Source organism: Lentzea sp. NPDC005914, assembly GCF_040629405.1.
Taxonomy (GTDB): Bacteria; Actinomycetota; Actinomycetes; order Mycobacteriales; family Pseudonocardiaceae; genus Lentzea.
The window spans coordinates 57,672-100,723 of the sequence record NZ_JBEXVQ010000035.1; the positions used below are offsets into that span (position 1 = coordinate 57,672).

At 68.0% G+C, this 43,052-nt stretch carries 36 protein-coding genes (1 of these 36 only partly in view); 14 read left to right on the plus strand and 22 right to left on the minus strand.

All coding sequences use genetic code 11. From position 1 onward, the window contains the following. The 11 genes from pulA to ABZ345_RS36940 all read right to left on the minus strand — a co-directional run. Nucleotides 1-523, minus strand: partial view of a pullulanase-type alpha-1,6-glucosidase gene (gene pulA, locus ABZ345_RS36890; RefSeq protein WP_359859237.1) — the 5' end (the start) only. It extends 4,877 nt beyond the left edge of the window; the window shows 523 of its 5,400 coding nt (coding positions 1-523); its start codon is at nucleotides 521-523; its stop codon lies beyond the left edge, outside the window. A gap of 94 nt (nucleotides 524-617) precedes the next feature. Continuing rightward, on the minus strand, nucleotides 618-1,862 hold the full coding sequence (locus ABZ345_RS36895; RefSeq protein ID WP_359859239.1) for a hypothetical protein: 1,245 nt from the start codon (nucleotides 1,860-1,862) through the stop codon (nucleotides 618-620). Between the two features lie 21 nt (nucleotides 1,863-1,883). Beyond that, entirely contained in the window at nucleotides 1,884-3,392 is a 1,509-nt protein-coding gene (locus ABZ345_RS36900; RefSeq protein ID WP_359859241.1) for an alkaline phosphatase D family protein, read from the minus strand. Nucleotides 3,393-3,443: 51 nt separating this feature from the next. After that, on the minus strand, nucleotides 3,444-3,875 hold the full coding sequence (locus ABZ345_RS36905; protein WP_359859243.1) for a hypothetical protein: 432 nt from the start codon (nucleotides 3,873-3,875) through the stop codon (nucleotides 3,444-3,446). 39 nt (nucleotides 3,876-3,914) lie between these two features. Next, nucleotides 3,915-4,619 (minus strand): ESX secretion-associated protein EspG, encoded by a 705-nt coding sequence (locus ABZ345_RS36910; RefSeq protein WP_359859245.1) that lies wholly within the window; start codon nucleotides 4,617-4,619, stop codon nucleotides 3,915-3,917. Then, nucleotides 4,616-5,902 carry a WXG100 family type VII secretion target gene (locus ABZ345_RS36915; protein ID WP_359859249.1) on the minus strand — a complete coding sequence of 429 codons (1,287 nt, stop codon included), beginning with the start codon at nucleotides 5,900-5,902 and terminating at the stop codon, nucleotides 4,616-4,618. The genes ABZ345_RS36910 and ABZ345_RS36915 overlap by 4 nt, the downstream gene beginning before the upstream one ends. Next, nucleotides 5,899-6,504, minus strand: a complete 606-nt coding sequence (locus ABZ345_RS36920; protein ID WP_359859251.1) for a DUF3558 domain-containing protein — start codon at nucleotides 6,502-6,504, stop codon at nucleotides 5,899-5,901. Before ABZ345_RS36920 ends, ABZ345_RS36915 begins: the two co-directional genes overlap by 4 nt. Before the next feature lie 4 nt (nucleotides 6,505-6,508). Then, nucleotides 6,509-6,814: a PE domain-containing protein gene (locus ABZ345_RS36925; protein WP_359859253.1), complete on the minus strand. Its 306-nt coding sequence runs from the start codon at nucleotides 6,812-6,814 to the stop codon at nucleotides 6,509-6,511. Nucleotides 6,815-7,023: 209 nt separating this feature from the next. Further along, entirely contained in the window at nucleotides 7,024-7,431 is a 408-nt protein-coding gene (locus ABZ345_RS36930) for a DUF4233 domain-containing protein (RefSeq protein WP_359859255.1), read from the minus strand. Beyond that, nucleotides 7,428-8,765: a folylpolyglutamate synthase/dihydrofolate synthase family protein gene (locus ABZ345_RS36935; RefSeq protein WP_359859256.1), complete on the minus strand. Its 1,338-nt coding sequence runs from the start codon at nucleotides 8,763-8,765 to the stop codon at nucleotides 7,428-7,430. Before ABZ345_RS36935 ends, ABZ345_RS36930 begins: the two co-directional genes overlap by 4 nt. A 5-nt stretch (nucleotides 8,766-8,770) precedes the next feature. Beyond that, the gene (locus ABZ345_RS36940; RefSeq protein WP_359859258.1) at nucleotides 8,771-11,398 is read right to left on the minus strand and encodes a valine--tRNA ligase; all 2,628 of its coding nucleotides are present in this window, start codon (nucleotides 11,396-11,398) and stop codon (nucleotides 8,771-8,773) included. Between the two features lie 91 nt (nucleotides 11,399-11,489). Here ABZ345_RS36940 and ABZ345_RS36945 point away from each other — a divergent pair, with 91 nt between their 5' ends. Continuing rightward, on the plus strand, nucleotides 11,490-12,377 hold the full coding sequence (locus tag ABZ345_RS36945) for a hypothetical protein (RefSeq protein ID WP_359859260.1): 888 nt from the start codon (nucleotides 11,490-11,492) through the stop codon (nucleotides 12,375-12,377). 148 nt (nucleotides 12,378-12,525) lie between these two features. After that, nucleotides 12,526-14,811: an FdhF/YdeP family oxidoreductase gene (locus tag ABZ345_RS36950; protein ID WP_359859262.1), complete on the plus strand. Its 2,286-nt coding sequence runs from the start codon at nucleotides 12,526-12,528 to the stop codon at nucleotides 14,809-14,811. On the opposite strand, the gene ABZ345_RS36955 is transcribed toward ABZ345_RS36950, so the two are convergent. Both ABZ345_RS36955 and ABZ345_RS36960 read right to left on the minus strand, forming a co-directional pair. Further along, the gene (locus ABZ345_RS36955) at nucleotides 14,804-16,999 is read right to left on the minus strand and encodes a glycosyl hydrolase family 28 protein (protein ID WP_359859264.1); all 2,196 of its coding nucleotides are present in this window, start codon (nucleotides 16,997-16,999) and stop codon (nucleotides 14,804-14,806) included. The two genes, ABZ345_RS36950 and ABZ345_RS36955, sit on opposite strands and share 8 nt — an antisense overlap. A gap of 271 nt (nucleotides 17,000-17,270) precedes the next feature. Beyond that, complete coding sequence (locus ABZ345_RS36960; RefSeq protein ID WP_359859266.1) at nucleotides 17,271-17,828, minus strand: helix-turn-helix domain-containing protein; 558 nt, start codon at nucleotides 17,826-17,828, stop codon at nucleotides 17,271-17,273. 94 nt (nucleotides 17,829-17,922) lie between these two features. Between ABZ345_RS36960 and ABZ345_RS36965 the strand changes: the two genes are divergently transcribed. Further along, nucleotides 17,923-18,507 carry a DUF2238 domain-containing protein gene (locus ABZ345_RS36965; protein ID WP_359859268.1) on the plus strand — a complete coding sequence of 195 codons (585 nt, stop codon included), beginning with the start codon at nucleotides 17,923-17,925 and terminating at the stop codon, nucleotides 18,505-18,507. Here the strand turns inward: ABZ345_RS36965 and ABZ345_RS36970 are convergent. Further along, complete coding sequence (locus ABZ345_RS36970; RefSeq protein WP_112275615.1) at nucleotides 18,452-18,943, minus strand: hypothetical protein; 492 nt, start codon at nucleotides 18,941-18,943, stop codon at nucleotides 18,452-18,454. The genes ABZ345_RS36965 and ABZ345_RS36970 overlap by 56 nt on opposite strands. A gap of 47 nt (nucleotides 18,944-18,990) precedes the next feature. After that, a complete protein-coding gene (locus ABZ345_RS36975) occupies nucleotides 18,991-20,505 on the minus strand; it encodes an NAD(P)/FAD-dependent oxidoreductase (protein WP_359859270.1) in 1,515 nt (504 codons plus the stop codon). A 65-nt stretch (nucleotides 20,506-20,570) separates the two neighbouring features. Between ABZ345_RS36975 and fdhD the strand changes: the two genes are divergently transcribed. From fdhD to ABZ345_RS36990, 3 genes are read left to right on the plus strand one after another with little or no spacing between them, the layout of a single operon-like run. Next, nucleotides 20,571-21,398 (plus strand): formate dehydrogenase accessory sulfurtransferase FdhD, encoded by an 828-nt coding sequence (gene fdhD / locus ABZ345_RS36980; RefSeq protein WP_359859272.1) that lies wholly within the window; start codon nucleotides 20,571-20,573, stop codon nucleotides 21,396-21,398. Further along, entirely contained in the window at nucleotides 21,385-22,515 is a 1,131-nt protein-coding gene (locus ABZ345_RS36985) for a CaiB/BaiF CoA-transferase family protein (RefSeq protein ID WP_359859274.1), read from the plus strand. The genes fdhD and ABZ345_RS36985 overlap by 14 nt, the downstream gene beginning before the upstream one ends. Before the next feature lie 39 nt (nucleotides 22,516-22,554). Beyond that, nucleotides 22,555-23,433: an alpha/beta hydrolase-fold protein gene (locus ABZ345_RS36990; RefSeq protein WP_359859276.1), complete on the plus strand. Its 879-nt coding sequence runs from the start codon at nucleotides 22,555-22,557 to the stop codon at nucleotides 23,431-23,433. Here ABZ345_RS36990 and ABZ345_RS36995 read toward each other — a convergent pair. The 6 genes from ABZ345_RS36995 to tig all read right to left on the minus strand — a co-directional run bounded on the left by ABZ345_RS36995 (nucleotide 23,430) and on the right by tig (nucleotide 29,746). Then, nucleotides 23,430-24,743, minus strand: coding sequence for a serine hydrolase domain-containing protein (locus ABZ345_RS36995; protein ID WP_359859278.1), 1,314 nt, complete (start codon nucleotides 24,741-24,743; stop codon nucleotides 23,430-23,432). The genes ABZ345_RS36990 and ABZ345_RS36995 overlap by 4 nt on opposite strands. A gap of 19 nt (nucleotides 24,744-24,762) precedes the next feature. Then, the gene (locus ABZ345_RS37000) at nucleotides 24,763-25,341 is read right to left on the minus strand and encodes an alpha/beta fold hydrolase (RefSeq protein ID WP_359859280.1); all 579 of its coding nucleotides are present in this window, start codon (nucleotides 25,339-25,341) and stop codon (nucleotides 24,763-24,765) included. A 67-nt stretch (nucleotides 25,342-25,408) separates the two neighbouring features. After that, on the minus strand, nucleotides 25,409-26,689 hold the full coding sequence (gene clpX / locus ABZ345_RS37005) for an ATP-dependent Clp protease ATP-binding subunit ClpX (protein ID WP_045316808.1): 1,281 nt from the start codon (nucleotides 26,687-26,689) through the stop codon (nucleotides 25,409-25,411). Nucleotides 26,690-27,015: 326 nt separating this feature from the next. Further along, nucleotides 27,016-27,645: an ATP-dependent Clp protease proteolytic subunit gene (locus ABZ345_RS37010; RefSeq protein WP_359859282.1), complete on the minus strand. Its 630-nt coding sequence runs from the start codon at nucleotides 27,643-27,645 to the stop codon at nucleotides 27,016-27,018. Between the two features lie 20 nt (nucleotides 27,646-27,665). Further along, nucleotides 27,666-28,250: an ATP-dependent Clp protease proteolytic subunit gene (locus tag ABZ345_RS37015; RefSeq protein ID WP_359859308.1), complete on the minus strand. Its 585-nt coding sequence runs from the start codon at nucleotides 28,248-28,250 to the stop codon at nucleotides 27,666-27,668. 146 nt (nucleotides 28,251-28,396) lie between these two features. Continuing rightward, nucleotides 28,397-29,746 (minus strand): trigger factor, encoded by a 1,350-nt coding sequence (tig, locus tag ABZ345_RS37020; RefSeq protein WP_359859284.1) that lies wholly within the window; start codon nucleotides 29,744-29,746, stop codon nucleotides 28,397-28,399. A 525-nt stretch (nucleotides 29,747-30,271) separates the two neighbouring features. On the opposite strand from tig, the gene ABZ345_RS37025 reads away from it, so the two are divergent. Beyond that, complete coding sequence (locus ABZ345_RS37025) at nucleotides 30,272-31,240, plus strand: LysR family transcriptional regulator (protein WP_359859286.1); 969 nt, start codon at nucleotides 30,272-30,274, stop codon at nucleotides 31,238-31,240. A gap of 444 nt (nucleotides 31,241-31,684) precedes the next feature. Here ABZ345_RS37025 and ABZ345_RS37030 read toward each other — a convergent pair whose 3' ends face one another. Then, complete coding sequence (locus ABZ345_RS37030; RefSeq protein WP_359859288.1) at nucleotides 31,685-32,689, minus strand: LacI family DNA-binding transcriptional regulator; 1,005 nt, start codon at nucleotides 32,687-32,689, stop codon at nucleotides 31,685-31,687. A 219-nt stretch (nucleotides 32,690-32,908) separates the two neighbouring features. Between ABZ345_RS37030 and ABZ345_RS37035 the strand changes: the two genes are divergently transcribed. The 7 genes from ABZ345_RS37035 (at nucleotide 32,909) to ABZ345_RS37065 (ending at nucleotide 42,956) form a co-directional block, all read left to right on the plus strand. Continuing rightward, complete coding sequence (locus tag ABZ345_RS37035) at nucleotides 32,909-34,162, plus strand: sugar ABC transporter substrate-binding protein (protein ID WP_359859290.1); 1,254 nt, start codon at nucleotides 32,909-32,911, stop codon at nucleotides 34,160-34,162. After that, nucleotides 34,159-35,028 (plus strand): sugar ABC transporter permease, encoded by an 870-nt coding sequence (locus ABZ345_RS37040; RefSeq protein ID WP_359859292.1) that lies wholly within the window; start codon nucleotides 34,159-34,161, stop codon nucleotides 35,026-35,028. The genes ABZ345_RS37035 and ABZ345_RS37040 overlap by 4 nt, the downstream gene beginning before the upstream one ends. Then, on the plus strand, nucleotides 35,025-35,831 hold the full coding sequence (locus tag ABZ345_RS37045; RefSeq protein WP_359859294.1) for a carbohydrate ABC transporter permease: 807 nt from the start codon (nucleotides 35,025-35,027) through the stop codon (nucleotides 35,829-35,831). The genes ABZ345_RS37040 and ABZ345_RS37045 overlap by 4 nt, the downstream gene beginning before the upstream one ends. 19 nt (nucleotides 35,832-35,850) lie before the next feature. Continuing rightward, entirely contained in the window at nucleotides 35,851-36,969 is a 1,119-nt protein-coding gene (locus tag ABZ345_RS37050; RefSeq protein ID WP_359859296.1) for a cellulase family glycosylhydrolase, read from the plus strand. Nucleotides 36,970-36,973: 4 nt separating this feature from the next. After that, complete coding sequence (locus ABZ345_RS37055) at nucleotides 36,974-39,880, plus strand: glycoside hydrolase family 38 C-terminal domain-containing protein (RefSeq protein ID WP_359859298.1); 2,907 nt, start codon at nucleotides 36,974-36,976, stop codon at nucleotides 39,878-39,880. Between the two features lie 107 nt (nucleotides 39,881-39,987). Further along, nucleotides 39,988-41,484, plus strand: a complete 1,497-nt coding sequence (locus ABZ345_RS37060) for a PKD domain-containing protein (protein WP_359859300.1) — start codon at nucleotides 39,988-39,990, stop codon at nucleotides 41,482-41,484. Nucleotides 41,485-41,498: 14 nt separating this feature from the next. After that, nucleotides 41,499-42,956 carry a hypothetical protein gene (locus tag ABZ345_RS37065; RefSeq protein WP_359859302.1) on the plus strand — a complete coding sequence of 486 codons (1,458 nt, stop codon included), beginning with the start codon at nucleotides 41,499-41,501 and terminating at the stop codon, nucleotides 42,954-42,956. Nucleotides 42,957-43,052 lie beyond the last annotated feature (96 nt).

A 43,052-nucleotide genomic window follows, 5' to 3' on the forward strand; every position in this document is an offset into this window, starting at 1 on the left:
AGAACACCTTGATCCCGCGGCGATGCGCGTCGCGGATCAGGTCGCGCATCTCCTGGACAGTGCCGAAGTGCGGGTCCAGCTTGGTGAAGTCGACAGTCCAGTAGCCGTGGTAACCGGCGGAGTCACCTTGGACCCACTGGTTGAGGAACATCGGCGTCATCCAGATCGCCGTGATGCCCATGCCGTCGAGGTAGTCGAGCTTCGACCGCAGGCCCTTCAGGTCACCGCCGTGGTAGAAGCCCTTGTCCGCGGGGTTGAAGCCGTTCTCGGCGCCGGCCGAGCGGCCGCGGTCGTTGCCAGGGTCGCCGTTCGCGAACCGGTCCGGCATCACGAAGTAGAAGCGCTCACCCCGCAGGTCGTCTCGCTTGGGTGGCAACGCGAGCTTCGCGTCTCCTTCGCGCACACCGGGCGCTATGTCCACCACCTCCCCCACGGCCAGACGTTGCTGTGGTGCGGCAACGGCCTGAACGGGTGTGAGTGGCAGCAGAACCAGTGCAGCGAGCGCGGCGACGACCCGACGCATCGCGACCTCCTTGTCGCAACTTCTTGCAGGGTTGCTGCACGAAACCACGACAAACACCGGGAAACAATACGTCGAGCCCTGCAAATTTTTGCGATCAGCCTGCCGGACGCTTGTAGGTGATCGCGATGCGGAGCGGGTGCGACCGCCACTCGTTGACCGCCATCCCGGCGATCACGCCGATGCCCTCGACGGACTCCGGGGTCGCGGGCGCGCTGCGGCTCGGTGACCCGGCCAGCGGCCCCTCCGCAGGCGGAGGCGAGAACTGGGCGATGACGACCTGCTGTCCCTCGTGCTGCTGCACCGCCAGCAGGACGTGCGGATCCATCTGCTCGCCCTGGTTCTGGATCGGCTCGAGAGAGAGGTACTCACCACGTTCCGCCGCGACACCGGACATCCGGCCGGCCCACCTGAACGCGTCCATGACGTCGTCGTCGGACAGCTCGGCGTCCGCCTCCGGCAGCGTGACCTGCACGAGGTGCGTGCCGTGCGCCGTCATGTTGCCGTCGGTGGTGAAGCGGTCGGGGATCATCGCCTCGCCGGTCTCGACGTCGATCATGAGCATGTCGCGGAACCGGATGTCCGCGAGGGGCGACCGGCCCATGACACCGCAGCCGAGCATCTCCTTCAGCTTCGGGTCGGTCATCCGCCAGTAGGTCGTTTGGTCACCGATCTGCAGGCCGACGAAGTCCTTGACCGGCAGGCTGGGCAGCGCCGTCACGAGGGTCTGACCCGGCGCGACGGGCGGTGGTGGCGCCTGGACCTGGAACGGCGGCAGCGAGGCGAACTGCGGGTCGACCCGTGCCGTGCGGACGACGTGGTGAGCCCACGCGCGCACGCGGGACAACGGATGGTCGGGGAACCTCGCGTCGTAGCGGGGATCGTCGCCGGCGTGGAACGGCAGCACGCCCTGCAGCTCCGGCGCGTACGGGTGCGGCCTGATCCAGTTCTGGAACCCGATCTCCGCCGCCAGCACGCCCTCGCGCATGCCCGTCGTGCCGCGCTCGATCGCGCCGAACTGCAGCACGGCACTGCAGTTCGCCTTCGGGATCGTGAAGGAGCAGACGAAGATCTGCCCGTTCGGCTGGTTCCGCAACGGCATCTTGATGATCCGCAGCAACGCGGGCACACCGGCGAGCTGGACCAGCTGCGCCTCGATCAGGCAGCCGCTCTCCCCGTGGAGCAGGGCGAGGTCGTGCCTGAGCCTGGGCAGGTCGTCCAGCCCGGCCGGCAGGTCCGGGACCAGGTTGTAGTAGGCCAGTTCTGCCTGATCACCGCTGGGGTGCTGCCAGGAGTTCTGGCTGAGCTGGTGGAAGCCGGTGGTGTCGAACGAGATGGGCACACACCGACCCTATTGCGACCTCTAGGCGGCCTTCAGCGTTTTGGACCAGAGCGATGCGCCGGTTGCGTCACGCAGCCACACCGTGAGCTCGTGGCGGTTCGCCTCGACCTCGCCGAAGTGCTGGAACCCGTCCAGAGGCGAGGTGTTCGGAGCGGGCGGGGCGTGCACGAACACGGCTTCCGGGCCGAACGTCGGGTCGAGCGCGTTCGGACCGAACGCACCCGCGTGCGCCGGGCCGGACACGAACTCCCAGAACGGGTCGAAGTCGCCCACGGCCGCGCGCTCCGGCGAGTAGTGGTGCGCGGCCGTGTAGTGGACGTCCGCGGTGAGCCACACGGTGTTGCGGACGCGACGCTTCTTCAGTTCGCGCAGCACCCAGGCGATCTCGTGCTCACGGCCGTCGGGAGCACCCGGCAGGCCGTTCGCGACGCCCTCGATGTCGACGCCGTCCGGGACCGTGAGGCCGATGGGCAGGTCCGCCGCGATGATCTTCCATGTGGCGGTGCTGCGGCTGAGCGCGTCCACGAGCCACTTCGCCTGCTTCTCGCCGAGGATCACGCCCGGCTGGTCCTTGGGCGAGGTGTTCTTGTCCTTGTAGGTGCGCATGTCGAGCACGAAGATCTCGATGTTGCGGCCGTAGGAGAACTTCCGGTAGACGCGGCCGTCGACGGCGCGGTGCTGGTCGATCGGCATCCACTCGTGGAACGCCTGGAAAGCGCGCTGTGCCAGCACGTCCACGCGCTTCTCGGTGTACTGAGGGAGCTCGAGGATCTCGCCGGGGTACCAGTTGTTGGTGACCTCGTGATCGTCCCACTGCGCATAGGTCGGGACCTGGGCGGCGAAGCGCTTGAGGTTGTCGTCGAGCAGGTTGTAGGCGAACTGGCCGCGGTACTCGTCGAGCGTCTCGGCCACCTTGGACTTCTCGGGCGTGACGACGTTGCGCCAGATCCGGCCGTCCGGGAGCGTCACCGACTCCTTCATCGGGCCGTCGGAGTAGACGCTGTCGCCGCTGTGGATGAAGAAGTCCGGCTTGCGATCCGCCATCGCCTTGAAGATCGGCATACCGCCGATGTCCGGGTTGATGCCCCAGCCCTGGCCCGCGACGTCACCGGACCACACGAAGCGGACCTGGTCGCGGCCGAGCGGGGCGGTGGAGAAGCTGCCGGTGACCGGCTCGCTGCAGCTGCGGCCGTGCAGGTCCTCGGCCGTGACGCGGTAGTAGGCGGTGCGGCCGGGCAGCAGGTGGCCGACCCTGACCTGGCCGGTGCCGCCCGTCTCCGGCGTGAGCAGCGGACCGCGCACGTGGCGGGAGAGGCGGAACTTCGGGTCGTTGGACACCTCGACGAGCATCCGGGACGGACGGTCCGCGCGCGTCCAGACGATGCCGCCGTCCCAGGTGACGTCGCCGGACTGGACGCCGTGCGTGAGAACCGGGCGGTCGGTCTTGGCGAGGCTGATGCCCGAGGGCACCAGCGCCGCGGCCGTTCCGATTGCGCCTGCCTTGAACAACGTGCGACGGTCGAAGGTCATGCGCGGTTTCTAGTCCCCGCTTCTGACCGGCCGCCGAACCCGAGATGAACTTCAGCAGCGCTTGTCCGTGGCGCCCCACACGTAGTCGGTGACGCCGGAGCCGGTCCGGATGGTGGCGACGGCCTTGGTGCACTTGTCCAGCGTGGCCGCGCCCTTGCCCCACAGCTCCTGCTTGCCGGTGGCCTCGCCGCCGCCGTGCGGGATCTCCTCGCCGCCGCTGAACTCCGCGATCCAGTTGCTGACGTGGACGTCGCGGTGGGAGTTGTAGTACGAGTCCCAGACCCACAGGTACGGGTAGTTCTTGCCGCAGCCGGCGAACTGCTTCACGGAGCCGATCTGCTTGCCCTGGAAGGTGATGGCGCCGGTGGAGCCGATCTGCTTGGCAGAGGCACATCCGGGGACGGTCTCGGCGTGGGCGGTGCCGACACCGACGGACAGCAGCGTCGCGGCCAGTGCGGCGACGAGAGCAAGTGGCTTTCTCACAGCCGCGACGCTGGTGCAGTCCGGTTAGTCAGCGGTAAATCAGGTCAGGCGCTTGAGCCAGTCCGTGATGATCTGCCGTGACGCGGGCGTGGCGTGCACCCACGTCTGCTGGTTCTCGTCGGTGTACTTGACCACGAGCCAGCGGCCGTCCTCGAAGTCGATCGTGGTGAGGAAGGTCTTGGCCCGCTGCCGGCCCTCGCCGTTGCGCTTGGCCGCGTACAGCTTCGCCGTGCCCTTGCGGGGCTGGGCGAGCAGCTGGCGCAGCGCGATCGACGGCGACGGCTTGCCGGCCTGGTGCACGTTGATCTCCGACTCGTGCACGTTGATCGACGCGCCGCGGCCCGCGGGCACGTCCGGGAGCTGCATCGCGAGCACCTCCGGCGCGTTCTCCGGCCGGATCGGGTGCAGCTGCACGAACCCGTTGTCGTGCACGGCGAGAACACCGTGCTGCGAGTTCGCCGCGACCACCACGGGCCTGGTCTCGCTCGGCGTCACCGCGATCCACGCCGAGTAGTCCTGCTCCGCCTTGGCGATCAGGTGCAGCGTGCCGCGCACGTCCGGGTGGTCCAGCCCGACCCTGCGCAGCTCGCCGATGACCTCGCGCTCGATGACCGCGCGCTCGTCCTCGGTCTCGCCGGGCGAGTCGACGGACAGCGCCGGGTGGTACTCCCCGAGCCGCTCCTGCTTCCACAGCACGTCGAACGCGAGGTCGGACAGCTGAATGGACGACCGCAGCACGCTCACCCCCCGATCGTCGGCGGCGCGACCATCGGCATGTCACCGATGATCTCGTTGGTGTTCTCCTCGTTGATCAGGTAGTCGGCCGACTTGTGCTCCAGGTCGTCCTCCCCCTGCCCCTTCTGGCCGTGGCCGCCCATGCCGCCCGCACCGGCCCTGCCCGCCGCGCCCGCGCCACCGCGCCCGGCGGCGTTCGGGCCGCCCTCCGCGCCCATGCCGCCGAACACACCGGACTTGCCGCCGGGCTGCTGCTGCCCCGAGGTGCCGCTACTGGTGCCGCTGAGGCCGCCACCGCCGAGCCGGCCGGAGCCGCTGCCGCCACCGAGCTTGCCCGCCGCGCTGCCACCGGGACCACCTGGGCCTCGGCTCGCGCCGCCACCGGGACCGCGGCCGGAGCCCGAGCCGCCGGGTCCGTTCAGGCCGCCGGGGCCGACCGGCACACCGATCGGCGGGATGCCCGTGTTCGGCGGGCGCTCGATCACGCTGCCGACGGGCGGCTTGCCGGGGAACTCGGTCCTCAGAGGACTGTTGACGTCTCCTCCGACGGCCTGGGACGTCGTGGTGTCGTTGCCACCGGTGATGGTGCCGGGTGGGGTCCACGTGGTGCCACCGGTCGTGCCTTGCGGGGTGCCGGTCGAGGTCGAGTGGTTCGGCGTGCCGCGCGGGACACTCGAGTTGTCGACGTTGTTGCCGGTCTTGTCCCGGCCGTCGTCGCCACCGGTGTTGACGACCTCGACCTGCAGGTTGTCCGCCGTGACGCCGGGGAACTCCTGGGGCAGCTCACCGCGGTTGGTGTTGCTCGCGCTCTGGAACTCCTTGTAGACCTTCCGGTTGTGCGACTCGTCGCCGTTGTAGGCGTTCACCGCGTCCTCGGTGTCCGTGTCCCACGGCGACAGGTCGTCCCAGATGTCCGTGTCCGGCTTGCTCGCCGGCATGTTCTTGAGCTGAGCCTTGTTGTAGTTGAACTGGTAGACCTGATTGGACAGCGAGCGGTCGGCCTGCCGCAGCGCGTCCTGCATCTGGATCATGGCCTGGTTGATGGGGTTGGCGGCGGCCTGAGCGGCGTCGGAACTGGCCCCGGTCCACGCCTCGCCGAGCGTCTCGCCGACCCTCTTGAGGCGCGACTCGACTCCTGCGTAGCTGCGTTCCAGGTTGCCGGCGACGGTCGCGGCCTGCTGCGCGGACGCGGTACCGGGTCCGCCGGTCATCTGGGCGTAGATCTCGTGCCCGGAGAACCCCTCGGCGCGGGAGTTGTCCTGGGTGAAGCAGCTGGGCGCGGGTCCTGTCATTTCGCACCTGCCTTGATCGTGGTGATGGCGAGAGTGGCGAACTCGGTGGCGGCACCGCACGGGTCCGCGAACTTGGCGCTGCCGGTGGAGCTCTGGAACGTGGAGCCGATCGTCCTGCTGTCGGAGACGCCGACGAGAAGCTCGCAGCTACCGCTCGCGCGCCCGTCGCTGACGAGGGCGATGTACGCGGGATAGCCCTGGATGTCCGGCAGCTGCTCGAACACCTGGTAGGTCGAGTCCTTCTTGGCGAGGATCGAGGAGATGCTGGTGCCGTCCGGAAGGATCGCGATGCCGGGCGACATCTTCGCGGGCGTGCTGGTGCCGAGCCAGATGCACGCCGTTCCGACAGCACCGGGGTTCGTCCTGCCGCTGACTCCGGGCAGTCCGAACGCCTGCACCTGGGCCGGGGTGACCGCGCTGCACGGATCGGCCTCGAAGGCCTTCACGTCGAGCGGGTTCCCGATCTTGGGCGCTGCGCCGCCGTTGCCGGTGCTGGTCGTCGGCGTGCCGGTCGTCGGCGTGCCGGTGGTGCCACCGCTGTCGCCGCATCCGGCCAGCAGGGCGAGTGCGGCGGTACCGGCGACGATGGTTCGGATGCGCAACTGCTCAGTCCTTCGGCTTGAGATTGGCCTGGTTGCCCTGCTCGGTCTGCTCGTACTGCTGCAGCGTGGCCTTCAGGTTGTCGATCCGGGTGGTCAGCACGTCCTGGAGCTGCTGGTTGGACTGCTGGTGCATCTTGCCCGCGTTGCCGGCCCAGTTCGCGTAGACCTTGCTCGGCATGTCCAGACCGGCGGCTTGAACGGTCGCCAGCGTGAAGCCGGCCTGATGCGACATCTGCAGCTCGTCGCGGATCGACTCGTACTCCTTGATGGCGGCGCGCAGTGTCTCGAGATCGACCTTGGTCCCACTCATCCCCAGTGCCCTCCTTGCAGATTCGTGCGCCAAGGAGCATAGCGCCGGGTCAGGAGGCTTGTCCGGGCTTCAAAGCACGATCGGGTGAACAAGACGAAGGTTCACCACGGCATTGCGACAAGTACGGGTACGAAGTTCCGCACGGCCCGTTCATCGCGCTATTTCGTCAGCGTTTCATTGCTGAATTGCGGTCAGCGAGACATGTCCGCTCACTCGGCCGGTTGCTGTTGCTGCGCGGGCAGGCGCCCTTCGGCCATGCGCTTGAGCAGGTCCTTGCGCAGCCACAGCATGTAGATCCACACGAGGCCGAAGATCACGCCGATCACGCCCAGCGCGGGCAGCAGGATCCAGGTGGCGATCAGGAGCACGTGCAGGCCCACGACGGCGGCGATGGCCCACGGGCGTCGGACGAAGGCGCACATCGCGATGAACACCGCGATGAAGCCGAACGCCACCCAGCCGGCCAGGGTGCCCACGCCGCCGTGCAGTTTGGCGATCACCGGGAGGGCCAGGGCCACAACGATGACCTCGAGGATCAGCGTGCCGGCCATGATGCCGCGGAACGCCTTGAGCGGATCCTTCTTCAGGGGCGCCGGAGTGGACGCGGCCTCGGTCATGCCGGCTCCTTGCCGAACAGGGCGCGGGCCTCGCCCGCGGTGACGACGGAGCCGGTGACGATGACGCCGCCGCCGGAGAGCTCGTCCTCGGTCAGGTGGATGGCTTCTTCGATGGCGTCGTCGAGGCGCGGGCAGACCTCGAAGCGGTCCTCGCCGAAGATCGGGATGGCGAGGCCGGCCAGCACGTCCGGGTCCATGGCTCGCGGGGAGGAGTTGGTGGTGATCACCAGCTCCTGCACCACCGGTTCCAGGGCGGCGAGGATGCCCTCGGCGTCCTTGTCGGCCATGACCGCCACGACCGCGACGAGCTTGCGGAAGCCGAACTCGGACTCCAGCGCGCGAGCCAGAGCGGCGGCGCCGTGCGGGTTGTGGGCCGCGTCGACGAACACGTTGGGGGCCGAGCGGACCCGCTCCAGGCGGCCGGGGGTCTCGACGGTGGCGAAGGCTTCGCGGACGGCCTTCACGTCGAGCTGGCGCTCGGGGCCCGCGCCGAAGAAGGCTTCGACGGCAGCCAGGGCCAGAGCCGCGTTGGCTGCCTGGTGTTCGCCGTGCAGCGGAAGGAAGATGTCCTCGTAGATGCCGCCGAGGCCCTGCAGGGTCACCAGCTGACCGCCGACGGCCACGGCGCGCGACACGACGCCGAACTCGCTGCCGAAACGGGCGACCATGGCGTCGACTGCGGCCACGCGTTCGAGGATGACCTTCATGGCCTCCGGCGTCTGCTCGCCGACGATCGCCACCGAGTCCGGCTTGATGATGCCGGCCTTCTCCGCGGCGATGTCCTCGATGCGGGTGCCGAGGTACTCGGTGTGATCGAGGCCGATCGGGGTCAGGACGGCGACCTTCGCGTCCGCGATCGAGGTCGCGTCCCAGGTGCCGCCCATGCCCACCTCGACGACGGCGACGTCCACCGGGGCGTCCGCGAAGGCCGCGTAGGCCATGCCGGTGAGCAGTTCGAACTTGCTCAGGCGGATCTCGGACTGGGCGTCGACCATCGCGACGAACGGCTCGATGTCGCGGTAGACCTCGACGTAGCGCTCGGGGCTGATCGGCTGGTTGTCGAGGCTGATGCGTTCGGTCGCGAGCTGCAGGTGCGGGCTCGTGTACCGGCCGGTGCGCAGGCCGATGCGCGCGAACAGCGCGTCGGCCATGCGCGACGTCGACGTCTTGCCGTTGGTGCCCGTCAGCTGAACCACGGGGTAGTTCGTCTGCGGGTCGCCCAGCACGTGCGCCAGCGCCTTGATCCGGTCCAGCGACGGCTCGAGCTTGGTCTCGGGCCACCGCTGGTTGAGCTCGTTCTCGACGTCGAGAAACTCGTCGAGGTTGTGTTCCACGGTTGTTACGCCTCCGGCAGCGCGGCCAGGCGCTCGTTGATGCGGGTGATGTCGGACTCGGCGGCGGCCTTGCGGGCCTCGATCTTGGCCTTGACGTCGGCGGGCGCCTTGGCCAGGAATGCCTCGTTGCCGAGCTTGCCCGAGGTCTGGGCGAGCTCCTTGGTGGCCACCGCCAGGTCCTTCTCGAGGCGCTTGCGCTCGGCCACGACGTCGATCGCGCCGGACAGGTCCAGCTCGACCTTCACCGCGCCCTTGGGCAGGCCGACCTCGAGCGTCGCGGAGACGGTGAACTCGTCGCCCGGCTCGGTCAGGCGCGTAATCGAGCGAACGGACGGCACCTGGTCGATCAGGCCGACGCAGCACGCGCCGCGGACCTTGCCCGCGACCTTCTGGCCCGGCTTGAGGCCCTGCTCGGAGCGGAACCGGCGGATCTCGGTGGCCAGCTTCTTCAGGCCCTCGATCTGCGCGAGCGCGTCGTCGTCGCGCTCCGCACCCGACGCCTGCGGCCACGACGCGATGACGAGCGACTCCTCACCGATCAGCGACGTCCACAGCGTCTCGGTGATGAACGGGACGGCCGGGTGCAGCAGGCGCAGCAGGACGTCGAGGACGTGCCCCAGCACCGACTGCGTGGCCTCGACGCGGCCGTCCGCGATCTGGACCTTCGCGATCTCCAGGTACCAGTCGCAGAACTCGTCCCACGTGAAGCTGTACAACGCCTCGCAGGCACGGGAGAACTGGAACGACTCGAAGTTGGAGTCCACAGTGGACACGAGTTCGTCCAGGGTGTCCAGGATCCAGCGGTCCGCGGCCGTCAGCTCGGAACGATCAGGCAGCGGACGAGACACCGTCGCACCGTTGGCCAGAGCGAAACGGGTGGCGTTCCACAGCTTCGTGGTGAAGTTGCGCGAACCGGCCGCCCACTCCTCCGCGACCGCGAGGTCCGAACCGGGGTTCGCCCCGCGCAGCAACGTGAAGCGCGTCGCGTCGGCGCCGTAGCGGTCCATCCACTCCAGCGGGTCGATGCCGTTGCCCTTGGACTTCGACATCTTCTTGCCGTACTGGTCGCGGACGAGACCGTGCAGGAAGACGTGGTCGAACGGCTGGGTCTCGCCCATCGCGTACAGGCCGAACATCATCATCCGGACGACCCAGAAGAACAGGATGTCGTAGCCGGTCGAGAGAACCGTGGTCGGGTAGAACTTCTTCAGGTCCTCGGTCTCGTCCGGCCAGCCCAGCGTCGAGAACGGCCACAGACCGCTGGAGAACCAGGTGTCGAGGACGTCCTCGTCCTGACGCCAGCCCTCACCGGTGGGCGCCTCGTCGTCCGGTCCGACGCAGACGACCTCGCCGTTCGGGCCGTACCAGACCGGAATCCGGTGGCCCCACCACAGCTGGCGCGAGATGCACCAGTCGTGCAGGTTGTCGGTCCAGTCGAAGTAGCGCTTGTTCAGCTCGGCCGGGTGGATCGTCGTACGGCCGTCGCGAACGGCGGCCGACGCCGCGGCCGCGATGCCCTCGACCTTGACCCACCACTGCAGCGACAGCCGCGGCTCGACCACCGTGTCGCACCGGGAGCAGTGGCCGACCGCGTGGACGTACGGCCGCTTCTCCGCGACGATCCGGCCCTGCTCGCGCAACGCGGCGACGATCGCCGGACGCGCCTCGAACCGGTCGAGCCCCTCGAACGGGCCGTGCGCGGTGATCGTGGCGCGCTCGTCCATGATCGTGAGGTTCGGCAGGTTGTGGCGCTGGCCGATCTCGAAGTCGTTCGGGTCGTGCGCGGGCGTGACCTTGACCGCACCCGTGCCGAACTTCGGGTCGACGTGCTCGTCGGCCACGATCGGGATGCGGCGCCCGGTCAGCGGCAGCTCGACCTCGGTGCCGATCAGGTGCTGGTAGCGCTCGTCGTCCGGGTGGACGGCGACCGCGGTGTCACCGAGCATCGTCTCGGCGCGGGTGGTCGCGACGACGATCGAGCTCTCCCCGTCGCCGTAGCGGATCGAGACGAGCTCGCCGTCGTCCTCGCTGTGGTCGACCTCGATGTCCGACAGCGCGGTCTGGCAGCGCGGGCACCAGTTGATGATCCGCTCGGCCTGGTAGATCAGGCCGTCGTCGAACATCTTCTTGAAGATCGTCTGGACGGCGCGCGACAGGCCCTCGTCCATGGTGAACCGGGTGCGCGTCCAGTCGACGCCGTCACCGAGGCGGCGCATCTGGCCGAGGATCCGGCCGCCGACCTCCTCGCGCCACTCCCAGACGCGCTCGACGAACTTCTCGCGCCCGAGGTCGTGCCGCGACAGGCCCTCACCGGCCAGGGCGCGCTCGACGGCGTTCTGCGTCGCGATGCCCGCGTGGTCGGTGCCGGGCAGCCACAGGACCTCGTAGCCCTGCATGCGGCGGCGCCTGGTCAGCGCGTCCATGACCGAGTGGTTGAGGGCGTGGCCCATGTGCAGGCTGCCGTTCACGTTCGGCGGCGGCAGCACGATCGTGAACGGCGGCTTGTCGCTGCTCGGGTCCGCCGTGAAGTAGCCCCGGTCGACCCACCGCTGGTACAGCTCCGCCTCTACCTCCGCCGGAGTCCACGCGGCGGGGAGGTCAGGACGCTGGGGTGCGGTGTCGAGTTCAGTCACAGCTGTCAAGTCTACGGAGGTGGGGGTATCGACTTGAAACGAGATACCTGCTAACGGCGATGGCAACCCGGACGGGCCCGCGAACGTGTGAGTGCGTAGCGGACCATTCCTGGGGGAGAACGTGCAGTACGACATCGGCGACCATCCCGATCTGAAGGACGCGGCGTGGATCCGCGCGGCCACCAGACGCGCCAAGAGGGAGATCCGCAGGCAACGCCGGCAGGCCCGCTGGCACCGGCACGGAGGCAAGGTCGTGTCCGCCGTCGCGCTGGTCGTCATCGGCGCGGTGCTGTTCGGGCTCTACAAGGCCGGGAGGTTCGGCGAGGTCTCGCTGCCGGACGTGAAGCTGCCGCAGGTCGGCGTCAACCTAGAGATCCCGTTCGCCGGCACGCCCGCCGAGCAGTGGGCCGAAGGCGAGAAGGGCATCGTCGCGCCGGACGGGAACCCCGCGTACGAGCAGGTCAGACAGGCGATCGTCGCGTCGCGGATGGACCCGGCGATGCTGGACGAGCACAAGCCCGACCGGTTCCTCGCGTTGCTGGCGCCGGACGTGCGCGAGCACATCACGAAGGACCTCGCGGGCTGGACCACGCGGCTCAAGCAGGGCATGAAGCTGCTCCCCCACGGCATCCGCGCGTCCGGGAAGATGACGCTCGGCGAGAAGGACGGCTATCCGGCCGTGACGACGGACTACGTGTTCGCGTACGCGTTCGAGCCGCCGGACCCGAAGAAGCTGACGAGCCAGCTGGAGATGGTCGCGGCCATCCGCGAGCAGGTGACGTACACGGTCACGCCGGCGGGTCTGTGGCCGTCGGACTCCACCGGTTTCCAGTACTCGATCGCCTGCACGGCGGCGAAGGAGGGGTTCCTCGCGCCGCAGTTCAGCGAACCGCCGAAGCCCGACCACGGACTGCCGGGCGACGACAAGAAGTTCTTCTCCACGGACGGTCAGATGCCCACGGAGAACACCTGCGACTGATCACCCTTTCAGAGGTGCCGGGCATGAGTGACGGCGATCACAATTGACCGTCACGGACCGTTCAACCCCTTGGGGCCCGTGACGACGACGCCGCCGCGTTCTTCGGGGGCGCTGGCGGCGTCGACGTCGATCAGCGAAGAATGCACGTATGAGCAGCAAGCCCCCGCAGCACGACGTCGACGAGTCCGCGCTCGAAGTCAGCACCCCCAAGACATGGGCGGCGGGCATTCCCGGCGTGCTCGTGTCGCTCGACCGCGCGGTCGAGCAGATGGGTGTCAGCCGGACGGTCAAGACGTTGCGCCTGCTCAACCAGCGTGAAGGTTTCGACTGTCCCGGTTGCGCGTGGCCGGAGCCGCAGGGCCACCGCAAGATGGCGGAGTTCTGCGAGAACGGCGCCAAGGCCGTCGCCGAGGAGGCGACGAAGCGGCGCATCACGACGGCGTTCTTCGCCGAGCACTCCGTCGAGAGCCTCCAGACGAAGACGGACTACTGGCTCGGGCAGCAGGGCAGGCTCACCGAGCCGATGGTGCTCAAGCCCGGCGCCACGCACTACACGCCGATCGGCTGGGACGCCGCGTTCACCCTCATCGCGGAAGAGCTGAACGCGCTCTCCTCACCCGATGAGGCGATCTTCTACACGTCCGGCCGCACCAGCAACGAGGCCGCGTTCCTCTACCAGCTGCTGGTCCGCTCGTTCGGCACCAACAACCTGCCGGACTGCTCGAACATGTGCCACGAGTCCTCGGGCGCCGCGCTGAACGAGACCATCGGCATCGGCAAGGGCTCGGTGTCGATCAAGGACTTCGAGCTCGCCGACCTGATCGTGGTCGTCGGCCAGAACCCCGGCACGAACCACCCGCGCATGCTCAGCGCGCTGGAGGACGCCAAGAAGAACGGCGCGAAGATCATCGCGGTCAACCCGTTGCCGGAAGCCGGGCTGATGCGGTTCAAGAACCCGCAGAACGTCGCGGGCGTGGTCGGCCGCGGCACCGCGCTGTGCGACGAGTTCGTGCAGATCAAGGTCGGCGGCGACCAGGCGCTGTTCCAGGCGATCGGTCACCTGATCCTGCAGTGGGACAAGGCCGACAAGGCCTTCGTGCAGGCCAAGACCCACGGCTTCGAGGCCTATGCCGAACACCTCAAGACGCTCGACTGGGACGCGGTGCTCACCGCCACCGGCCTCACCCGCGAGCAGATCACCCGCGTGGCCGGCATGTTCGTCGACTCGAAGGCCACGATCGCTTGCTGGGCAATGGGTCTGACGCAGCACAAGCACAGCGTGCCGACGATCCGCGAGGTCGCGAACGTCATGTTCCTGCGCGGCATGATCGGCAAGCCCGGCGCCGGCCTGTGCCCCGTGCGCGGCCACTCGAACGTGCAGGGCGACCGCACGATGGGCATCTACGAGAAGATGCCGGAGAAGTTCCTGCTGGCGCTGGAGAACGAGTTCAGCATCTCCGTGCCGCGCAAGCACGGCTTCGACACCGTCGACGCCATCAACGCCATGCGCCACGGCCGCGGCAAGGTGTTCATCGCGATGGGCGGCAACTTCGTCAGCGCCACCCCGGACACGCCGGTCACCGAGAAGGCGCTGGAGCAGTGCTCGTTGACCGTGCACGTCTCCACGAAGCTCAACCGCTCGCACGTGATCCACGGCCGCACCGCGCTGATCCTGCCCGCGTTGGGGCGCACCGAGAGCGACGTGCAGCACTCGGGCGAGCAGTTCGTGACGGTCGAGGACTCGATGTCGGTCGTGCACCGCTCGCGCGGCCGGTTGACGCCCGCGTCCGACCAGCTGCTGTCCGAGGTCTCGATCGTCTGCCGCCTCGCCCGCAAGACGCTCGGCTCCTCGCATCCTGTGGCGTGGGAGGAGTTCGAGAAGGACTACGACGTCGTCCGCGAGCACATCTCCCGCGTGGTGCCGGGCTGCACCGACTACAACACGCGCGTGCGCCAGCCGGACGGTTTCGTGCTGCCGCACCCGCCGCGTGACTCGCAGGAGTTCGCGACGGCGACCGGCAAGGCGAACTTCACCGCGAACGAGATGACGGTGCTGGAGGTGCCGGAGGGTCGCCTGGTGATGCAGACCCTGCGCAGCCACGACCAGTACAACACCACGATCTACGGCCTGGACGACCGCTACCGCGGCGTGAAGGACGGCCGTCGCGTGGTGTTCGTGAACCCCGACGACATCAAGGCGCTGGGGTTCACCGACGGCCAGATGGTCAACATCGTGTCGGAGTGGAAGGACGACCCGACGGGCGTTGTGGAACGCCGCGCCGAGTCGTTCCGGATCGTCTCCTACTCGACCGCGCGGGGGTGCGTGGCCACGTACTTCCCCGAGGCGAACCCCTTGGTGCCGCTGGACTCCAAGGCGGACATCTCAGGAACTCCGACTTCCAAGTCCGTGATCGTCAGGCTCGAGGCTATTTGACAAGCACTGTGTAGTTGCTGCCGCCACCGTTGGGTCCCAGCTGAACCTGCCCCGCCGGGAAGCCCTTGGCGTACAGGCGGAAGGTCTTCGGGGACCCTTCGGTGTTGACCAGCGACATGCCGCTGTCGAGCCACAACCCGTCCATCCACGGACGCTTGCCGAGCCGCGTGTCGACCGCGACGTAGACCACCGCGTCACGGTTGATCGCGAAGCTCACCAACGGGTTCTGCGTCGCCGACTTCGAGTCGTTGGCCGTGCGGACCCACTGCGAGCCCGCGATCTCGGCAGGCACCGCGCTGAAGGTGAAGTCGCGGTCGCCGTACTGCGCGACCCCGGTGCGCAGGTTGGTCTGCAACGACCAGTCCCCCGCGTTCCCGGTGTCAGCGACGGACAACGCGCTCAACACCAGTTCATCCGGCGCGTTGCCGACTGTCAGCCGTGCGGTGGCGGACTTCGTGACCGAGCCCGACGTGCCCGTGACGGTGATGTCCGACGTGCCCTGCGGGGTGTCCGGCAGGGTCGCGACGGTCATCGTGGCGGTCTGGCCGGGCGTGACCGTGGCCGGGTTGAACTGGACCACGGCGCCGGGCGGGATGTTCTCCGCGTCCAGCGCGATCGGGCCGGGCGACCCGCTCACCGCGGCCGTGCGGATCGCGAACGACGCGGTCTCGCCGGGCTGGATCGTCCGGGAGCTGGGGTCGACGGTGACGCTGAAGTCGTTGCCCACAGCGCACTTCTCGGTCGAACCGGTGTTCTGGATCCGCGGCGATCCGCTGTTGCGCACGCAGAACCCGTTGGTGTTGCGGAACAGGAAGTCCGTCGGGCTGTTCGTGCCGCGTTCGAAGCTGAACGTGTCGAACGTGATGTCGGTCGAGTTGTCGGTGATCACGGCTGGCCTGCCGTCGTTGTTCGTGAACGACACCCCGCTGCCGTTGAGGAACTTGATGCGGTCGGCGTAGCGGATGTACCAGCCGTACGCGGGCCGCGTGCCGATGCTGTTCGGGTTGTAGTTGGTGCGGTCGTTGCTCGGCGGGCTGGTCGACGTCGTGCCGCTGCCGCCCGGCACGTTGATCTTGACGTTGCTGAAGGTCACGTCGGTGACGTGGCCGTCCTGGTCGCCGTGGATCGTGGGGCTGAACCCGCCCGAGGCGCCGTTGAGCGTGATGTTGTCGTAGGTGATGTTCTTGACGGTGCCGACGCCGGGATTGTTCCCGCACCGTTTCCGCGCCCCGACCTTGATCATGATCGGCGACTTCACGCCTGTGACGGTGATGTCCTTGTAGTGCACGTCGGAGATGACCGCGCCGTCCATCGACACGAGCCCGAGCCCGGACTTGTTGGAGCCCTTGATGTCGATGCGCTGGAAGTCGTAGCCGGTGAAGTCACCGCACGTCTCCGAGCCGAACATCAACGCGTTGCAGCACCCGGCGCTGAGCTTCGTGTCGTAGACCTTCACGTTGCCGTTGCTGAGCTTCTGCCCTAGCGCGTAGTCACTCTTGAACACCAGCGCGTCGTCGTTGCCCGCGAAGTTGCCGTTGGTGATCGTCACGTTGGTGGTGCTGATGATGTTCCAGCCGTCGCGGTCGCTGGCCGTGTCGACCGTCAGCCGGTCGGACGTGACGTTCTTGCAGCCGTTGATCAGCATCGCGAAGTGCCCGCCGCGCCGCAGCTTGATGCCGCTCACGGTCAGGTTCTCGCAGCGCGTCAACGAGATGATCTTGTCGGCCTGCCCGCTGCCGGGGTTGCCGGTGATCAGCGCGCCACCGCCGTCGATGGTGCCGGCGCCGACGAAGCCGATGTTGGTCAGCCGGTCGCCCCAGATCATGGCGTTGTGGAAGTGGCTGTGGCCGTAGTCCTGGTACTTGTCGTTGGGGTTCGGCTCGGGCTTGTCGTACCCGCTGCCGCTCGCGCCCATGATCGTGGCGCCGGCGTCGAGCTGGAGCGTCACGTTGCTCTTCATGTGGATCGAGTTGGGCGAGCGGTAGATGCCGGACGGGAACCTCACCGTGCCGCCACCCGCGCCGTTCGCCGCCGTGATCGCCTTGTCGATGGCCGCCGTGTCGTTGGCGCTGCCGTTGCCGACGGCGCCGTAGTCCTTGACGTTGAACTCCGCCGCCTGGGCGGGTTCCGCGAGCACTGCCATGGCCAACAGTGCCGCGGTCGCCGCCGTGCCGAGTCTCCGGAACACCCTTGTTCTCCCCTCGGATCGGGTTGAAACGTGGTGAAAACCTTTACAGCGGCGGCGAGTGCACACGCTACGCCGGTCGCACGCGACCGAACAGCCTCCAGCGGCGGCGCCCTGACGCGAGCACTCCTCCACCTGTCCTGCGAACGGGTTCCTCAGGTGCGCGAACGAGCCGCCGAGCCTCCGCGTCGGACTCCAGCTCGACCCGCTTCATCTTCGCGATAGCAAACGCCTGGTCGTGCGACAACATGGCCAATCCCCTCAATTCGGTCAGCTAGTCCTGGGAAACCGTCGTGCTCACGAAGAAGCGCACCGCCCGGGATCCTTCGGGCCGCAACTCCGGGTTCTCGACGCGCGCGTCGAAGCGGTCGATCAACGCCCGCATCTCCTCCTGGACCTCGCGCAGTTCCTCGCGCGTCATGAACGTCGTGGTGCTGGTGACGCCGTAGTGGTCACGCCACTCGTCCGACAGGTGCTCGTGCTGACGCACGGCGTCGCGGATGCGCTCGAACTCCTGCTCCAGGTAGGCCATCTCGGCGGCTTCGGCGGCCAGCGCACCCTCTTCGTCGAGCCCTTCCGCCGAGATCATCTGGTGGCGCTTGACGATCCGCCACGGCTTCTGCCGGCCAGGGCCTTCCACCTCGGCCACGAAGCCGTACTTGGCCAGCATGTTCAGGTGGTACGAGCAGCTGGCGACGCTCTCCCCGAGCTTCGCCGAGCACTGGGTGGCCGTGCTCGGCCCCTGCTCGGTGAGCAGGTTGATCAACTTCCACCGGAACGGGTGCGAGAGCGCCCGGAGCACCTTGGGATCAGTGATGGGAGCGTCCGTCATGCGACCACCGTACGCGTATCAAGAAACCTTTAGCAAGGTTCCTTGATATATAAATCCTGATATAAAACCGCCCATGATCGGCCAAGCTGTGCGCATGACACGGGGGCAGTTGTGGCTGCTGGGGGCGTTCGGAGCGCTGGTCGCGCTGACGTGGATCAACCCGCCGTGGCCCGCTGAGCAGGCACTGCACAGTTCGCTGACGGCCGTGGCGATCATCGCGCTGTGGCTGCTGAGGAAGCGCCTCGACACCGCGCAGTGGGCCTGGGCGCTGCTCTTCCTGGCGCTGCACACGATCGCGGCGAGGTGGATCTACTCGTTCGTGCCGTACGACGACTGGACGAACGCGGTGTTCGGCGTGCGGTTGTCCGAGGTGTTCTCGTGGAAGCGCAACCACTTCGACCGGCTCGTGCACTTCGCGTACGGCGTGTGTCTCACGGCGATGCTGCGGCAGAAGTTGTTGCGGTCGCTGGAGATCGTGCTGGCGACCAGCGCGGCCTACGAGCTGCTGGAGTGGGCGATCGCGATGACGCTCGCCCCGCAGGTCGCCGAGGCCTACAACGGCCAGCAGGGCGACATGTGGGACGCCCACGCCGACATGGCGATCGCAACACTCGGCGCGCTCGTCACCAGTCTGGTGAGTTACGCGCGACGGCGGTCACCAGCGGCAACGACTCGATGACCGGCACCCGCAGCAGCTCGGCGGGCACGTCCGGGTCGCGCACCGGCTCGATGAGCTCACGCAACAGGGCACCGACGACGTCGTCGGCCGTCTGATCGACCTCGTGGATGAGGTCGCGCAACTGGTCGGCCGCGTCGTTGAGCACCCGCGGCCGCTGCGGCTCCTCCAGCATCAGAGCCGCGAGCCGCAGGACCCGGCGGCACGTGCGCAGCCTCAGGCTCCTGCTCGCCGACTCCCGCGCACCCGCGAGGCCCAGCCGGCCGCGCGTCCGTTCGATCCACGGCTCGACCGTCTCGCGCCGCCAGATCGGGCCGGACGCGAGCTCGGCGTCCGGCTCCGGAATGCCGTGCGAACGCCGTTTGCGCCACACAGCCACCAGCTGCCGGCTCAGTCCCATGGCGTCGGCGATCTCCGCGATCCCGTAAAAGTCCCCCACGCCGACAACTGTAACCAGAGATGACGTGGAATGTCATCAAAAATGTCTTAAATGCGCTCCAGCACGGCTTTCGCCGCGTTGTGGCCGCCGATACCGCTCACGCCACCGCCGCGCCGGGAGCCCGCGCCGCAGACGAGGACGTTGTCCACGTCGGTCTCCACGCCCCACTTGCCGACCTGGTCGTCGGTCTCGGCGAAGGGCCAGTCGAGCTCTCCGTGGAAGATGTTGCCACCCGGCAGTCCGAGCTCTTCCTCCAGGTCCAGTGGCGTGCGGGCCTCGATGCACGGCTTGCCGTTCGCGTCGGTCGCGAGACAGTCCTGGATCGGCTCGACCAGGTGGGCGTTGAGCTGGTCGAGATAGCGGTCCACCAGCTCGTCGCGCAGCAGTTCGTTGCGGCCTTCGAACAACGACGCCGGCAGGTGCAGGCCGAACAGCGTCAGCGTCTCGTGGCCCGCCAGCGACGGCCCGAGGATCGACGGGTCGGTCAGCGAGTGGCAGTACATCTCGCCCGGCAGCACCGACGGCACCTGGCCCGCGACGCTCTCCAGGTACGCGGTCTCCAGCTGGTCGTAGGACTCGTCGAGGTGGAACGTGCCGGCGAACGCAAGCCGCGCGTCCACACCGGACTTCAGCTCCGGCAGCTTCCGCAGCAACATGTTGATCTTCAACTGGCAGCCGGGGGCGTCGTGGACCTCGTTGCCCTGCAACCGTCCCAGCACGGAAGGCGCCACATTGGACAGTACGAACCGGGCTTCGGAGGTGTCACCGCCACAGGTGACTGCGGCGGTCTTGCCGTCCGACTCGACGGACGTCACCTCAGCGCCGGTGACGATCTCCGCACCGGCCTCGCGGGCGGCCCGTTCCAGCTCGGCGGTCACCGCGCCCATGCCACCGACCGGGACCTTCCACTCGCCCGTGCCGTTGCCGATGATGTGGTAGAGGAAGCACTTGTTGGCGCGCAACGAATGCAGCGACGAGTGCGTGCCGATCAACGCGTCGGTGGCGACGACGCCGCGCACCAGGTTGTTGTCGAACAGCTCCTGCAGCGTCGCGCCGATCGGCCGTTCGAAGATCTGGTCCCACAGCCTTCCGCGCACCACCGCGTCGACATGCACGCGCAGATGGTCACGGGATACCAGTGGTTCCAGAAGAGTGGGCGCCAGTGCGGCAGCCATCAGCTCCAGGTCCGCGTACCAGCGCTGCCACCGCTCCCAGTCGTCCAGCGACCCGCACACGGCCCCGAACGACGCCGCGGTCGCCTCGCCGGGCTCGCGTTCGACCAGCAACCCGGTCTTGCCGTTGGGCGTGTACGAAGACGCCGAGCGAGACCTCAGGGTCAGGTTGAGGCCCAGATCGGTGACGATCTGGTCCGGCAGCAGCGAGACCAGGTACGAGAACCGCGAGAGCCTCGCGTCGACACCCTCCCACGGTGACGCGCTCACGGCCGCGCCGCCGACGTGCGGCAGCTTCTCCAGCACCTTGACCGACTTACCCGCCCGTGCGAGGTACGCGGCCGCCACCAATCCGTTGTGGCCGCCCCCGACGATCACGACGTCGTCCATGCCCCGAGATCCCTCCCACGTAGCCTGGTCGTTGGGGAACATAGCGGTCCGAAGGAGATGTGCACATGGGCCGAGTGACGGTTCGCCGAGCGGTCGAGCGGGTGTCGCCGAGCGGTCGGCGCCGCCGGGTCGACGCGCTGGCGGCCGAGGAGCCGCTGGAGCTGAGGGTCAACGGCAAGGCGTTGGCCGTCACGATGCGCACTCCCGGCCAGGACGTGGAGCTCGCGCACGGCTTCCTGCTCAGCGAGGGCGTGATCGGCGGCGCCGGGGACATCTCGATCGCCCGGTTCTGCGAGGGCACCGGGCCCGACGGGATGAACACCTACAACGTGCTGGACGTCGCGCTGGCCGAGGGTGTGCCGCCGCCGGACACGGGGGTGGAGCGGAACTTCTACACCACCTCGTCGTGCGGCGTGTGCGGGAAGGCCGCGCTCGACGCGGTGAAGCTCAAGACCCGCTACTCCCCCGCCCTGGACGACGTGAGGGTCACTCCGGAGGCGCTGACGGGCTACCCGGACGCGTTGCGGGAACGGCAGAAGGTCTTCGAGAGCACCGGCGGTCTGCACGCGGCGGGGCTGTTCGTGAACGGCGAGCTGCTGGTCGTGCGCGAGGACGTCGGGCGGCACAACGCCGTCGACAAGGTGCTGGGCTGGGCGGTGCTGCAGAACCTGGTGCCGCTGACCGGCGCGGTGCTGATGGTGTCCGGGCGGGCGTCGTTCGAGCTGGTGCAGAAGGCAGCGATGGCCGGAATTCCGGTCCTGGCCGCGGTGTCGGCGCCGTCGTCGCTCGCCGTGGAGCTGGCCGAGGAGCAGGGCATGACGCTCGTCGGGTTCCTGCGCGGCGACTCGATGAACGTCTACACCGGTGGGGAGCGCGTGCTTGAGACCGCTTGACGGCGTCGTGGTGGTGAGCCTGGAGCAGGCCGTCGCCGTGCCGTACGCGACGCGGCTGCTGGCCGACCTCGGGGCACGGGTCATCAAGGTCGAACGGCCTGGCACGGGCGACTTCGCCCGGCACTACGACTCGTCGTGCGGTGACGTCTCGTCGTACTTCGCGTGGACGAACGTCGGCAAGGAGTCGGTGTCGCTGGACATCAACCACTCCGATGGCCGTGATGTGCTGGACCGGCTCGTCGCCCGCGCCGACGTGCTGCTGTGCAACCTGTCGCCACGGGTGTGGGCACGCCTCGGTCTCGACCTGCCGGCGTCGTTGATCGTCGGCGAGCTGTCCGGCTACGGCTGGGACGGGCCGTACGCGGACCGCAAGGCGTTCGACGCGCTGGTGCAGTCCGAGACCGGGCTGGTGTCGCTGACCGGCGAGGGCGACGTGGTAGCCCGCGCGGGCATCTCCGTCGCGGACATCGCGGCAGGCGTCCAGCTGCACGCGGCGGTGCTGGCGGCGTTGTTGCAGCGCGGGCGGACGGGTTCCGGCGTGCGGCTGCGGTTGTCGCTGTTCGAGGCGATGGCCGAGTGGATGCACCAGCCGATGCTCTACGCCGCCGGGACGGGTGCCGCGGCGCCGCGGTCGGGCGCGCATCACCCGAGCATCGCGCCGTACGGGCCGGTGGCGTGCGCGGACGGTGCCGTGCACCTCGCCGTGCAGAACGACGGCCAGTGGCAGCGGCTGTGCGGGCTGATCGGGCTCGACGCCGAGGAGAGGTTCGCCACAGTGGCCTCTCGTGTGAGGCATCGGGAGGAGCTGCAAAAGCTCCTCGAACGGGCGTTTTGCGCCATGACGGCGGCGGAGCTCCTGGCGGCTTTGGACGCGGTCGACGTGCCTGCCGCGCTGACCCGGTCGATCACCGAACTGCCCACCCACCCGCAGCTCTCCACGTGGGTTGACGTGCGGATTCCCGGCGGATCCGTGCGGATGCTGCCGCCGCCCGTGGCCGGTTTCGAGTGGGCACCGGGTGCGGTGCCCGACCTGGGCGAGCACAATGACGCCGTGTTGCGCTGGCTGGGCTATTCGGATGAGGAACTGTCTTCCTTACGCGTGCGTTCCGTCCTCTGAGAGGGAAACGAGGAACGGTACCCACGCGATGAGGTGAGCATGGGGGACCCCACGTACAGCCGCCGCAGCCTCATCGCGGCGATCGCCGTGATCATCGCGACTGCCACCGGCGTCGCGACGTACGTGTCGTCCTCTGATGCCACCGAACAGCAGATCGCGACGGCGGACCGCGTCAGCCGCACGCCCGCCGCCAAGGCGACGGTCCGCATCGAGCGCGTGTACTCGGCCGCCCGCCACCGCGAGGTCACGCTCGCCTTCTACCTCCCGACCGGCTCGAACCCGCGCGGCCTGCCGATGTCGATCCTGCTGCACGGCCTGCACGGCGACGCCCGCCACGCGAGCATCGGCGACCTGGCCGACGTGCTGTCCTCCGCCGTCGCGAAGGGCTCTGTCCCGGCGTTCGGCTTCGTCGCGGTCGACGGCGGCGACAACTACTGGCACGACAACGTCCCCGGCGACGACCCGATGGCGATGCTGCTCGACGAGGTGCCCGGCTGGCTCCGCGAGCGCGGTTACGGCCAGCCCTTCGCCGTCACGGGCGTGTCGATGGGCGGCTTCGGCGCGCTGCTCTACGCCCGCCGCCGTGCCGAACGCGGCGACCCGGTCGCGGCCACCGCGGCCATCTCCCCCGGCCTGATCACGACGTGGCCGGAGATGGCCAAGCGCCGCGCGTTCAAGGACGAGGGCGAGTGGGCGTCGCTGGACCCGTTGCGGCACCTCAAATCGACCGGCCCGACCGCGCTGGGCGTGTGGATCGGTGACCGCGACCGGTTCATCGACGGCACCCGGCGGTTCATCCACGACGTCCGGCCCGAGGTCGGCACGGTGAAGGCCGGCGGGCACGACGACGGCTTCTACCGCAAGGTGACGCCCGATGTCGTTCAGTTCCTCGCCAAGTACGCCAAGCGCGCCGTCTAGACCCGTACCGCCGCACGCCCCCAGTGCACGTACTTGACCCGTCCCCGCTCGTCTCGTCCACACAGGACGATCACCCCGTGGTGACCGCCCTCGTCGTCCACCGTGATCAACGCGTCGTCGCGCAGACCGGTGTACTCCCGTTCGCCGCCAAGCAGTTCTTCCGGCACGCCGTTGCGGGGCACGTACCGCACCTTCACCCGGCCCTGCTCGCCCGCGGTGATGTGCGTGTCGACCGCCGTGGACCGGTAGAGCCCGACGACCTTCTCCACGTCGATCGGGACGCTCGTCGCGGGCGGCACGGGGAACTCCCGCAGGGTGACGTTCGCCTGTTCGCCCAGCACCTTCCGGTACACCGCCCGCGCGACCGGCAGTGCCGCGCCACCGTTGGTGAGCACGCAGACCGCGAGCCCGGCTGACGGGATCACCCGCAGATAGGCCATGAAACCCGGTGTCGAGCCGGTGTGGCCGAGGCCGGTGACGCCCTCGGGGTAGTCGTTCAGCATCCAGCCGAGGCCCTGCCCGCCGCCGAAACCGAAGTCGGGCGGTGTGACCTGCGGCTGCCGCATCGCGTCGAACTCGGTCGTGCTCAGGTGCATCTCGACGAACCCGAGCAGGTCGCGGGCGCTCATCGCGAGCACCGACCCGGCCGGTGCGTCCCCGTCGGGCGCCGTCGTGAGGACCGGTTCCAGCTCGCTGTGACCCGTCGCCGTCTCGTGCCGGCCGTACTCGGCGGGGTGGGTGGCGACGTTCGGCAGTCCGAGCCGGTCGACGAGCCGTTCCCTCAGCACTGCGTTGAAAGGCTTGCCGCGCAACACTTCCACGATCCGGCCGAGCACCACGAAGCCGCTGTTGCAGTACGAGTACAGCTCGCCGGGAGGCGTTTCCTGTGGTGTGTCGGCCATCCGTTCCAGGTACTTCTCGAGCATGTCGTCACCGTTGCCGGTGTCGTGGAAGAGATCGCCCTGGAAACCCGCTGTGTGGCAGAGCAGCTGGCGCGGCGTGATCTCCTGCGCGGCCTGGTCGTCCGCGAGCGTGAACTCCGGCAGCACGGCGCGCACCGGGCGGTCGAGGTCCAGCAGGCCCTCGTTCACCAGCTCCTGGACGAGGGTCGCCGTCCAGATCTTGGTGATCGAGCCGATCTGGAAGATCGAGCCGGACGTCACGGGAGCACCGGTGACGTTGTTCAGCACACCCGCTGCCGCGTCGACGATTTCGCCGTTCTGCAGCACGGCTACCTGAGCACCGACGACGCCGTGCTCTGCCAGGAGTCCGGCCAGCCTGCTGTGCAGCCAGTCCGCCGTGTCGTTCACGTTCCCCCCAGGAAGTGATCTAGCGCGGTGACAGCGGCACGGTCTTCGACCGCACCCACTTGAGCACCGCGGGCCACTCCCCGTAGCCCGCGTCGGTGTTGATGTGCGCCGCGCCCGGCAGCACGTCGACCTCGATCCGCAACGACTCGGCGAGCTGCTTCGCCACCGGCATCGCGCAGTACGGGTCGCCGTCGCCCACGACCAGGCGGGTCTCGGTGGCGGCGCGGCGCAGACCAGCCGGGTCGAGCGGGGCCGGGAAGAACGACTTGATGGCCGGTTCCGGGTAGTCCGGGGCGGGCGGCGCGACCAGCAGCACGCGGTCGACGTGAGGGATGCCCTCACGGGCAGCGTGGTGCAGCCAGAGGTAGCAGCCGAGCGAGTGGGCGACGACGACGCGTTCGCGGTCGGTGGGCGCGGCTTCGAGGTGGGTGTCGAGTTCGCGCAGCCAGGTGTCGCGGTCGGGCTGGTCCGGGTCGCTGAAGTGCGGCATGTCGGCCATGCCGCCGTGCTCGGACACCGTCTGGGCCAGCCAGCGCTGCCAGTGGCCGGGACCGGAACCGGTGTAGCCGTGGATCAGGAGCACGTGAGGCAGCGACATGTCTCCACCTTAGAACGCCGAATGGGCGCCGGTGAGATCACCGACGCCCATTCAGAGAGATCAAGAACTACGCCGACTTCTCCCTACGCTCCCGGCGCGAGGGCTGCCGGGCCACGATCGTCGGGTTCACGTTCTCCTTCACCGTCTGCTCGGTGATGACGACCTTGGCGACGTCCGTGCGGCTCGGGATGTCGTACATCACCGGGAGCAGGACCTCTTCCATGATCGCGCGCAGGCCGCGGGCACCGGTTCCGCGCAGGATCGCCTGGTCGGCGACCGCTTCGAGCGCGGTCTTGGTGAACTCCAGCTCGACGCCGTCCATCTCGAAGAGCTTCTGGTACTGCTTCACCAGGGCGTTCTTCGGCTCGGTGAGGATCATGACCAGCGACGGCTTGTCGAGGTTCGTGACGGAGGCGACCATCGGCAGACGCCCGATGAACTCGGGGATCAGGCCGAACTTGATCAGGTCCTCCGGCATGGAGTCGGCGAAGAAGTCCGACGCCTCCACCTCGGCCTTGGAGCGGACCTCGGCACCGAAGCCAAGGCCGCGCTTGCCGACCCGGTCCTGAATGATCTTCTCCAGGCCCGCGAAGGCACCGGCCACGATGAACAGCACGTTCGTCGTGTCGATCTGGATGAACTCCTGGTGCGGGTGCTTGCGGCCGCCCTGCGGGGGCACCGATGCGGTGGTGCCTTCCAGGATCTTGAGGAGCGCCTGCTGCACGCCCTCACCGGACACATCGCGCGTGATCGACGGGTTTTCACTCTTTCGAGCGATCTTGTCGACCTCGTCGATGTAGATGATGCCCGTCTCGGCGCGCTTGACGTCGTAGTCGGCGGCCTGGATGAGCTTCAGGAGGATGTTCTCGACGTCCTCACCGACATACCCGGCCTCCGTCAGCGCCGTCGCGTCGGCGATGGCGAACGGCACGTTCAGCATCTTCGCGAGCGTCTGCGCCAGGTAGGTCTTGCCGCAACCCGTCGGGCCGAGCATCAGGATGTTCGACTTCGCCAGCTCGACGCCGTCGTCACGACCCTCGCGCCCGCGGTCGCCCGCCTGGATGCGCTTGTAGTGGTTGTAGACGGCGACGGAGAGGGTGCGCTTGGCATCACTCTGGCCGATGACGTACTGGTCGAGGAACTCGTGGATCTCGGCGGGCTTCGGCAGCTCGTCGAGCTTCACGTCACCGGCTTCGGCCAGCTCCTCCTCGATGATCTCGTTGCAGAGATCGATGCACTCATCGCAGATGTAGACGCCGGGGCCGGCGATGAGTTTCTTCACCTGCTTCTGGCTCTTTCCGCAGAAAGAGCACTTCAGCAAGTCGCCGCCGTCACCGATACGCGCCATGACCGCTGACCTATGTCCCCTCCGGCGCACACCTGCTGAGTGCGCCTGCTGACTTGCTGTGGCAGTCCCACTGGCTGTGGGTGCTGAGCCCGTTCTCCTGACGGTACCTGGCCGACCCCGTTTCAGGGGAGGACCCGCGTCCCCCAACGCGCCGATCAGGCCGGTTGACCGGTCACATCGGCGTGTCGGGTGGGTACGCGATTCCCGAGGGCTGGGGTTTCCCAACCCTCAGGACGGTCCCGGGGCCTGGGGTGTTCCCCAGACGAGCACCGGGCGGCGGGCGAGGCGAGCGCTCTTCGCGAGCACACCTCACCCACCGACGCCCGTCAGGACTTGGCCGAGAGCTTGCGGTAGGGCAGCACCGAGTCGACGATGCCGTACTCCTTGGCCTCTTCGGCCGTGAGGATCCGGTCGCGCTCGATGCTCTCGCGGACCTCCTCTGCCGTCCGGTTCGTGTGCCGCGCGAGGGTGGACTCCATCAGGCGGCGCACACGCTGGATCTCGTTCGACTGGATCTCCAGGTCGGACACCTGACCGTACGCGCCTTCCATCGAAGGCTGGTGGATCAGGATTCGCGCGTTCGGCAGCGCGTGGCGCTTGCCGGGCGTGCCGGCGGCCAGCAGCACCGCGGCGGCCGAGGCGGCCTGGCCGAGGCAGTACGTCTGGATGTCCGGGCGCACGAACTGCATGGTGTCGTAGATGGCCATCAACGAGGTGAACGAGCCACCCGGCGAGTTGATGTACATCAGGATGTCGCGGTCCGGGTCCTCGGACTCGAGCACGAGCAGCTGCGCCATGACGTCGTTGGCCGAGGCGTCGTCAACCTGCACGCCGAGGAAGATGATGCGCTCCTCGAACAGCTTGTTGTACGGGTTCGACTCCTTCATGCCGTAGCTGGTGCGCTCGACGAACGAGGGCAGCACGTAGCGCGACTGAGGCGTGTGGAACTGGCTCACTTCGAGATCTCCTCAGCTTCCTAGTTGCCCGAGCGCACGGACTGGGGGCGGGTGACGACCTTGTCGACAAAGCCGTACTCGAGCGCCTCCTGTGCCGTGAACCAGCGGTCGCGGTCGGAGTCACGGGTGATGGTCTCCACCGACTGGCCGGTGTGCTCGGCGATGAGCTCCGCCATCTCGCGCTTGGTGCGCGTCAGCATGTCCGCCTGGATCGCGATGTCGGCGGCCGTACCACCGACACCGGCCGACGGCTGGTGCATGAGGATGCGGGCGTGCGGCAGCGCGTGGCGCTTGCCGGGGGCACCCGCGGAGAGCAGGAACTGGCCCATCGACGCCGCGAGACCCATGGCGTAGGTGGCCACGTCCGGCTCGATGAGCATCATCGTGTCGAAGATGGCCATACCCGCCGTGACGGAGCCGCCGGGCGAGTTGATGTAGAGGGTGATGTCCTTCTCGGGGTCCTCAGCGGCGAGAAGCAGCAGCTGAGCGGTGATCTGGTTGGCGATGCCCTCTTCGACCTGTGATCCCAGGACGATGATCCGCTCGCGGAGCAGCCGCTCGTACACCGAGTCGTTGAGGTTCATCCCGGCGGTGGCCGACCGCATCTCGGGGGTCGGGAAGGAGTGCTGCGTCACGTCTGCCTGCCTAACTCCAGGTGGAACGAATCTGGAATGCCAAAACCTTCTGCAACCGACCTTAACGAAGGCGGGCGGCGTCAGATGCCCGACACCGCCCGCGTTCGCTGACAGCGTTACTGCTCGGTGCTGTCCTCATCGGACTTGGTCTCGCCGAAGAGCTCGTCGAGGTCCAGCTTGGTGCCGGAGTTGTCGCTGACCGAAGCCTGGCGCACGACGCTCGCGAGCGCCTTGCCGCGGCGGACGTCGGCGAAGATCGCGCCGAGCTGGCCGGACTGCTGCGCGCGCTTGACGTACTCGTCGGGGCTGATGCCGAAGCGCTGGGCCTGGTAGATGATCCGCTCGGTGAGCTCACCGTCGGACACCGTGACCTGCTCGGCGTCGGCGATCGAGTCGAGCACCAGCTGCGTCTTGACGGCCTGCTCGGCGGCCTTGCGCAGCTCGGCGTCGAACTCCTCCTCGGACTGACCCTGCTCGGTCAGCCACTCGGCGAACTTGGCCTCGTCGTGGTCGAAGGCGTGCACGGCGTCGTGCTTGCGCGCGTCGATCTCGCCCTGGACGATGCCCTCGGGCAGCGGGACGTCGGTGGTCTCGAGCAGCGCCTCGAGGACCTTGTCGCGCGCCTGGACGCCCTGCTGCATCTTCTTGACGCGGCCCAGACGGGTCTGCAGGTCGGCCTTGAGCTCGTCGAGCGTGTCGAACTCGCTGGCGAGCTGGGCGAACTCGTCGTCCAGCTCGGGGAGCTGACGCTCCTTGACGGAGTTCAGCACGACGGACACCTCGGCCTCGCGGCCCTGGTGCTCGCCGGCGACGAGCGTGGTGTTGAACGTCTTGGTCTCGCCCTCGGACGCGCCGACCAGGGCGTCGTCGATGCCCTCGACGAGCTGGCCGGAGCCGATCTCGTAGGACAGGCCGCTGGTGCGCGCCTCCTCGACCTCTTCACCGTCGACCGTGGCCGACAGGTCGACGACGACGAAGTCGCCGGTCTCGGCGGGGCGGGTGACGCCGGTCAGGGTGCCGAAGCGGGCGCGGAGCTCGTCGAGCTGCGTGCTCACGTCCTCGTCGGTGACCTCCTGCTCGTCGACCGTGATCTCCAGCTCGCCGAAGGCGGGCACGGTGATCTCGGGACGAACGTCGACCTCGGCGGTGAACGCGAGCGTCTCGCCGTCCTCGATCTTGGTGACCTCGAAGTCGGGACGGCCGAGCGTGCGCACCTCACCCGCGTTGACCGCTTCCAGGTACTTGGCCGGGATGGCCTCCTGGATGACCTCGTCCAGCACCGGAGCGCGGCCGATGCGGCTCTCCAGCACCTTGGCGGGGGCCTTGCCCGGACGGAACCCGGGGATGCGGACCTGCTTCGCGAGCTTCCGGTACGCCTGGTCGAAGTTCGACTTGAGCTCGTCGAACGGCACCTCGACGTTGATCCGGACCCTCGTCGGGCTCAGGTGCTCGACGGTGCTCTTCAACGTGGACTCCTCGTAACGAACAAGAACGTGCAGACAGCCGGTACCGCCTTAGGTGGCGCCCGGATTCCCAGCGAGTCTAGGCGAGACCCGCGCTGTGACCGCCGCCACCCCGGTCCAGGCCTCGGCGACCGGACCGCGAGCCAGGCCGATCCGGCTCTTCCCCAGACGACGAGCGCCTCGGCGCGGGCCTGCCAAGGCCGAACTTCAGGGCCAGCAGACGAGGTGAAACCCGTGACGTCCGCCGCCCAGGTCACGCTGCTCGCCGACGTATCAGCTGCTCACCGCAGCGAGCGCCGTGTCCTGCCAGCAGCCCTTCCAGACGCCGCCGCCCACTCCGGACGGCCGAGTTTTTTGTTCGTCAGGCTAAAAACCTCACTGAAAAGAGCCACCCAACTACGGCCCGTGGAACCGCCCATCTCAATTTCACTCTTTCGGCCGCAACACCGATTCCAGACCGATCAAGATGACTCCGTTAGCACTAATCGGCGTCGCGCGACCGACAGGTAGCGTTACAACTCCCGCACCATGCGTAACAGGACCACGGGAACGAACGAGAAAAAGTCGTCACACCGGTTTACTCCGAGGATCCGCCTGATGGAGACACGCCAGCTTCTCGCGTTCACAACCGTGGTACAGACCGGCAGCTTCACCAAGGCCGCAGCCACGCTCAATTGCTCGCAGCCGACCATCACCACCCGCATCAAGGCCCTGGAGGAGGCCCTGGGAGTCGTCCTTTTCCGCAGGCTCCCCCGAGGTATCCAGATGACGTCCGCGGGCGTTGAACTGCTCCCGTTCGCGCGAAACATCATCAACCTCACCGAAAAGGCCCGAAAAGCCATAACGATGAACGGCGAGCCCCACGGCAAACTCGTCATCGGCTCCGCACAGAGTTTGACCGACTACCGTCTGCTACCGCTCATCGAATACATGTGCTGGCGCTACCCGTCCGTACAACTCTCGCTGCACTCGCGGAACACGCTCAACAACCTGAACTCGGTCCGCGACGGGGGCCTCGACTGCGCCTTCTTCATCGGCGCCATCGAACCCCGCGAAGGCCTCGAGACCACCGTCCTGTGCCCCGAACCTCTCGTCATGGTCTCGGGCCCCAGCCACATGCTCACCCAGCGCCAATCCTTGACCGAGGACGACCTGACGAGCAGCACCCTGATCCGAGCCGAGAACGGCGCCTCCTACCACGAACTCTTCGAACACTCACTCGGCTACGACGACACCCGCGCCCCCGTCCTGGAACTCGACTCCGTGGACGCCGCCAAACGCGCAGTGGCCTCAGGCCTGGGCATCGCCCTGATGCCCGAAGTAACCGTCGCCAACGAACTCGCCGACGGCAGGTTGGTCCGCTTGCCCTGGTCCCCGACGTTCCGCGTCTACACGCAGTTCGGGTGGCGCCAGGACAACTCGACGAACCCGGCAGTAACGGCCCTGGTGTCCGCCGCAGCCCAGGTGGTGAGCGACCAAGTCGCCTCCCTGACCTGACCAGCCTGAGCTGCCCAATAGCCCCGATGCCGCAGGCGAGGCGACCCGAAGGCGAAGCCGAGGCAATGGCGACGCCGAAGGCGAGCTGCTTGTCCCGTGCGCTCCGGGTGGGGTCCCGTCACGAGTCGTGCCTCAGCACTTGCCGCGCCCGAGGAGGGGTGTCAACTCGACGCTTTTCGTCCGGTTGACACCCCGACTCTGGTGTGGCTCGCTCTGGCTCGGCTCGTGACGGGATCCCACCCGGACCGCACCACCTACGGAACGTGCAGCCGCCGAAAGCAACAGGCGTGCCATCAACCCGCCCGCGGCGCTGGACCCCCCGATCAGATTGGCGGGGGTTTGGGGGCAGAGCCCCCAAGGGGAAGCACGCAACCGCAAGGCACCCAACGCAACCGGGGAACGCTACGGACTCCCAACAGGAACCCGCCAACACAACACGACCACCTACGAAACCGAGGCGCGCGCCGAAGGCGCAACCCCAGTACTCCCCCGAACCACCAACTCGGGCAACACATCTTCGACATCCGTAGGCGAAGCCCCCTCCAGCACCGCCAACAACGCCCGAGCAGCCCGAGCCCCGAATGCGAACGTGTCCCGAGACAACGCCGTCAATCTCCCGTGCTGACACAAAACCGAGTCATCCCAAGCAACCAGCGACAACTCCCCAGGCACCTCAATCCCCAGCGAGCCAGCCACCTCAGCCCCAGCCACAGCCATCACATCGTTGTCATAAACGATGGCGGTAGGCGGCTGAACCCCCTCCAACAGCGACCGAGTAGCCGAAGCCCCAGCCTCAGCCGTGTAGTCCCCGGCAACGATCACACCGTCCACAACAGACGACAAGAACGCCTGATCCCGCCGAACCGTGTGCAACAGGGACGCCAGCCCAGCGACCCGGGCAATCCGCCGATGCCCCAACGCCTTCAGATACTCCACAACGGAAGTCATGGCCGCGTAGTCATCAGCCCACACCGACGCGAGCGACCCGTGATGCCCGGCCCCACCGACAACAACGGCCGGCAGCCCGAGCGATGACATCAGCTCCACCCGCGGGTCCGACACGAGCAGATCGACGAGGAACACCCCGTCGACCCGGTGCTCGGCCCACCACCGCCGGTACAGCTCGATCTCCGCGTCCCGGGACGACACCACCTGCAACAACAACGCGCACGACATCTCGGACTGCATCCCGGCGATCAGCTGGAAGAAGAACGCCTCGTCCCCCAGCGCCCGCGGCGGCCGCACCAGCACCAGCCCCACCGCGTCGGCGGACGCGGACGACAACGCCCGAGCGGTGACCGAAGGCCGGTACCCCAGCGAGGACGCCACCTCCAGCACCCGAGCCCGCGTGGTCTCGGAAACGCCGGTCCGCCCGTTCAACGCGAGCGACACAGCCCCCTTGGACACTCCGGCCGCGGCCGCGATGTCCTTGATGGTCGGCCTCTTCACTCAGCGCACCCTTCGCCCAGCACCTTCGCCCGGCGCAGCGACACCGGACACATCCGGCTCATCCTCGCCTGGCACGCCCACTTCTCCCAGTGCGTCTTCGCCCCGGCGCACCTCTACCTCACGCGCCGCCCCTGTCCGGAACGAGACAACAAGACGTTCGGAGGCTAGCCGGAGATAAACCGGTTTAGCTAGGGTCCGCGACCAAGGAGGTGGGTGTCAATGAAGAGGCGCACGTTCCTCGCGGGCCTGGTGGCGGTGCCCGTCGCGGGCTGTGGTCTGTCGAGCAACACCGGGTCGGGCTCATCAGCGAGCGGGCAGGTCACCGGTGAGATCACGTTCCAGACGTGGTCGCTCAAACCCAAGTACACCGACTACGTCAACGGTGTGATCGAGGCGTTCCAGAAGCAGCACCAGGGCACCACGGTGAAGTGGGTCGACCAGCCCGCGGACGGGTACCTGGCCAAGGTCATGGCGGACGCGAGCGCGGGGAGTCTGCCCGACGTCATCAACGTGCCGCCGGACCTCAGCTTCCCGCTCGCCAAGGCCGGGCAGCTCGTCGACCTGGACCAGGCGCTCAAGGAAGCCAAGCCCGAGTACCTGGAGAACGCCTGGCAGGCGTTCGAGATCCCCGGCAAGGGCGGCTGCTACGGCTTCCCCTGGTACCTCAACACCGGGCCGGTCTTCTACAACAAGGCGCTCTTCCGGCAGGCCGGGCTCGATCCGGACAAGCCGCCGACGAACTTCAAGGAGCTGGAACAGCAAGCCCTCCAGCTCGCGCAGAAGAAGGTCGCGATGCTCGGCCAGACGCCGACCATCGCGGACTTCGGCCTCTACGGCGTGAAGGTGTTCGAGAACGACAAGTTCATCTTCAACGACGCCAAGGGCGTCGAGTTCGTCGAGAGCTACAAGCGGATGTACGACGCGGGCGCGCTGGTTCCCGAGGCGCTCACGCAGAACTACACCGGTGCCGGCGCGAAGTTCATGGCCCAGCAGACCGCGCTCAACCCCGGCAGCGCGTACGACCTCGGCAAGTTCAAGACCGACGCGCCGAGCCTGTACGCGAACATCGGCATCACCACGCCCATCACGAACACGGGCAGCGCCAACATGTTCCTGCACGGCGTGAGCGTGCCGAAGAGCAGCAAGAACCAGGCGACGGCGCTGGCGTTCGGCCGGTTCGTCACCAACGCCGAGAACCAGGTGAAGTTCTCCAAGCTCGCCTCGATCTTCCCGAGCACCACCAAGGGCGGCGACGACCCGTACTTCACCACGGAGGACGGCAGCGACGAGGCACGCGTGCGCGTCGCGGCGGCCAAGCAGCTCAAGACCGCCGTGAACTACACGCCCGTGCAGTTCAGCGACCAGATGCGCGAAGCACTGCTGCAGCAACTGGCCGACGCGATGCTCGGCAAGAAGTCCGCCAAGCAGGCACTGGACGACGCCGTAGCGGAATGCAACAGGCTGCTCAAGTGACGCACCGCCCGTACACGCCGTGGCTGTTCCTGTTGCCAGGACTGGCCGTCTGCCTCATGTTCGTGATCTTCCCGTTCCTGAACATGATCGTGCTCTCGTTCACCGACGCGAGCGCGCTGGGCGGCGGCCGGTTCACCGGTGTGGACAACTTCGTGCGAATGGCCCAGGACCCCAAGTTCTGGCTGGCCGCGCGCAACAGCCTGCTCTACATGGCCGGGGTCGTCCCGCCATTGGTGCTGTTGCCGCTGCTGATCGCGATGCTGGCGCAGAAGGTCGTGCCGGGCATCGGGATCTTCCGCACGGCGTTCTTCACGCCGGTGATCGCGTCCGCGGTCGTGGTCGGGCTCATCTGGACGTGGCTGCTCGACAGCCGCGGCCTGGTGAACAACGTGGTGGAAGCGCTGGGCGGCACCAGGATCGGGTTCCTGACCGACTCGACGCTCCTGCTGGTCAGCTCGATGGTGGTGACGGTGTGGCGCGGCCTGGGCTACTACATGGTGATCTACCTGGCCGCGCTCGCGAACGTGCCGAAGGACCTGCACGAGGCCGCGATGGTCGACGGCGCGGGACCGGTCAGGAGGTTCTGGTCGGTCACCGTGCCCTCGCTCAGGCCGACGATGGTGCTCGTCGCGGCTCTGAGCGCGGTCAACGGATTCCGCGTGTTCTCCGAGGTCTACCTGCTGTCGGGCGGGTCCGGCGGTCCTGGCGGCGCGAGCACCACGATGGTGATGCTCATCCAGCTCACCGGCCGCGGCCTCACCGGTGAGGTCGGGTACGCCTCGGCGCTGAGCTTCGTGCTGTTCGTGATCCTGCTGGGACTGCTGCTGATCACCCTCAAGCTCAACCGCAGGGAGGACCAGCTGTGAAACTTGCGCTTCGCTACACGGGACTCCTGGCCATCCTCGCGATCAGCGTCGGCCCGTTCCTGTGGCAGTTCATGACCAGCATCAAGGGACCGAACGAGGACGTGTTCGTCCCCGACTTCATCCCCGACGACCCGACGTTCGGCAACTACGCGGCCGTGGCCGACGTCGTGCCGGTCTGGTCGTTCGCGCTCAACTCGCTGGGCGTGGCGAGCGTCAACGTCATCACCAACTGCCTCGGCGCGGCCATGGCCGGCTACGCCCTGGCACGCCTGAAGTTCAAGGGCCGCAGGGTCGCCGCGGTGATCTTCGCCAGCAGCATCCTGGTGCCGTTCGAGGCCATTCTCATCTCGCTGTTCCTGGTGATGCGCGGGCTCGGCCTCACCAACACCCTCACCGGCGTCGTGCTGCCCGGCTCGATCGCCGCGCTCAACGTCCTGTTGCTGCGCAACGCCTTCCTCGCACTCCCCGCCGAAGTCGAGGAAGCCGCGGTCATCGACGGCGCCAACGCGTGGCAGCGCTTCACCCGCCTCGCGCTGCCGTCGGTGAAGGGCACGCTGGTCGTGGTCGCGCTGTTCTCGTTCATGTTCAGCTGGGACGACTTCCTCTGGCCGCTCGTGGTGCTGAGCGACCAGGAGAAGTACACGCTCACCATCGGCCTGGCGTACCTCCAGGGCACGTTCGTGCAGAACCAGCGGCTGGTGGCGGCGGGCACGATCATCGCCGTCCTCCCGCTGATCCTGCTGTTCCTGTTGCTGCAGAAGCACTTCTTCCGCGGAGTCGGAGAAGGCGCGATCAAGGGCTAAGAACCCGAGGAGCTCACCCTTGCGTTTCGGCGTGAACTACACCCCGTCGACCGGCTGGTTCCACCACTGGCTCGACTTCTCCCTCGACGACGTCAAAGCCGACTTCGAGTCCATCGCGGCCCTCGGACTCGACCACGTGCGGATCTTCCCGCTGTGGCCGGTGTTCCAGCCCAACCGCGGCCTGGTCCGTCCCAAGGCGGTCGAGCAGCTCGCGCAGATGCTCGACGCCGCCCGCGAGACCGGCCTGGACGTGCAGGTCGACGTGCTGCAGGGCCACCTGTCGAGCTTCGACTTCTACCCGTCGTGGGTGCAGACCTGGCATCGCCGCAACATCTTCACCGACCCGGACGTGATCAGCGGGCAGAAGTTCTACATCCGCACACTGGCCGAGGCGCTGAAGGACAAGCCGAACTTCCTCGGCTTCACCCTGGGCAACGAGGTCAACCTGCTCACCGAGTCGAACCCGTGCGCGCCCCAGCAGGCGGGTGAGTGGATCGACGCGCTGCTCGCGGAGTGCGACCGAGCCGCGCCGGGCTTCGCGCACGTGCACTCCGAGTACGACGCCGTCTGGTACGAGAGCGAACACGCGTTCCTGCCCGAGCACGCGGCAAACAAGGGCGCGATGACCACCGTCCACTCGTGGGTCTTCAACGGCACCGCGCAGCGCTACGGGCCGATGTCGCCGGAGAGCGTCCAACACGCCGAGTACCTGGTCGAACTGGCCAAGGCGCACGCGAGCGACCCGAACCGGCCCGTGTGGCTGCAGGAGGTCGGCGCCGCCCAGCCCGAGATCAGCGCCGAGCAGGCTCCCGCGTTCGCCGAGCAAACGCTTGCCAATGTGCTGACCTGCAAGAACCTGTGGGGCGTCACGTGGTGGTGCTCGCACGACGTCGACCGCGCGTTGGTGGACTTCCCCGAACGCGAGTACGAGTTGGGGTTGTTGACGACGGAACGCAAGGTCAAGCCGCTCGGGGAGGCGATCGCCCGGATGGTGCGCGAGGCAGCGCCCGCGCCCGCGGAGCGCACACCGATCAAGCTGCACGGCGAACGGCCCTCGTGGGGGCCGGGTGGTGCTTTCTTCGAAGAGTGGATGACCCTCGCACGCTCGGGCGTGCGGGCCTCGATCGAGCTGGGGTGAACACGTGCACGACGAACGCGCGCTGCTGGAAGACCGACTCAACCGCACGCTGAAGGAACGCGTCCGCCCGGCGATCTACGGCGAGACCGCGCCGCTCGAGCTGGCCGTGTGGAACGTGCCGGACGAGCCCGTCCCGGTCGCTGAGGCCCTTCAGGCCACCTACGAACCCGCGAGCGTCGGCGACGCGTGGGGACCGCCGTGGGGCACGAGCTGGTTCAAGCTCACCGGCACGGTTCCCCCGGCCTGGCAGGGCAAGCAGGTCGAGGTGGTGCTGGACCTCGGCTTCACCCACCCCGGCCCCGGCTTCCAGTCCGAGGGCCTCGCCTACAACGCCCAGGGCGAACCCATCAAGGGCATCGAGCCGCGCAACACCTACCTGCCCGTCGACGGCGACGAGGTCCTCTTCTACCTCGAGGCCGCGGGCAACCCGACCATCCTCGACTTCCACCCGTTCCTGCCGACCGCGCTGGGCGACAAGGAAACGGCGGGCACCGAGCCGTCGTACAAGATCCTCAAGGCCGAGCTCGCGGTGTTCCAGCCGCAGGTCTGGCACCTCATGCTCGACATCGAGGTGCTGCAGTCGCTGATGAAGGAACTGCAGGACCACGACCCGCGCCGGCACAAGATCCTGCATGCGCTGGACAGGGCGATGGACGCGCTGGACCTCAACGAGGTGGCGGCCACCGCCGACCTCGCCCGCGCCGAGCTGGAACACGTGCTGTCGTTGCCCGCCAGTGCCTCCGCGCACAAGGTCTCGGCGATCGGCCACGCGCACATCGACTCTGCGTGGTTGTGGCCCCTGCGCGAGACGGTCCGCAAATGCGCTCGCACCTTCTCGAACGTCACGAAGCTGATGGACGAGTACCCGGACTTCTACTTCGCGTGCTCGCAGGCGCAGCAGTACGCGTGGATGAAGGACCACCACCCGCACGTCTGGGACCGGGTCCGCGAGAAGGTCCGGAGTGGACAGTTCGTCCCGGTCGGCGGCATGTGGGTCGAGTCGGACACGAACATGCCCGGCGGCGAGGCGATGGCCCGCCAGCTCGTGCACGGCAAGCGCTTCTTCCTGGACAACTTCGGCGTCGAGACCGAGGAGGTCTGGCTGCCCGACTCGTTCGGCTACAGCGCGGCACTCCCCCAGCTGATCAAGCTCTCCGGCTCGCGCTGGTTCCTCACCCAGAAGCTGTCGTGGAACCAGATCAACAAGTTCCCGCACCACACGTTCTGGTGGGAGGGCATCGACGGCACGCGGATCTTCACGCACTTCCCGCCGGTCGACACCTACAACTCGTCGCTCTCGGGTGAGGAGCTGGCCCGCGCCTCACGCCAGTTCGCCGAGCACGCCAAGGCCTCCCGCTCGCTGGTGCCGTTCGGTTACGGCGACGGCGGTGGCGGCCCCACCCGCGAGATGATGGAGACCGCACACCGCGTCGCGAACCTCGAAGGCTCGCCGACGGTTCGCGTGGAACCCCCGCGCGACTTCTTCCAGGCCGCGCAGGACGAGTACCCGGACGCGCCGGTGTGGGCGGGCGAGCTGTACTTGGAAAAGCATCGCGCCACCTACACCACCCAGGCCAAGACCAAGCAGGGCAACCGCCGCAGCGAACACCTGCTGCGCGAGGCCGAGCACTGGGCCACCGCGGCCGCGCTGCAAGGCCGCGAGTACCCGTACGACGACCTCGACCGGCTGTGGAAGACCGTGCTGCTGCACCAGTTCCACGACATCCTGCCGGGCAGCTCGATCACCTGGGTGCACCGCGAGGCCGAGGCCACCTACGCCCGTGTGGCGTCCGAACTGAAGGCGCTGACCACCAAGGCCATCGACGCTCTTAAGGGCGACGGCGACGACGAGCTGACGTTCGACGTGCTCGGCAACGACGCGCCGCTGCCGTACGTCGCGCCGGTCGAAGGTGTCCTCGACAACGGCCGCCTCCGCGTCACGATCGACGCCGACGGCATCGTGCTGTCCGTACTGGACCTGGAGAACGACCGCGAGGTCCTGCCGCCGCACGGGTTCGCCGGCATGCCGCAGCTGCACCGCGACAACCCGAACCAGTGGGACGCATGGGACATCGACCCGTTCTACCGCAACTGGAAGGCCGACCTGATCCCGTCCGAACGCGTCGACACCTCCGATGGCGTCGTGGTGCGGGCGAAGTTCGGCAGCTCGGTGCTCACCCAGACCATCCGGCTGCGCGAAGGCGCCAAGCAGGTCGACTTCGACACCGAGGTCGACTGGCAGGAGCGCGAGAAGCTGCTCAAGATCGCCTTCCCGCTCGACCTGCGCGCCGAGGTCTCCACGGCGGAGACCCAGTTCGGCCACCTGCACCGCCCGGTGCACACCAACACCTCGTGGGAAGCCGCGAAGTTCGAGATCTGCGCCCACCGCTTCCTGCACGTCGGCGAACCCGGCTACGGCGTCGCGGTGGTCAACGACTCGACCTACGGCCACGAGGTCACCCGCACCACCCGGGAGGACGGCGGCACCACCACGACCGTCCGCCTGTCCCTGCTGCGCGCGCCGAGGTTTCCCGACCCCGAGACCGACCAGGGCAAGCACCGCTTCCGCTACGCCCTCGTCATCGGTGACCTGCCGGCAGCCATCGACGCCGGCTACCGCATCAACCTGCCGCCGCGGTCCGTCCAGGGCTCGCACGCGCCGGAAGCGTTGGTGCGCACCGACAACCCGGCGATCAGGGTCGAGGCCGTCAAGCTGGCCGACGACCGATCCGGCGACGTCGTCGTCCGGCTCTACGAGGCGCACGGCGGCCGAGCCCGCGCCACGCTCACCACTTCCTTCTCGTATACCGCGATCGCGGAGACCGACCTGCTCGAACGACCGCTGGGCGACGCGTCGGCAGAGATCGTGCTGCGGCCGTTCCAGGTGATCACCCTGCGGTTCACCCGCTAGGCCGCACGGAGCAATTCGGGGCGGGGTGGGCAACCGACACCCCGCCCCTGTGCGTTAGGAGGCGGGTGCCCTCGGAGGCGGGGGCAACGACGAGGGGGACGTTTCGCATGCCTTCCTGGAGATCGACCGCGCTCGCGGTCGCGGCCGTGGCGGTGCTGGGGGTGCTCGCGCCCGGCGTGGCGCAAGCGGCACCACCGTCCAACGACGACTTCGAGTCGTCGACGGCGATCACGGCACTTCCTTTCACCGTCGAGCAGAACACCGCTGAGGCGACCAAGGCGGCCGACGACCCGTCCTGGTGCCAGTTCTACAACGTCAAGGCCTCGGTGTGGTTCCACTACACGGCCACCGAGGACGCGATCGTGCGCGCCACGTCGGCAGGCAGCGACCGCGACATGATCATCGCGGCCCACACAGGCTCGCGCGGTGACCTGCGCGGCGTCGAGAACTCGTGCACCACAGGCAGGCGCTACCCCGCGACGTTCCGGGTCACGGCCGGCACGACCTACTACTTCATGATCAGCGGCTACGACTCACCCGGTGGCGCGCTGAAGTTCTCGCTCGACAAGATCGCACCGGCCGCCAACGACAACTTCGCCGCGGCCCAGCCGATCAGCGCGCTGCCGTTCACCGAGCAGCCGGACATGTCGGTCGCCTCCTTCGAGGCCGACGAACCCGACTCAAGCTGCGTGTACGACGAGCACCAGCCGTCGATCTGGTACTCCTACACGCCTTCGGCCGACCAGTCGCTGGTGCCGCGGGCCCAGGGCGGCAACAGCAGCAACGACGCCGACCTCACCGTCTACACCGGTAGCGACATCGCCTCGCTGACCGAGGTCATGTGCGCCGACGGCAGCTATTACCCCACCAAGGTCTTCCGTGCGACGGCCGGCACGAAGTACTACCTGCGCTTCACCGCGCCCCACAACAACTACCAGCCCGTAACGGTGGGGCTGGCCGAGGCACCACCACTGCAGGCGACCTTCGGCTACAACGGCAACGGGTTCAACGTCTACAGCGACGTCAGCTTCTACCCGGACTCGTACAGCGATCTCGACAACCCGCTGACGTCGGAGTTCGACTTCGGTGACGGCACGACCGCGCCGCCGGCCCAGACCTCCCAGGTCAACCACCGCTACGCCAAGGACGGCACCTACCGGGTCACCATGAAGGCGACCACGCCCGACGGCCGCACCGGCACGGCCAGCACCGAGATCAAGATCGAGACCCACGACGTGGGCATCACGAAGTTCACCGTCCCGACCTCCGCGCGGGCCGGGCAGAGCAAGCCGATCACGGTGAACGTCTCGAACACCCGTTACCTCGAGAAGGCCACGGTGAAGCTGTTCCGCAGCAACGGTTCCTCGTGGGACGAGGTCGGCAGCACCACCCTCGAGATCCCCGCGCACCGCACCCGCACGGTGGCGGTCCCGTTCTCCTACACGTTCACCCCGGGCGACGCGGCCACGGGCAAGGTGACCTTCCGCACGGAGGTGTCGCTCGCCTACCCGCTCCGCGACGCCCGCGAGCTGGACAACGAGGTCATCGCGATCGCCACGACCGTGCGCCCCGCCGCCACCGCAGCCGCGGCCGCGGCGATCTGAACCGGGGGACTGTCATGAGAACGTTCATCGCCGCAGCCGCGGCCGTGCTCGCCGCCGCACTGGTTCCCGGCATCGCGCTCGCCGCCGAAGCTCCTGCCAACGACGACTTCGACAACGCCACCACGATCACCGCGCTGCCGTTCAGCGCGAAGGTCACCACGGCCGGCGCCACCAAGGCCACCGATGACCCGACCGCCTGCAACTACTGGGGCCAGAGCACCATCTGGCTGCACTACACCGCGCAGGAGGACGGGCTGCTGCGCGCGTCGTCCCCCACCGGGCCGCCCCTGGGCGTCTACACCGGCACGCGCGGCGCGCTCACGCTCGTTCCGGGTGCCTGCAGCTACGACACGGGGCTGTCCAACGACATCTTCCCCGTCAAGGCGGGCACGACCTATCACATCGCGCTCATCGAGTCCTACGCGTCGAACGGCCACGAGTTCACCTTCGATCTGGCAGCTACGCCGTACGCGGCCAACGACAACCGCGCCGCGGCAACGGTGGCGGGCTTCCCCTCGACGCTGGAGGGCGACCTGCGGCGAGCGTCGGCCGAGCCGGACGAGGTGACGGCGAGCTGCGCACCCGAGGCCACCCAGTCCGTCTGGTACCGCTACACCCCGGAGCGCACCCGCTCGGTGCACGTGGGCAGGGCGGCCTACCAGTCGACCGTGCTCAGCGCCCACCGCGCGAGCGATCTGTCCGAACTGGACTGCCAGAGCAAGAACGACTACTACGGCCTGGTGTTCACCGCGACCGCCGGTGAGACCTACCTGATCCGCGTCGCCGACGACGTGCAGCGCGCCGGCTCGTTCGAGCTCGACTTCGCGAACGCACCCGCGATCAGGCCGGCCTTCAACCTGGATCCCGAGCAGCCGTCGGTGTTCGACGACGTCGAGTTCGACCACTACGCGGGCGACCCGCTCGCCAGGGAGCTGGTGAGCGGCGAGATCCAGTTCGGCGACGGGTTCTCGGCCCCGATCACCGGACCGGCCAGCGTGCACCACCGCTACGCCAAGGACGGCAGCTACCCCGTCCGCATCACCGGCTCCACGAAGGACGGCCGGACCGGCACGACCACGCGGACGATCAACGTGACGACGCACGACGTCACGTTGTCCAGCCCGTCCGTCCCGGCCTCGGCCAAGGCGGGCGAGACCAAGCGGATCAAGGTGTCGGTCGGCAACACGCGGTACGACGAACGGGTCCGCGTCGAACTTCGCCGGCTGTCCGTGTACGGCTACTACGAAACCGTCGCCAACCTCGAACAGCAGGTCGTCGCGTCGGCGAACGGCAAGGTCGAGTTCCCGTTCGCCTACACCTACACCGCGGACGACGCGAAGACCGGCAAGGTGACGTTCAAGCTCGTGGCGATGTTGCCGGGCCACTACGAGGGTGACGCCAACCCGGCCGACAACGAGATCCTCGCGAGCACGGCCGTGCGTTCCGCCGGAGGTAGCGCCAAGATCGACTAGCTGTAGTGATCACGGACGTTGTTGACGGCGTGTCCGGCATGTCGCCTTGATCATGAGGAAGACCTCCGTGTGTGGTGAAGGTGTCTAGGTCTGCAC

Coding starts and splice junctions, on each gene's coding strand:
- clpX (WP_045316808.1), bottom strand. CDS start 26,689: ATGGCGCGTATCGGTGACGGCGGCGACTTGCTGAAGTGCTCTTTCTGC.
- ABZ345_RS36925 (WP_359859253.1), bottom strand. CDS start 6,814: ATGAGTGGGACCAAGGTCGATCTCGAGACACTGCGCGCCGCCATCAAG.
- ABZ345_RS37060 (WP_359859300.1), top strand. CDS start 39,988: ATGCCTTCCTGGAGATCGACCGCGCTCGCGGTCGCGGCCGTGGCGGTG.
- ABZ345_RS37025 (WP_359859286.1), top strand. CDS start 30,272: ATGCGTAACAGGACCACGGGAACGAACGAGAAAAAGTCGTCACACCGG.
- ABZ345_RS36930 (WP_359859255.1), bottom strand. CDS start 7,431: ATGACCGAGGCCGCGTCCACTCCGGCGCCCCTGAAGAAGGATCCGCTC.
- ABZ345_RS36960 (WP_359859266.1), bottom strand. CDS start 17,828: ATGACGGACGCTCCCATCACTGATCCCAAGGTGCTCCGGGCGCTCTCG.
- ABZ345_RS36900 (WP_359859241.1), bottom strand. CDS start 3,392: ATGACCTTCGACCGTCGCACGTTGTTCAAGGCAGGCGCAATCGGAACG.
- ABZ345_RS37035 (WP_359859290.1), top strand. CDS start 32,909: ATGAAGAGGCGCACGTTCCTCGCGGGCCTGGTGGCGGTGCCCGTCGCG.
- ABZ345_RS37065 (WP_359859302.1), top strand. CDS start 41,499: ATGAGAACGTTCATCGCCGCAGCCGCGGCCGTGCTCGCCGCCGCACTG.
- ABZ345_RS36965 (WP_359859268.1), top strand. CDS start 17,923: ATGACACGGGGGCAGTTGTGGCTGCTGGGGGCGTTCGGAGCGCTGGTC.
- ABZ345_RS37000 (WP_359859280.1), bottom strand. CDS start 25,341: ATGTCGCTGCCTCACGTGCTCCTGATCCACGGCTACACCGGTTCCGGT.
- ABZ345_RS37015 (WP_359859308.1), bottom strand. CDS start 28,250: ATGCGGTCGGCCACCGCCGGGATGAACCTCAACGACTCGGTGTACGAG.
- ABZ345_RS36950 (WP_359859262.1), top strand. CDS start 12,526: ATGAGCAGCAAGCCCCCGCAGCACGACGTCGACGAGTCCGCGCTCGAA.
- ABZ345_RS36990 (WP_359859276.1), top strand. CDS start 22,555: ATGGGGGACCCCACGTACAGCCGCCGCAGCCTCATCGCGGCGATCGCC.
- fdhD (WP_359859272.1), top strand. CDS start 20,571: ATGGGCCGAGTGACGGTTCGCCGAGCGGTCGAGCGGGTGTCGCCGAGC.
- ABZ345_RS36915 (WP_359859249.1), bottom strand. CDS start 5,902: ATGACAGGACCCGCGCCCAGCTGCTTCACCCAGGACAACTCCCGCGCC.
- ABZ345_RS36975 (WP_359859270.1), bottom strand. CDS start 20,505: ATGGACGACGTCGTGATCGTCGGGGGCGGCCACAACGGATTGGTGGCG.